49 protein-coding genes, 2 tRNA genes and 1 pseudogene (1 of these 52 cut by a window edge) are annotated in these 54,170 nt (G+C 56.5%); 25 read left to right on the top strand and 27 right to left on the bottom strand.

Annotated elements, in window-relative coordinates; genetic code table 11:
- Position 1: 1 nt before the first annotated feature.
- The 3 genes from L350_RS21305 (at position 2) to L350_RS21315 (ending at position 636) form a co-directional block, all read left to right on the top strand.
- Positions 2–77: transfer RNA gene (locus L350_RS21305), tRNA-Val, on the top strand.
- Between the two features lie 4 nt (positions 78–81).
- A tRNA-Lys gene (locus L350_RS21310) sits at positions 82–157 on the top strand.
- A gap of 137 nt (positions 158–294) precedes the next feature.
- On the top strand, positions 295–636 hold the full coding sequence (locus tag L350_RS21315) for a FlxA-like family protein (protein ID WP_022648939.1): 342 nt from the start codon (positions 295–297) through the stop codon (positions 634–636).
- Here the strand turns inward: L350_RS21315 and L350_RS21320 are convergent.
- Positions 627–1,568, bottom strand: coding sequence for a LysR family transcriptional regulator (locus tag L350_RS21320; protein ID WP_032623827.1), 942 nt, complete (start codon positions 1,566–1,568; stop codon positions 627–629). The genes L350_RS21315 and L350_RS21320 overlap by 10 nt on opposite strands.
- 89 nt (positions 1,569–1,657) lie before the next feature.
- Between L350_RS21320 and L350_RS21325 the strand changes: the two genes are divergently transcribed.
- Positions 1,658–2,653, top strand: coding sequence for a bile acid:sodium symporter family protein (locus L350_RS21325; protein WP_022648941.1), 996 nt, complete (start codon positions 1,658–1,660; stop codon positions 2,651–2,653).
- On the opposite strand, the gene L350_RS21330 is transcribed toward L350_RS21325, so the two are convergent.
- The 3 genes from L350_RS21330 to zipA all read right to left on the bottom strand — a co-directional run bounded on the left by L350_RS21330 (position 2,650) and on the right by zipA (position 5,946).
- Positions 2,650–2,865, bottom strand: a complete 216-nt coding sequence (locus tag L350_RS21330) for a DUF3820 family protein (protein WP_003861328.1) — start codon at positions 2,863–2,865, stop codon at positions 2,650–2,652. The genes L350_RS21325 and L350_RS21330 overlap by 4 nt on opposite strands.
- A 1-nt stretch (position 2,866) precedes the next feature.
- A complete protein-coding gene (gene ligA, locus L350_RS21335; RefSeq protein WP_032623825.1) occupies positions 2,867–4,882 on the bottom strand; it encodes an NAD-dependent DNA ligase LigA in 2,016 nt (671 codons plus the stop codon).
- Between the two features lie 68 nt (positions 4,883–4,950).
- On the bottom strand, positions 4,951–5,946 hold the full coding sequence (zipA, locus tag L350_RS21340) for a cell division protein ZipA (RefSeq protein WP_032623824.1): 996 nt from the start codon (positions 5,944–5,946) through the stop codon (positions 4,951–4,953).
- A 229-nt stretch (positions 5,947–6,175) separates the two neighbouring features.
- Between zipA and cysZ the strand changes: the two genes are divergently transcribed.
- The 5 genes from cysZ (at position 6,176) to crr (ending at position 10,967) form a co-directional block, all read left to right on the top strand.
- Positions 6,176–6,937 carry a sulfate transporter CysZ gene (cysZ, locus tag L350_RS21345; RefSeq protein WP_032623822.1) on the top strand — a complete coding sequence of 254 codons (762 nt, stop codon included), beginning with the start codon at positions 6,176–6,178 and terminating at the stop codon, positions 6,935–6,937.
- 163 nt (positions 6,938–7,100) lie between these two features.
- Positions 7,101–8,072, top strand: a complete 972-nt coding sequence (gene cysK, locus L350_RS21350) for a cysteine synthase A (RefSeq protein WP_006811453.1) — start codon at positions 7,101–7,103, stop codon at positions 8,070–8,072.
- A gap of 317 nt (positions 8,073–8,389) precedes the next feature.
- Positions 8,390–8,647: a phosphocarrier protein Hpr gene (gene ptsH / locus L350_RS21355; protein ID WP_000487600.1), complete on the top strand. Its 258-nt coding sequence runs from the start codon at positions 8,390–8,392 to the stop codon at positions 8,645–8,647.
- A 45-nt stretch (positions 8,648–8,692) separates the two neighbouring features.
- The gene (ptsI, locus tag L350_RS21360) at positions 8,693–10,420 is read left to right on the top strand and encodes a phosphoenolpyruvate-protein phosphotransferase PtsI (protein WP_022648945.1); all 1,728 of its coding nucleotides are present in this window, start codon (positions 8,693–8,695) and stop codon (positions 10,418–10,420) included.
- A gap of 43 nt (positions 10,421–10,463) precedes the next feature.
- Positions 10,464–10,967, top strand: a complete 504-nt coding sequence (crr, locus tag L350_RS21365) for a PTS glucose transporter subunit IIA (RefSeq protein ID WP_022648946.1) — start codon at positions 10,464–10,466, stop codon at positions 10,965–10,967.
- Positions 10,968–11,011: 44 nt separating this feature from the next.
- Here crr and pdxK read toward each other — a convergent pair whose 3' ends face one another.
- From pdxK to L350_RS21415, 10 genes are all read right to left on the bottom strand, one after another.
- Positions 11,012–11,848: a pyridoxine/pyridoxal/pyridoxamine kinase gene (pdxK, locus tag L350_RS21370; protein WP_022648947.1), complete on the bottom strand. Its 837-nt coding sequence runs from the start codon at positions 11,846–11,848 to the stop codon at positions 11,012–11,014.
- A 5-nt stretch (positions 11,849–11,853) separates the two neighbouring features.
- A complete protein-coding gene (gene cysM, locus L350_RS21375) occupies positions 11,854–12,765 on the bottom strand; it encodes a cysteine synthase CysM (protein WP_022648948.1) in 912 nt (303 codons plus the stop codon).
- A 67-nt stretch (positions 12,766–12,832) separates the two neighbouring features.
- The gene (gene cysA, locus L350_RS21380; protein ID WP_022648949.1) at positions 12,833–13,927 is read right to left on the bottom strand and encodes a sulfate/thiosulfate ABC transporter ATP-binding protein CysA; all 1,095 of its coding nucleotides are present in this window, start codon (positions 13,925–13,927) and stop codon (positions 12,833–12,835) included.
- Entirely contained in the window at positions 13,917–14,792 is an 876-nt protein-coding gene (gene cysW, locus L350_RS21385) for a sulfate/thiosulfate ABC transporter permease CysW (protein WP_003861305.1), read from the bottom strand. Before cysW ends, cysA begins: the two co-directional genes overlap by 11 nt.
- Positions 14,792–15,625: a sulfate/thiosulfate ABC transporter permease CysT gene (cysT, locus tag L350_RS21390; RefSeq protein ID WP_022648951.1), complete on the bottom strand. Its 834-nt coding sequence runs from the start codon at positions 15,623–15,625 to the stop codon at positions 14,792–14,794. The genes cysW and cysT overlap by 1 nt, the downstream gene beginning before the upstream one ends.
- The gene (locus L350_RS21395) at positions 15,625–16,638 is read right to left on the bottom strand and encodes a sulfate ABC transporter substrate-binding protein (protein WP_022648952.1); all 1,014 of its coding nucleotides are present in this window, start codon (positions 16,636–16,638) and stop codon (positions 15,625–15,627) included. Before L350_RS21395 ends, cysT begins: the two co-directional genes overlap by 1 nt.
- 176 nt (positions 16,639–16,814) lie before the next feature.
- Positions 16,815–17,714, bottom strand: a complete 900-nt coding sequence (locus tag L350_RS21400; protein WP_032623821.1) for a Dyp-type peroxidase — start codon at positions 17,712–17,714, stop codon at positions 16,815–16,817.
- Between the two features lie 92 nt (positions 17,715–17,806).
- Positions 17,807–18,382, bottom strand: coding sequence for an RpoE-regulated lipoprotein (locus L350_RS21405; protein WP_032623819.1), 576 nt, complete (start codon positions 18,380–18,382; stop codon positions 17,807–17,809).
- Between the two features lie 63 nt (positions 18,383–18,445).
- Positions 18,446–18,895, bottom strand: a complete 450-nt coding sequence (locus L350_RS21410) for a DUF2919 domain-containing protein (protein ID WP_032623818.1) — start codon at positions 18,893–18,895, stop codon at positions 18,446–18,448.
- Positions 18,882–19,307 (bottom strand): GNAT family acetyltransferase, encoded by a 426-nt coding sequence (locus L350_RS21415; RefSeq protein ID WP_003861292.1) that lies wholly within the window; start codon positions 19,305–19,307, stop codon positions 18,882–18,884. Before L350_RS21415 ends, L350_RS21410 begins: the two co-directional genes overlap by 14 nt.
- 212 nt (positions 19,308–19,519) lie before the next feature.
- On the opposite strand from L350_RS21415, the gene amiA reads away from it, so the two are divergent.
- Positions 19,520–20,395, top strand: a complete 876-nt coding sequence (gene amiA, locus L350_RS21420) for an N-acetylmuramoyl-L-alanine amidase AmiA (protein ID WP_023306670.1) — start codon at positions 19,520–19,522, stop codon at positions 20,393–20,395.
- Positions 20,395–21,294, top strand: coding sequence for an oxygen-dependent coproporphyrinogen oxidase (hemF, locus tag L350_RS21425; RefSeq protein WP_032623816.1), 900 nt, complete (start codon positions 20,395–20,397; stop codon positions 21,292–21,294). Before amiA ends, hemF begins: the two co-directional genes overlap by 1 nt.
- A gap of 114 nt (positions 21,295–21,408) precedes the next feature.
- Here hemF and maeB read toward each other — a convergent pair whose 3' ends face one another.
- On the bottom strand, positions 21,409–23,688 hold the full coding sequence (maeB, locus tag L350_RS21430) for an NADP-dependent oxaloacetate-decarboxylating malate dehydrogenase (RefSeq protein ID WP_032623814.1): 2,280 nt from the start codon (positions 23,686–23,688) through the stop codon (positions 21,409–21,411).
- A 286-nt stretch (positions 23,689–23,974) separates the two neighbouring features.
- On the opposite strand from maeB, the gene tal reads away from it, so the two are divergent.
- Complete coding sequence (tal, locus tag L350_RS21435) at positions 23,975–24,925, top strand: transaldolase (RefSeq protein WP_022648959.1); 951 nt, start codon at positions 23,975–23,977, stop codon at positions 24,923–24,925.
- A 19-nt stretch (positions 24,926–24,944) separates the two neighbouring features.
- Positions 24,945–26,933, top strand: coding sequence for a transketolase (gene tkt, locus L350_RS21440; protein WP_032623813.1), 1,989 nt, complete (start codon positions 24,945–24,947; stop codon positions 26,931–26,933).
- A gap of 81 nt (positions 26,934–27,014) precedes the next feature.
- Here tkt and L350_RS21445 read toward each other — a convergent pair whose 3' ends face one another.
- The 3 genes from L350_RS21445 to aegA form a co-directional block, all read right to left on the bottom strand.
- The gene (locus tag L350_RS21445; protein ID WP_032623811.1) at positions 27,015–28,058 is read right to left on the bottom strand and encodes a DUF1176 domain-containing protein; all 1,044 of its coding nucleotides are present in this window, start codon (positions 28,056–28,058) and stop codon (positions 27,015–27,017) included.
- Positions 28,059–28,167: 109 nt separating this feature from the next.
- Positions 28,168–28,758: a GDP-mannose pyrophosphatase NudK gene (nudK, locus tag L350_RS21450; RefSeq protein ID WP_032623810.1), complete on the bottom strand. Its 591-nt coding sequence runs from the start codon at positions 28,756–28,758 to the stop codon at positions 28,168–28,170.
- A gap of 67 nt (positions 28,759–28,825) precedes the next feature.
- Positions 28,826–30,802 (bottom strand): formate-dependent uric acid utilization protein AegA, encoded by a 1,977-nt coding sequence (gene aegA, locus L350_RS21455; RefSeq protein WP_071993630.1) that lies wholly within the window; start codon positions 30,800–30,802, stop codon positions 28,826–28,828.
- Between the two features lie 152 nt (positions 30,803–30,954).
- On the opposite strand from aegA, the gene narQ reads away from it, so the two are divergent.
- Together narQ and acrD are read left to right on the top strand one after the other, a co-directional pair.
- A complete protein-coding gene (gene narQ, locus L350_RS21460) occupies positions 30,955–32,649 on the top strand; it encodes a nitrate/nitrite two-component system sensor histidine kinase NarQ (RefSeq protein ID WP_032623807.1) in 1,695 nt (564 codons plus the stop codon).
- 141 nt (positions 32,650–32,790) lie between these two features.
- Complete coding sequence (gene acrD / locus L350_RS21465) at positions 32,791–35,904, top strand: multidrug efflux RND transporter permease AcrD (protein WP_032623805.1); 3,114 nt, start codon at positions 32,791–32,793, stop codon at positions 35,902–35,904.
- A 111-nt stretch (positions 35,905–36,015) separates the two neighbouring features.
- Here acrD and ypfM read toward each other — a convergent pair whose 3' ends face one another.
- Positions 36,016–36,075 carry a protein YpfM gene (ypfM, locus tag L350_RS24100; protein ID WP_100181659.1) on the bottom strand — a complete coding sequence of 20 codons (60 nt, stop codon included), beginning with the start codon at positions 36,073–36,075 and terminating at the stop codon, positions 36,016–36,018.
- A gap of 387 nt (positions 36,076–36,462) precedes the next feature.
- On the opposite strand from ypfM, the pseudogene L350_RS0122065 reads away from it, so the two are divergent.
- The 3 genes and pseudogenes from L350_RS0122065 to L350_RS21475 all read left to right on the top strand — a co-directional run bounded on the left by L350_RS0122065 (position 36,463) and on the right by L350_RS21475 (position 38,172).
- Positions 36,463–36,819 (top strand): annotated as a pseudogene (locus L350_RS0122065) (ArsC family reductase).
- Between the two features lie 3 nt (positions 36,820–36,822).
- Positions 36,823–37,950, top strand: a complete 1,128-nt coding sequence (gene dapE / locus L350_RS21470) for a succinyl-diaminopimelate desuccinylase (RefSeq protein ID WP_017383496.1) — start codon at positions 36,823–36,825, stop codon at positions 37,948–37,950.
- Between the two features lie 24 nt (positions 37,951–37,974).
- Entirely contained in the window at positions 37,975–38,172 is a 198-nt protein-coding gene (locus L350_RS21475) for a YpfN family protein (RefSeq protein ID WP_000383991.1), read from the top strand.
- 38 nt (positions 38,173–38,210) lie between these two features.
- Here the strand turns inward: L350_RS21475 and ypfH are convergent, their stop codons facing one another.
- The 6 genes from ypfH to dapA all read right to left on the bottom strand — a co-directional run bounded on the left by ypfH (position 38,211) and on the right by dapA (position 44,668).
- Complete coding sequence (gene ypfH / locus L350_RS21480) at positions 38,211–38,906, bottom strand: esterase (protein WP_022648968.1); 696 nt, start codon at positions 38,904–38,906, stop codon at positions 38,211–38,213.
- A 73-nt stretch (positions 38,907–38,979) separates the two neighbouring features.
- Positions 38,980–40,926, bottom strand: coding sequence for a tRNA(Met) cytidine acetyltransferase TmcA (locus tag L350_RS21485; RefSeq protein WP_032623804.1), 1,947 nt, complete (start codon positions 40,924–40,926; stop codon positions 38,980–38,982).
- Positions 40,926–41,795, bottom strand: coding sequence for a KPN_02809 family neutral zinc metallopeptidase (locus L350_RS21490; RefSeq protein WP_022648970.1), 870 nt, complete (start codon positions 41,793–41,795; stop codon positions 40,926–40,928). Before L350_RS21490 ends, L350_RS21485 begins: the two co-directional genes overlap by 1 nt.
- A 120-nt stretch (positions 41,796–41,915) precedes the next feature.
- Complete coding sequence (purC, locus tag L350_RS21495; protein WP_001171626.1) at positions 41,916–42,629, bottom strand: phosphoribosylaminoimidazolesuccinocarboxamide synthase; 714 nt, start codon at positions 42,627–42,629, stop codon at positions 41,916–41,918.
- Positions 42,630–42,738: 109 nt separating this feature from the next.
- Positions 42,739–43,773 carry an outer membrane protein assembly factor BamC gene (gene bamC, locus L350_RS21500; protein ID WP_022648971.1) on the bottom strand — a complete coding sequence of 345 codons (1,035 nt, stop codon included), beginning with the start codon at positions 43,771–43,773 and terminating at the stop codon, positions 42,739–42,741.
- A 16-nt stretch (positions 43,774–43,789) separates the two neighbouring features.
- Complete coding sequence (gene dapA / locus L350_RS21505) at positions 43,790–44,668, bottom strand: 4-hydroxy-tetrahydrodipicolinate synthase (RefSeq protein ID WP_003860542.1); 879 nt, start codon at positions 44,666–44,668, stop codon at positions 43,790–43,792.
- Positions 44,669–44,813: 145 nt separating this feature from the next.
- On the opposite strand from dapA, the gene L350_RS21510 reads away from it, so the two are divergent.
- The gene (locus tag L350_RS21510) at positions 44,814–45,383 is read left to right on the top strand and encodes a glycine cleavage system transcriptional repressor (RefSeq protein ID WP_000213743.1); all 570 of its coding nucleotides are present in this window, start codon (positions 44,814–44,816) and stop codon (positions 45,381–45,383) included.
- Positions 45,383–45,853: a thioredoxin-dependent thiol peroxidase gene (bcp, locus tag L350_RS21515; RefSeq protein WP_022648972.1), complete on the top strand. Its 471-nt coding sequence runs from the start codon at positions 45,383–45,385 to the stop codon at positions 45,851–45,853. Before L350_RS21510 ends, bcp begins: the two co-directional genes overlap by 1 nt.
- 534 nt (positions 45,854–46,387) lie before the next feature.
- Here bcp and L350_RS21520 read toward each other — a convergent pair.
- Positions 46,388–47,452, bottom strand: coding sequence for an AI-2E family transporter (locus L350_RS21520; RefSeq protein ID WP_003860546.1), 1,065 nt, complete (start codon positions 47,450–47,452; stop codon positions 46,388–46,390).
- A gap of 220 nt (positions 47,453–47,672) precedes the next feature.
- Here L350_RS21520 and bepA point away from each other — a divergent pair, with 220 nt between their 5' ends.
- Both bepA and arsC read left to right on the top strand, forming a co-directional pair.
- Complete coding sequence (gene bepA, locus L350_RS21525; RefSeq protein ID WP_003860547.1) at positions 47,673–49,136, top strand: beta-barrel assembly-enhancing protease; 1,464 nt, start codon at positions 47,673–47,675, stop codon at positions 49,134–49,136.
- Between the two features lie 13 nt (positions 49,137–49,149).
- Positions 49,150–49,506: an arsenate reductase (glutaredoxin) gene (arsC, locus tag L350_RS21530; RefSeq protein WP_022648973.1), complete on the top strand. Its 357-nt coding sequence runs from the start codon at positions 49,150–49,152 to the stop codon at positions 49,504–49,506.
- Here the strand turns inward: arsC and L350_RS21535 are convergent.
- On the bottom strand, positions 49,503–50,327 hold the full coding sequence (locus L350_RS21535; RefSeq protein ID WP_032623803.1) for a homeodomain-like domain protein: 825 nt from the start codon (positions 50,325–50,327) through the stop codon (positions 49,503–49,505). The two genes, arsC and L350_RS21535, sit on opposite strands and share 4 nt — an antisense overlap.
- Before the next feature lie 147 nt (positions 50,328–50,474).
- Between L350_RS21535 and celB the strand changes: the two genes are divergently transcribed.
- The 3 genes in view from celB to L350_RS21550 are tightly spaced (at most 3 nt apart) and all read left to right on the top strand, a layout consistent with a single transcriptional unit that may run on beyond the window.
- Positions 50,475–51,794, top strand: coding sequence for a PTS cellobiose transporter subunit IIC (gene celB, locus L350_RS21540; protein WP_032623802.1), 1,320 nt, complete (start codon positions 50,475–50,477; stop codon positions 51,792–51,794).
- Between the two features lie 3 nt (positions 51,795–51,797).
- Positions 51,798–52,754, top strand: a complete 957-nt coding sequence (locus tag L350_RS21545) for a glycosylasparaginase (RefSeq protein WP_022648976.1) — start codon at positions 51,798–51,800, stop codon at positions 52,752–52,754.
- Positions 52,754–54,170, top strand: partial view of a leucyl aminopeptidase family protein gene (locus L350_RS21550; RefSeq protein ID WP_032623801.1) — the 5' portion only. It continues 2 nt past the right edge of the window; the window shows 1,417 of its 1,419 coding nt (coding positions 1–1,417); its start codon is at positions 52,754–52,756; the stop codon is cut by the window's right edge — 1 of its three bases falls inside, at position 54,170. Before L350_RS21545 ends, L350_RS21550 begins: the two co-directional genes overlap by 1 nt.

Here is a 54,170-nt window from a genome sequence, read left to right as displayed (position 1 = left end):
TGGGCGATTAGCTCAGTTGGTAGAGCATCTCCTTTACACGGAGGGGGTCGGCGGTTCGAGCCCGTCATCGCCCACCATTTCGGGTCGTTAGCTCAGTTGGTAGAGCAGTTGACTTTTAATCAATTGGTCGCAGGTTCGAATCCTGCACGACCCACCAATGTAAAAAAGCGCCCTAAAGGCGCTTTTTTGCTATCTGCGATATAGCACATCCCCATTGCAGCCAAACCGCTTGTTTTACTCAAGCTCACGCCTTCTTTGCCGATACCTCTATTTTATGGCGAAAAGGATCTCAATATGACAACTCTTAAGCCCGTTTCTCTGTCGGCGATGGAAATCGGCAGCGTAGATAACAGCTCCGGCGGAAACGACATTGCTTCTCAGATCACCCGTCTGACCAAACAGATAACGAAAGTCACTCAGCAACTCAAAGAAGTCGCCATGGGTGATGCCACAGCGGAAGAAAAGCAAAAGCAGCAAGAATTGCTCGAATCTCAGCTGGCCATGTTGCAGGCACAGCTGGCGCAATTGCAGCGTCAGCAGGCAGAAGAGGCGATGCCAAAACAGGAAAGCGGTCAGGCCGTGGCGGAAGGCGTCAATAAACCCTCCGCAGAACATCAGATTGATATCTATATCTGATCATTGGTTTCGTTAAAAAGTGGATCGCGCGCGCGGGCCTCCATCAGACGCCTGGCCTGCATACGCACCACATCCCAGCAGGCGTGTGCCGCGCCGGAAAGTGACCTGTTTTTACGGCGTACCAGCATCAGCTGGCGTTCAATACAGGGCAGGAAACGCTTCACCGTTAAACGACTCCCCTGCGGCAGTGGCAGCGCCAGCGCCGGCAGAACGCTGATGCCAATCCCCGCTTCGACCATCGGGAAGAGCGTGGCAGGATGCCCAATCTCCTGCACAATGGTTGCCTTTACGCCCTGTGCGGCCAGTGCGGCATCTATCAGCGGGCGGCTACCTGATGCATAATCCTGTAACACCAGGTTTGCCCCCTGTAAGGCTTGCCAGGCCACCTGCGACAGCGATGCCAGAGGATCATCATCGCGGCAGAGCAATAAAAAGGGTTCCGAGAGTACCACTTCACATTCCAGGTCGCTTACCGCTCCGGGATCGATAACAATCCCGAAATCCACATCCCCCTGACGAATACTCTCCAGTACCCACTGCTGCGGCCTGTCGTGCAAAACAAAATCGATATCCGGATAGCGGTGATTACTTTCAGCGATGCACTGGGGAATAAGATGCGCCGAAATCGTCTGGCTCGCCGCCACTCTCACGGTACCGGAAAGCTGTTGTCCAAGCCGTCCGACGTCTCTCAGCGTACTGTTCAGTTCATCCAGCAGCCTTTCCAGACGCGTTGCCAGCTGATGTCCCGCTTCGGTGAGCACCACTTCGCGCGTAGTGCGGTCGAGCAGTTTCACGCCGGTTTGAGTTTCCAGCTCTTTCACGCTATGGCTCACCGCCGACTGGCTGAGGCCAATCATCTCCCCTGCCCGACTGAAGCTGTGGGCCTGCGCGACGGTGACGAAAACACGAAGCTGACGTAGTGAATAATTCATCTGTTTAATTCATGAATGGATGCAATAAATCAATTTTATTTCTCAAAGGGAAGAAAGCACAATAGCGGCATCTGTTTTCAGGAGTGATTATGAAACTTTTTCGTATCCTTGATCCGTTTACGCTGACCCTGATTGGTGTCGTCTTGCTGGCCTCGTTCTTCCCGGCGCGGGGCGGTTTCGTTCCGGTCATTGAAGGGCTGACCACGGCAGCCATTGCCCTGTTGTTCTTTATGCATGGCGCCAAACTCTCCCGGGAAGCCATTATTGCAGGCGGTAGCCACTGGCGACTGCACCTCTGGGTAATGTGCAGCACCTTTATCCTCTTCCCTGTTCTGGGCGTGCTGTTTGCCTGGTGGGCGCCGGTGAATGTCGATCCGGCACTCTATACCGGTTTCCTTTATCTGTGCATTTTGCCGGCCACCGTGCAGTCTGCTATTGCCTTTACCTCGCTGGCGGGCGGCAACGTCGCGGCGGCGGTCTGTTCTGCTTCGGCTTCCAGCCTGCTCGGGATCTTTGTTTCACCGCTGCTGGTCGGTCTGCTGATGAACATGCATGGTGCAGAAGGTAATCTGGAGCAGGTGGGTAAAATTTGTCTGCAACTGCTACTGCCGTTTGTGCTCGGACACTTATCCCGCCCCTGGATTGGAGCGTTTGTGGCGAAACACAAAAAATGGATCGGGAAAACGGACCAAAGCTCCATTCTGCTGGTGGTTTACACGGCCTTCAGCGAAGCCGTGGTGAACGGCATCTGGCACAGGGTGGGTGCAGGATCGCTGCTGTTTATTGTGGTGGTAAGCATTGTTCTGCTGACCATTGTGATCGCGGTTAACGTCTTTGTGGCCCGCAAATGCGGCTTCAATAAGGCCGATGAAATCACCATCGTATTCTGTGGATCGAAAAAGAGCCTGGCCAACGGGATCCCGATGGCCAATATTCTGTTCCCGACGTCGGTCATTGGGATGATGGTACTGCCGCTGATGATTTTCCATCAGATCCAGCTGATGGTGTGTGCGGTACTGGCGCGGCGTTACAAGGCACAGACTGAAAAGCTGGCGCAGGAAGAGACCCGCGCCGCGAAAGTTTAAGGACGTTTCAGGGGCTGCACCAGCTGGGTCAGCCCCTCTGTTTTGATCAGTAATGTGATAGCCATCAGCTCGCCAAGACGCCCGGCAGGAAACTCATCCTTACGGGCAAACCACAGCAGATATTCTTCCGGTAAATCAATCAGCCTGCGGCCCTTATATTTACCGAACGGCATCTCCGTATTGGCGATCTCAACGAGCTGCTCTTTTTCCACATCACTCTCCTAAAAGGCGCATCATTTCCGCTTCATCGATCACCTCGATGCCGAGCTCCTGCGCTTTTGCCAGCTTCGAACCGGCCGCTTCCCCGGCGATCACCAGGTCGGTTTTCTTTGACACGCTTCCCGCCACTTTTGCCCCAAGCGCCACCAGGCGCGCTTTCGCGTCATCACGCGAGAGCTGGCTCAGACTGCCGGTCAGCACCACCGTTTTACCGGCAAACGGGCTGTCGATCTCTTCTGCATTAACCACTACCGGTGCGGGCCAGTGAATGCCCTGTTCCAGTAATTTACCGATCACTTCACGGTTGCTCTCTTCGGCGAAGAAGTTGAAGACGTGGGTAGCGACTACTATACCAACGTCAGGGACTTTCTGTAGTTCGTCGATGGTGGCTTTCTCAAGAGCCTCCAGCGTGCCGAAATACGCCGCCAGCCCTGCCGCCGTCGCCTCTCCGACTTCACGAATGCCGAGCGCGTAAAGGAAACGGGCAAAGGTAGTATTTTTGGCCGCCTCAAGCGCATTGACCACGTTCTGGGCAGATTTCGGCCCCATACGATCAAGACCGGTCAGCTTACCTGCCGTCAGGGTAAAGAGGTCCGCTGGCGTATGGACATACTCTTTCTCAACTAACTGGTCGATGATCTTGTCACCCATTCCGTCGACGTCCATCGCCCGGCGGGAGACAAAGTGCTTCAGGGACTCTTTACGCTGCGCGCCGCAGATTAACCCGCCCGTACAGCGCGTTACCGCTTCACCTTCCACGCGCTCAACGTCCGAACCACATACCGGACAATGGGCAGGAAACTCGATGGCACGGGTATCGGCAGGACGTTCTGATTCCACTACGTTAACCACCTGCGGGATCACATCGCCCGCGCGGCGAATCACCACTTTGTCACCAATTCGCAGCCCCAGACGGGCAATTTCATCGGCGTTATGCAGCGTAGCGTTACTGACCAGCACGCCAGCCACCTGCACAGGCTCCAGACGCGCCACAGGCGTAATCGCCCCCGTACGTCCTACCTGAAATTCCACGTCGCGAACGAAGGTCATCTGCTCCTGCGCCGGGAACTTAAAGGCCACTGCCCAGCGTGGCGCCCGGGCAACAAAACCCAACTGTTCCTGCAATGCCAGGGAGTTAACCTTGATCACTACGCCATCAATATCAAACCCAAGCGTGGGACGATCTTCTTCAACCTTGTGATAGAACGCCAGCACCGCCTCTGGAGAGTCGCAAAGCTGCACGCGGTTGCTTACCGGCAAACCCCACTCTTTGAACTGCATTAAACGACCCAGGTGGGTATCCGGCAGGTCACCGCCTTCCAGGATCCCGACGCCGTAGCAGAAGAAAGTAAGCGGTCGCTTCGCGGTGATACGCGGATCGAGCTGGCGCAGCGAACCTGCCGCCGCGTTACGCGGGTTTGCAAACACTTTACCCCCGGTACGACGCGCTTCTTCATTGATCTTCTCAAACCCCGCCTGCGGAAGGAAAACTTCCCCGCGCACTTCCAGCCGCGCAGGAATATTATCGCCACGCAGCTTCAGCGGGATCGCACGAATGGTGCGCACATTGGTGGTGATGTCTTCCCCGGTGGTGCCGTCGCCGCGCGTTGCGGCACGTACCATCACGCCGTTCTCATAAAGAATGCTGACGGCCAGACCATCCAGTTTTAGCTCGCAGCACCAGCTAAGATTGTCGACGCTCTTCAGGCGATCCTGCACGCGCTTGTTGAAAGCCAGAAAACTCTCTTCATCAAACACGTTATCCAACGACAGCATCGGCACTTCGTGGCGCACCTGGCTGAAAGCACCCAGCGGTTCCGCGCCGACGCGCTGCGTTGGGGAATCGGGCGTAATCAGCTCCGGGTGCTGCGCTTCCAGCTCGCGCAGTTCACGCATCAGGCGGTCATATTCCGCATCCGGCACTTCCGGTGCGTCCATAACATGATAGAGATATTCATGATGGCGAAGCGTGGTTCGCAGTTCAGTAAGTTGTTGTTCGATTGAGTCCATATCGCACCATCAATGAGAAAAACCCCCGAAAGGCGGGGGTTGAGGAGGAGTTGAAGTAAACGCGACGATTACGCGTTAGCTTCCTTAACTTCGCGGATGCGGTCCTGATATTCGCGCAGTTTCTGCGGCGTCATCATACGACGCTGATCGTCGAGCACAACACCGCCCACTTCGTCGGCGATGTGCTGAGCGGACTGTAGCATCAGCTTAAAGTTTTGCAGCTCGTCACCGTAGGACGGCACCTGCATAAAGATCGTAACCCCAGGCGTGACGAAATCACCGGTCATTTCCGGGTCAAACGTGCCTGGATTGACCATATTGGCCAGGCTGAACAGCGCCGGACCGCTACCGTCAGGACTCAGGTGGCGATGGAAAATATTCATGTCGCCGAACTTGAAGCCTGCCTGTTGGATGCTGTTAAGCAGCACGTCACCGTTCAGATGGGTGCCATGATGAGCAGCCACATTCATGATGATTACCGCTTCTTTACGCTGCGGCTTTTCAACAACCGGTTCTGGCTCTGCAACCGGCTCTGGCTCAACGCGCGGAGCGGGCTGTGGCGCAGGCGGTTCAGGCTGCGGCTGCGGTTGTTCTACCGGCTGCGGCTGTTGCACTGGCTGTGGCTGATGCACTGGCTGTGCAGGCTGTTGCACAGGTTGCTGCTGTACAGGCTGTGGCGCAACGGGCTGCTGTTGCACAGGCTGCTGGGACGGATGACGAACAGGTTCTTCCACTGGCGGCGGCGCTGGCTGGCGCGGCTGGGCAGAGGCATACGGTGGTTGATACTGGTGCTGCGGAGCGCGGGGAGCTTCATGCTCTCCATGCGCTGCGCCGGGCGCAGTATTGACCCGATGAACACGAACTTCACCCACGCCGTCGTCGTCAAGACCGTCGATGTCGTCTTCAACGTCATCGTCTTCGCGACTGGACTTCATGCGCTTCAGTGGACGATCGCGAAACATAGAGGAACGCTCTTTACGGCTGGTCCAGAAACCATGTACCAGTAAAGCGATTATGGCGATCGCGCCAACAATGATTAATATCAGACGCAAATCCTGCATCATTATATTCTCTGTTGTTCTAACACCTTGCCACCACGGCAAACATTTACTCACTAAGAGTATTTGCCGTTTACGTCAAGTGCAAGTGTATGCAGAGCATTCACAGCATAAAGATGAACTAAATCGTGCTTTTTGCTGGTTTTTCGAACATTTCCGAACTGGTCATTGGCCCGTAACTGGATAATATAGGCGGGCAATTCCACTGGTTGTGTAAAAAGGAGTACAGCCTGGTATGGTTTCAACATCTTCTTCTGCCCCACGCAGCGGGGTCTGGTACTTTTCTCAGGGCTGGAAACTGGTCTCCCTGCCGGGCATTCGACGCTTCGTTGTTTTGCCGTTACTGATCAACATTATTCTGATGGGGGGCGCGTTCTGGTGGTTGTTCACCAGACTGGAAAGCTGGATCCCTTCCCTGATGAGCTATGTGCCGGACTGGTTACAGTGGTTGGACTACCTGCTCTGGCCGGTTGCGGTTATCTCCGTGCTGCTGGTTTTCGGCTATTTCTTTTCGACGATAGCTAACTGGATAGCCGCGCCGTTCAACGGTCTGCTGGCCGAACAGCTGGAAGCGCGCCTGACCGGTGCGGCGCCGCCTGACACGGGCGTACTGGGGATCGTGAAAGATGTCCCCCGCATCATGAAGCGCGAATGGCAGAAGTTTGCGTGGTACCTGCCGCGGGCGATTGTGCTGCTCATCCTTTATTTTGTACCCGGGATCGGCCAGACGGTCGCACCCGTGCTGTGGTTCCTGTTCAGCGCCTGGATGCTTGCTATCCAGTACTGTGATTATCCGTTCGATAACCACAAAGTGCCGTTTAAAGAGATGCGCACTGCCCTGCGTACTCAGAAGGTTGCCAATATGCAGTTTGGTGCCCTTACCAGCCTGTTCACCATGATCCCTTTCCTGAATCTGTTCATCATGCCCGTTGCCGTTTGCGGCGCGACGGCGATGTGGGTGGACTGCTACCGTGCTAAGCACGCGTTATGGAAGTAATGCAAAAATGTGTAAAAGAGGGGTGGCTTATGCCGCCCCTTATTCCATACTGATCCCCATTATTTCCTTGCAGCATATACATATGCGATTTCCTTACTTCCCCATACCTGTTCAACAGGTATGCTGGGTCGGTATCCCAATTTCATACAGTTAAGGACAGGCCATGAGTAAGATTTATGAAGACAACTCGCTGACTATCGGTCATACGCCCCTGGTTCGACTGAACCGTATCGGTAATGGACGCATTCTGGCGAAGGTGGAATCTCGTAACCCAAGCTTCAGCGTTAAATGCCGTATCGGTGCGAATATGATTTGGGATGCTGAAAAGCGTGGCGTGCTGAAACCTGGCGTTGAGCTGGTTGAACCCACCAGCGGCAATACCGGTATCGCCCTGGCCTATGTTGCGGCGGCGCGCGGCTATAAGCTGACGCTGACTATGCCTGAAACCATGAGTATTGAGCGCCGTAAGCTGCTGAAAGCGTTGGGTGCGAATCTGGTCCTCACGGAAGGCGCGAAAGGCATGAAGGGCGCGATTCAGAAGGCCGAAGAAATCGTCGCCAGCGATCCTGCAAAGTATCTGCTGCTCCAGCAGTTCAGCAACCCGGCCAACCCGGAAATTCATGAGAAAACCACCGGCCCGGAAATCTGGGAAGATACCGACGGTCAGGTTGATGTGTTTATCTCCGGCGTAGGCACCGGCGGTACGCTGACCGGGGTGTCTCGCTATATTAAAGGCACGAAAGGTAAAAAAGATCTGATTACCGTTGCCGTTGAGCCAACCGACTCTCCGGTTATCGCTCAGGCGCTGGCAGGCGAAGAGATCAAACCAGGTCCGCACAAAATCCAGGGTATCGGCGCTGGCTTTATTCCAGGCAACCTCGATCTGAAGCTGATCGATAAAGTGGTCGCAATCACCAATGAAGAAGCCATCTCCACGGCGCGTCGCCTGATGGACGAGGAAGGCATTCTGGCGGGTATCTCTTCCGGTGCGGCGGTTGCTGCAGCTCTCAAACTGCTGGAAGACGAAACCTTTACCAACAAGAATATTGTGGTTATCCTACCGTCTTCGGGTGAGCGTTACTTAAGCACAGCACTGTTTGCCGATCTGTTCACAGAGAAAGAACTGCAACAGTGATGCCAGCATGTTAAAAACGCGTAAAAAAGCACCTTTTCAGGTGCTTTTTTGTGGCCTGCTTCAAAGTTTTACCCCTCCTGGCATTGCTTCACCCCGTTGGGTCTGGTATTTAAACCAGCAATTATTTTGATGAGCGAAATTAATCGGTGAACGAAATAGCGCTGCTGAATCGATTTTATGATTTGGTTCAAGTCTTGCTTTCACTGCATAATGTTTAATGACGATTGAAACGTCAGCGCTAACTATACAGGCTAAAGTTAAGTCGCCAGGCTAGACTTTAGTTCCACAACACTAAACCTATAAGTTGGGGAAATACAATGTTCCAGCAAGAAGTTACCATTACCGCTCCGAACGGTCTGCACACCCGCCCTGCTGCTCAGTTTGTTAAAGAAGCGAAAGGCTTCACTTCTGAAATCACTGTGACTTCCAACGGCAAAAGCGCTAGCGCAAAAAGCCTGTTCAAGCTGCAAACTCTGGGTCTGACTCAGGGTACCGTTGTTACCATCTCCGCTGAAGGTGAAGACGAGCAGAAAGCAGTTGAGCATCTGGTTAAGCTGATGGCTGAACTCGAGTAAGTTTACCGGGTTCTTTTCAATATCAGTCACAAGTAAGGTAGGGTTATGATTTCAGGCATTTTAGCATCCCCGGGTATCGCTTTCGGCAAAGCATTGCTGCTGAAAGAAGACGAAATCGTCATTGACCGGAAAAAAATTTCTGCCGACAAGGTTGATCAGGAAGTTGAACGTTTTCTGAGCGGTCGTGCCAAGGCATCTGCGCAACTGGAAGCGATTAAAACTAAAGCTGGCGAAACTTTCGGTGAAGAAAAAGAAGCCATCTTCGAAGGGCACATTATGCTGCTCGAAGATGAGGAGCTGGAGCAGGAAATCATAGCCCTGATTAAAGATAAAGGCATGACGGCCGACGCGGCTGCGCATGAAGTTATCGAAGGTCAGGCAACTGCCCTGGAAGAGCTGGACGATGAATACCTGAAAGAGCGTGCGGCTGACGTACGTGACATCGGTAAGCGCCTGCTGCGCAACATCCTGGGTCTGGCCATCATCGATCTGAGCGCGATTCAGGACGAAGTCATCCTGGTTGCCGCTGACCTGACCCCGTCTGAAACCGCACAGCTGAACCTGAACAAGGTGCTGGGTTTCATTACTGATGCAGGTGGACGTACCTCCCACACCTCTATCATGGCGCGTTCTCTGGAGCTGCCAGCCATCGTGGGTACCGGTAGCGTCACCTCGCAGGTGAAAAACGACGACTATCTGATTCTGGATGCCGTAAACAACGTGGTTTACGTCAACCCAACTAACGATGTGATCGAGCAGCTGCGTTCCGTTCAGGAGCAGGTTGCTACCGAGAAAGCGGAACTCGCTAAACTGAAAGATCTGCCAGCCATCACGCTGGACGGCCATCAGGTTGAAGTGTGCGCTAACATCGGTACCGTACGTGACGTTGACGGCGCTGAGCGCAACGGTGCGGAAGGTGTTGGTCTGTATCGTACTGAATTCCTGTTCATGGACCGCGACGCCCTGCCAACGGAAGAAGAGCAGTTTGCAGCGTACAAAGCGGTTGCGGAAGCGTGCGGCTCGCAGGCCGTTATCGTCCGCACCATGGATATCGGTGGCGACAAAGAGCTGCCGTACATGAACTTCCCGAAAGAAGAGAACCCGTTCCTGGGCTGGCGTGCTGTGCGTATCGCCATGGATCGCAAAGAGATCCTGCGTGACCAGGTTCGCGCTATCCTGCGTGCATCCGCTTTCGGTAAGCTGCGCATCATGTTCCCGATGATCATCTCTGTTGAAGAAGTGCGTGCACTGAAGAAAGAGATTGAAATCTACAAGCAGGAACTGCGTGACGAAGGTAAAGCATTTGACGAGTCAATCGAGATCGGCGTGATGGTGGAAACACCGGCAGCCGCGACCATTGCACGTCATTTAGCCAAAGAAGTTGATTTCTTTAGTATCGGTACCAATGATTTAACGCAGTACACCCTGGCAGTTGACCGTGGTAATGATATGATTTCACATCTCTACCAGCCAATGTCGCCGTCTGTACTGAATTTGATCAAGCAAGTTATTGATGCTTCTCATGCAGAAGGTAAATGGACTGGCATGTGTGGTGAGCTTGCAGGCGACGAACGTGCTACACTTCTGTTGCTGGGTATGGGTCTGGACGAATTCTCTATGAGCGCCATTTCCATCCCGCGCATCAAGAAGATTATCCGTAACACGAACTTCGAAGATGCGAAGGTATTAGCAGAGCAGGCTCTTGCTCAACCGACAACGGACGAGTTAATGACGCTGGTTAACAAGTTCATTGAAGAAAAAACAATCTGCTAATCCACGAGATGCGGCCCAAATTACTGCTTAGGAGATAAGTCTAATGGGTTTATTTAGTAAACTGTTCGGTGACAAAAGCAATAGCGACTCCGGAACTATTGAGATTGTTGCTCCGCTCTCCGGCGAGATCGTCAATATCGAAGACGTGCCGGATGTAGTGTTTGCTGAGAAAATCGTTGGTGATGGCATTGCTATCAAACCAACTGGCAACAAAATGGTTGCTCCAGTTGACGGTACCATTGGTAAGATTTTTGAAACCAACCATGCGTTCTCTATCGAATCCGATAGCGGTATCGAACTGTTCGTTCACTTCGGTATCGACACCGTTGAACTGAAAGGCGAAGGCTTCAAACGTATCGCGGAAGAAGGCCAGCGTGTTAAAGTTGGCGACCCTGTAATTGAATTCGATCTGCCACTGCTGGAAGAAAAAGCGAAGTCTACCCTGACTCCGGTTGTTATCTCCAACATGGACGAAATCAAAGAGCTGATCAAACTGTCTGGCAGCGTTACCGTGGGTGAAACCCCGGTTATCCGCATCAAGAAGTAATTCTTGCCGCACGGTAAAATGGCGCCTTCGGGCGCCATTTTTGTTTATGCAGGCAGAATAAGCTCGTCGTAGCCTTTCGACTGCGTATAGATCATCACGTCAGTCACCCTGTCGCCCGCCATGCGAATGGCGTCGGCCACGGTTTTACCGCCGACGATACCGCTCACCAGCTCCGAACAGAACAGATCCCCCGTCCCTTTCAGGTCCGTCTCAACGCGCGGGTGTGCGCTTACGGTAACGCCCTCCTCGCTCACCAGCACGACGTGGATATTTTGCGGATCGTCAGCCACTGGCGCGCTGGTGATCGCCACCCATTTAAGCGTGTCAGACAGCAGCCCCTGCGCGGCGGCAATGGCGCTCTCCGGCGTACGGCACGGTTTGCCGCTCAGCACTTCCAGCTCAAACACGTTGGGCGTAATGCCCTGGGCCAGCGGGAGCAGGTGCTCACGGTAGGCTTCAGGAATATCCGGCTTCACGTACATCCCGCTGTCGATGTCTCCGATTACCGGGTCGACCAGCACCAGCAGATCGGGATGTTGCACTTTGATCGCCTTCAGCCACTGCGCCAGCAGCACGATCTGGCTGGCGCTGCCCATATAGCCGGTAGTGACCGCTTTTAGCTCGCGCAGGATCTCGCGTTCTTCCAGCGCCTTCAGGTAGCCGCTGAACCACTCGTCCGGGATCACCCCGCCGTAGAAGGTGTCGTAGTGCGGCGTATTGCTGAACAGCACCGTCGGCACGGCGGTAACGTTCAGTCGATGGGTGCGAATATTTGGCACCGCGATGCTGTTTCCCACACTGCCGTACACCACCTGCGACTGAACGGCGACAATATCGGTTTGCTGCGCCCGGGTGTTATCCCGGAATAAAATCATCTCCATGACGCTTAAATCCCCGCCCCCTGCGAATAACTCTCTTCACCAAAGACGCCGGTCGACAGGTAGCGATCGCCGCGATCGCAAATAATCGCTACCACTACTGCACCTGGGTTTGCCTTAGCCACCCGAATCGCCCCCGCTACCGCGCCACCCGAACTGACGCCGCAGAAGATGCCTTCACGCACGGCCAGCTCACGCATGGTATTTTCCGCCTCGCGCTGATGAATATCCAGCACCTGGTCCACAAGCTGCGCATTAAAGATGCCCGGCATATACTCCGCGGGCCAGCGGCGAATGCCCGGAATACTGCTTCCCTCTTCCGGCTGGAGGCCGACAATCGTCACCGGCTGCTCCTGCTCGCGCAGAAAACGTGACACACCGGTGATCGTGCCCGTGGTCCCCATGCTGGAGACAAAGTGGGTGATGCGCCCGCCGGTTTGCTGCCAGATTTCCGGGCCGGTGGTGGTGTAGTGCGCGTACGGGTTGTCCGGGTTATTAAACTGGTCGAGCAGCTTGCCTTCCCCGCGCTCCGCCATCGCTAACGCTAAATCTCGCGCCCCTTCCATACCCTGCTCTTTGCTCACCAGAATCAGCTCGGCCCCGTAGGCACGCATGGCGGCACGGCGCTCCTGGCTCATGTTATCCGGCATCAGCAGCTTCATACGATAGCCTTTCAGGGCGGCTATCATCGCCAGTGCGATACCGGTGTTACCGCTGGTGGCTTCGATCAGCACGTCGCCGGGCTTTATTTCGCCGCGCTTTTCGGCCTGAACAATCATCGACAGCGCCGCCCGGTCTTTCACCGACCCCGCCGGGTTATTGCCTTCAAGTTTGACCCAGATTTCGCTGCCGTTGTCACACCCCATGCGCTGAAGTTTGACCAGAGGGGTGTTGCCGATGGTGTGTTCGAGTGTATTCACGTTTTTTACTCAATAAAAAGCCCGGTAAGCATCACGCCACCGGGCGAAAAACATACTCAATAACCTATCAGGCTGACTCCGCCAGAGCAATATCCTCGCGCGTCTCGATGCGCTCGTTGCCGTGATAAATGCGCGCGTGTTGCAGCCCCACAAACAGGCGTTCCCCACGGTGCGGCGGCTCGTCGTCACGCATAACCACGGTCAGCGGCTCGGTGTACCAGCCCAGGGGCTGTACCACTAATTGGGTGTAGTGACCTTTAGGGCTAGCTTCCAGCACCTGCACCGGAAGCGGTGAGTCCAGGCTGGTACGGCGGCTGACGTCCACTTCCCACGGGCGCAGGAACAGATCCACCGGTCCCTGGTGCGCGGAGGTATACCCCAGCGGCCAGCGGTGCGCGCCAACGTGGAACTGACCGCCGCGAATAGTACCCTGAAGGCGGTTTACTTCCCCCATAAACTCCAGCACAAAGCGGGTCGCCGGTTCACGCCAGAGTTGCTCTGGCTCGTCAACCTGCTCAATGTTGCCCTGACTCATCACCACCACGCGGTCGGCTACTTCCATCGCCTCTTCCTGATCGTGGGTCACGAAAACGCTGGTGAACTGGAGTTCCTCATGAAGCTGACGCAGCCAGCGGCGGAGCTCTTTACGCACCTGCGCATCCAGCGCGCCAAACGGTTCGTCCAGCAGCAGGATTTGCGGTTCCACGGCTAACGCACGCGCCAGCGCCACGCGCTGTTTCTGCCCGCCAGAAAGCTGTGCCGGGAAGCGGTCCGCCAGATGAGCCAGCTGCACCATCTCCAGCAGTTTGGTCACTTTCGCTTTGATGGCGGCCGCATTCGGACGCTCACGACGCGGCAGTACGGTCAAACCAAACGCGATGTTGTCGAATACCGTCATGTGGCGGAACAGGGCGTAGTGCTGGAATACAAAACCCACTTTACGGTCGCGGGCATGCAAACGGCTTACGTCCGTACCGTGGAAGCGGATATGTCCGCTGGTCTGGTGCTCAAGCCCGGCGATAATACGCAGCAGCGTGGTTTTACCGGAGCCAGACGGCCCCAGCAGCGCCACCATTTGTCCGGAAGGGATATCCAGCGAGATATCATTCAGCACCTGGGTGCGACCAAAAGACTTCTTAATATTGGCAATCTCAATGCTCATGATTTCCCTCCTGATGCTGACGTTTTTCCTGATTCTCTAAACGCCACTGCACCACACTCTTCAAAAACAGGGTCAAAATCGCCATCAGCGTCAGCAACGCTGCGGCAGTAAAGGAACCGACGGTGTTGTAGTCCTGTTCCAGTAATTCAATCTGTAACGGCAGCGACAGGGTTTCGCCGCGAATCGAGCCGGATACCACCGACACCGCGCCAAACTCACCGATCGCACGGGCGTTGGTCAGCACTACGCCGTAAAGCAGTGCCCAGCGGATATTCGGCAGCGTGACGCGGCGGAACATCTGCCAGCCGGAAGCGCCGAGCAGCACCGCGGCTTCATCTTCATGGCTGCCCTGGCTGAGCATCACCGGCACCAGCTCGCGTACCACGAACGGACAGGTGACAAAGACGGTCACCAGCACCATCCCCGGCCAGGCGAACATGATCTGCAGGTCGTGTTCATCCAGCCAGCCGCCCAGCGGGCCATTGGAACCGTAGAAGAGCAGATAAACCAGACCCGCCACCACCGGTGACACCGCAAACGGGATATCCAGCAGGGTCAGCAGCAGCTGACGCCCCGGGAAGTTAAAGCGCGTTACCAGCCAGGCCAGCAATACGCCAAACACCAGATTCACCGGGACGGTGATCAGGGCAATCATGACCGTCAGCCAGATGGCGTGGAGCATGTCCGGATCGGCCAGGTTTTGCAGCGCGGGCATAATCCCTTTGCTGAAGGCCTGAACGAAGATGTACACCATCGGCACGACGAGAATGAATGCGGAGACCAGCACGCCGGTACCAATCAGAAACCATTTGCCCCAGTTGATGCGGGGCGCGTCATAGCGCTTCAATTGCGTAACTTCCGCCATCAGTGACCTACCACACGTCGACCAAAGCGACTTTGCAGAGTGTTAATCGAGAACAGCAGTAGCAGCGACGCGGCAAGGATCACCGAGGCAATCGCACTCGCGGCCGGATAATCAAACTCCTGCAAACGGACAAAAATCATCAGCGAGGTCACTTCGGTTTTCCACGCGATGTTCCCGGCGATAAAAATGACCGCGCCAAATTCACCGAGGCTGCGGGTAAAGGAGAGCGCGATACCCGCCAGCAACGCCGGAGAGAGTTCCGGCAGCACGACCTTGCGAAAACTCTGCCAGCGCGTGGCGCCGAGCGTTTCTGCAGCCTCTTCGTATTCGGGTCCTAACTCTTCCAGCACCGGCTGCACGGTACGTACCACAAACGGGATGCTGGTAAAGGCCATGGCCACCGCGATACCGAGCCAGGTATAGGTCACTTTGATATCAAACTTAGCCAGCCACTCACCGTAAAAGCCGTTCACGGAAAACAGCGACGCCAGCGTCAAACCGGCAACCGCCGTCGGCAGGGCAAACGGCAGATCCATCAGCGCGTCGAGCAGGGTGCGGCCCGGGAAGCGATAGCGAGTTAAGATCCACGCCATCAGCAGGCCAAACACGCCGTTAAAAATCGAGGCCACGAACGCAGACAGCAGGGTGACCTTGTAGGCCGCCACCACCTGCGGGTTAGTAATCACTTCCCAGTACTGGGACCAGCTCATCTCAGCGAGCTGCATCACCAGCGCGCTGAGCGGTAATAACAAAATCAGACAGACGAACAGCAGGCTGGTCCCGAGGCTTAAGGTAAAGCCCGGCAGCACACGTCTGGAGGACACTGCAAACATTACTTACGCCCCGCTGCCAGCAGTTTGTCCAACTCACCGCCGCTGACAAAATGCGTTTTCATGACCTCAGGCCAGGCGCCAAAATGATCTTCCACGCGGAACAGCTCGGTCTGCGGGAATTTGTCTTTCAGCTTGCTCATCACGTCCGGGTTGTTGACACGGTAGTAGTAGTCGGTGATAACGGTTTGCGCCTGCGGGCTGTACAGATAGTTCAGGTAGGCTTTCGCCGCCTTTTCTGTGCCGTTAGCCTTAACGTTTTTATCCACCCACGCCACCGGGAACTCGGCCAGAATGTTCGTTTTCGGGATAACCACTTCGAAGCCCTGCGCTTCGTACTGTTTACGAATATTGTTCACTTCGGATTCAAAGCTGATCAGCACGTCGCCCAGCCCGCGCTCGGCGAAGGTGGTGGTTGCGCCACGACCGCCGGTATCAAACACCTCGACGTTTTTCAGGAACTGGGTCATAAACTGTTCGGTTTTCGCTTTATCGTTACCGTCAGCTTTGTCCGCCGCGCCCCACGCCGCCAGATAGGTGTAACGTGCGTTGCCGGAGGTTTTCGGATTCGGGAAGATCAGCTTTACGTCTGAACGCACCAGGTCGTTCCAGTCGTGGATGTTCTTCGGGTTGCCCTTGCGCACCAGGAAGCCCATGGTGGAGTAAAATGGCGAACTGTTGTTCGGCAGGCGGCTTTGCCAGTTCGCCGGGATCAGTTTGCCTTTGTCGTGCAGGATCTGCACGTCCGTGACCTGGTTGTAGGTCACCACGTCCGCTTTCAGCCCCTGCAAAATGGCCAGCGCCTGCTTAGATGAGCCAGCGTGCGACTGCTTGATGGTCAGCTTGTCGCCGTTGTTCTCTTTCGCCCACTGCTGTTCAAATGCGGGATTAAGGGCGGCAAACAGCTCGCGCGAAACATCATAAGAACTGTTCAGCAACTCGGTTGCCTGCGCCTGCGCCACCAGCAGTAAACCTGCCAGTGCCAGCGATCCTTTTTTCAGTACAGTAACGGCCATTGCGCACCCTTATAAATGTGATGACTATCTTATAGTCATAATATTTATAACGGAGTCTAAAGGAGTAACGGTTTTATATACCGTTTGGTGATTTAGAAGCAGAAAAGGGAATAAGAGGTGCAGGAGAAATTGCCGGGTGGCGCTCACGCTTACCCGGCCTACGAATAGAGAGCGATTTACAACGCCAGCAGGCGCTCAACGGACGGCGCAAAGTAGTAGCCGCCGGTCACCGGGCGGGTGAAGCGCAGCATGGCGTCACGCTTACCGTCGGTATCGCCAAACATGCTCAGCAGCTGCTGTTCGATGTTGTAGAGGCGTGCGCAGTAAGCGCAGAAGTACAGGCCGTGCGTACCGCTCGCGGTGCCGTACGGCAGGCTCTGGCGAACAATCTTCAGCCCCTTACCGTCTTCTTTAAGGTCAACGCGGGACAGGTGGGAAGTGACCGGACGCGCATCGCCGTCAATCTCTTCATTGGCATCTTTGGTACGGCCAATCATCATCTCCTGGTCATGCACGCTCATGCGGTTAAGCTGCCTGAGGTTATGCTCCCAGCGCTGGACGAACACATAGCTGCCGCCCGCGTCCACGCCATCCTTGATTACAGCCACCTCGCGACGCGTCTCTTCCCCGGCCGGGTTTTCGGTGCCGTCGACGAAGCCGCTCAAATCGCGCTCTTCCACCCAGCGGAAACCGTGGATCTCTTCCTGCACGTCGATACTATCACCAAAGGCCTCAATCGCAGCCTGAGCGACAGAAAAGTTCACGTCGTGACGCAGGGAGAGGATATGGATCAGAACGTCATACTGGGTAGCGGGCGCAAGACCTTTGCCATAAGGAATAAAGTCTTTCAGCTCTTCTGCGCCTTCGCCGCCGCTCAGATGACGCCAGACGGTGCTGCCAAAGGCAACCACCGCGCCCAGATGGGCTTCGGGGAATTTGGCCTGGAAGGTGGTCAGTTTATCAACGAAAACTTTGCTGGCCGCGCGCAGGGCATCCACGTCCCCTTTGACGTTGGCTTCAATCCAAATCGCCGCCCGGCAATGTTCTGGCAAAATGCCACTCTGTACCTGAGACATCGCTCCTCCTGAAATAAAGATGCCACGACAGCGTGGCATTGATGGCGGCTATTATACCTGGATTTCAGCGAGGCGGCTTGCTCAGGCGCAAATTACTGCTTCCAGATAATTTTGCTCACTTTCCACTTTTTCAGGGTGTCGTCAGACGGCATTAACCCTTCCGGACCGTTCCAGGTGCCGCTGAACACATAGCTAATATGCTGGCTGCCGTCGGCCTTACACTCGACCGCCACGCTCTCCTCCGATGGCACACTGGCGCAGTGGCCAAACGCTTTCTGATAGAGTTCGCCAAACGGCGTTCCCACCTTCACGCCACCTGAGGTCGGGATCTCTTCATCCATCACCGCAATGCGGTTGACCGTACCTTTATCGCCGTTGATGACCATTGCCACCTTGTCATCTTTCAACGCTTCGAAATAGCGCACGATGTTGCCGTTCTCGGTTTTCATGCCGCTGCGCAGGCGATAATCACTGCCGATGGCATCCTGAATGGCATCCTGATCCAGCGCCGTCGAGGCGGTGATTTTGCCCACGCCCTGCTCGGTCACTTCCATTGAGGATCCAAACCAGTTCCACGGATAGGCCGCAGACCAGTTGATGGATGAGAGCGTGGAACAGCCGGTTAACGCCAGCGGGAGAGCGCATAAAAGTAAACGCAGCGATTTCATTGAGACGTCCTTACGTAGTAAATCAACGCTTGTTGGAGTGCAGTATCGACAAAAAGTGCCGTTTTAATCTGGCTCATGCGTAAAACAGGCGCGTAAACGGGGATTCGTGACCAGCCACAGCAGCGCGACAATATCCGCCACCACCAGTGCAATCCCGATACCCGAAAGCGGCTCGCCGTACAGCCAGAGCAAGGGTTGCCAGACCAGAAGCACAAACTGCGCCAGGATCAGCAGCCAGCGAAGCGCGCGCCAGAAGCGCGGAATGGCTTGCCGCCGTCCGCTGCACAGAAACGCCAGGACCGCCGGTACGCCCGGCAGTAACCCCAGCCAGAACGCATCGTGATCGGGATAAAAGAGATTCAGTAACGTATCGCCCTGCCCGCGCGACGCGCCAGCCATCACGAACAGCACCCAGGTGCGGGCCTGCAACAGCAGAACGCACCAGAACAAAAAAGGCAGACGCAGACGACCGTGAACGTCGTAGTCGCCAGGGTGGAACTCAGTACTCTTCATCTTCGATCAGGCGCTTACCCAGCGTCAGTACATCCGCGTGCTCGTAGCCCAGACGTTCATACATGCCCAGCACCACGTCGTTATCTTCCCGGACCATAATCTGGATTTTCGGGCAGCCACGGGCGATCAGTTTCTTTTCCAGACGGTTAAGCAGCGCGTTGGCGATGCCGCGCGCGCGGTATTCCGGGTGCACGCCCAGATAGTAGGCCGAGCCGCGGTGGCCGTCGTACCCACCCATCACCGTCCCGACCACTTCGCCGTTGACCTCAGCGACCAGAAACAGACTGACGTCGTGATTCACCTTCCGTTCGATGTCCATTTCCGGATCGTTCCACGGACGCAGCAGATCGCAGCGCTCCCAAAGGGTGATCACCTCTTCGAAATCTTCCTGGCGAAAAACGCGTATCTCCATGGTATTAACCGCCTTTTCGGGTTTAAAAACAGTGATTATGGCGTGAACAGGGCGTTTAGCCAATAACCGGGGAAAAACTCGCCAAAATTTGGCATAATGTCACTTTGTCACGTATTGAAATGAAAAGTAAAACAATTCTCAATAAGGACTGTCGTAACGGGAAACACGATACGATATAACACCAGGACCCCAATTTTTACAATTCAGGCCGCATGAGCACATTCAAACCATTAAAAGCACTCACATCGCGTCGTCAGGTTCTCAAAGCGGGGCTGGCGGCCTTAACGTTATCGGGTATCGCAAAGCAGGCTCAGGCAAAAGAAGAGAGCACGCTTAAAACCAGTAACGGACACAGCAAGCCGAAAACCAAAAAAGCTGGCGCAAAGCGTCTGGTCATGCTCGATCCTGGCCACGGCGGGATCGACACCGGCGCCATTGGCCGAAACGGGTCGAAAGAAAAACACGTCGTGCTGGCAATTGCAAAAAATGTACGCGCAATTTTACGCAGTAACGGTATTGACGCCCGCCTGACGCGCACGGGCGACACGTTTATCCCGCTGTACGATCGCGTGGAGATTGCCCACAAGCACGGCGCAGATCTGTTTATGTCCATTCACGCGGATGGCTTCACAAACCCTTCCGCCGCAGGCGCCTCGGTATTTGCGCTCTCCAACCGTGGCGCCAGTAGCGCCATGGCGAAATACCTCTCCGATCGCGAAAACCGGGCGGATGAAGTGGCCGGGAAAAAAGCCACCGACAAAGACCATCTGTTACAGCAGGTTCTGTTTGATCTCGTGCAGACCGATACCATCAAAAACAGCCTGACGCTCGGCTCGCATATCCTCAAACGTATTAAGCCCGTGCACCGTCTGCACAGTAAAAGCACCGAGCAGGCCGCGTTTGTGGTGCTGAAGTCACCGTCTATTCCGTCCGTGCTGGTGGAAACCTCGTTCATTACCAACCCGGAAGAAGAGCGTTTACTCGGCACTAAGGCGTTTCGTCAGAAGATCGCGAACGCCATCGCCTCCGGGGTCATCAGTTATTTCAACTGGTTCGATAATCAAAAAGCGCACTCCAGGAAACGTTGATGAAACCGAATGCACAGCTGGTCAAAACTTTCCTGATGCAGCTCCAGGACGCGATTTGCCAGAAACTGACCGCCGCAGACGGCGGTGAATTCCATGAAGACACCTGGCAGCGCGAAGCGGGCGGCGGCGGGCGCAGCCGCGTGCTGCGTAACGGCGGTATTTTTGAACAGGCCGGGGTCAACTTCTCCCACGTCCACGGTGATGCAATGCCAGCGTCCGCCACGGCGCATCGGCCTGAACTGGCGGGCCGCAGCTTCGAGGCCATGGGCGTCTCGCTGGTGGTGCATCCGCATAACCCGTTTGTGCCAACCAGCCACGCCAACGTGCGCTTTTTCATCGCGGAAAAACCGGGAGCCGATCCGGTCTGGTGGTTTGGCGGCGGTTTCGACTTAACGCCTTACTATGGCTTCGAAGAGGACGCCGTGCACTGGCACACCACCGCGCGCGACCTCTGTCTGCCGTTTGGCGAAGACGTTTACCCGAAATACAAAAAGTGGTGCGATGACTATTTTTATCTGAAGCACCGCGACGAGCAGCGCGGCATCGGCGGGCTGTTCTTTGACGATCTCAATACCCCGGATTTTGATACCGCGTTCAGCTTTATGCGCGCGGTGGGTGAAGGCTTTACCGACGCCTATCTTCCGATTGTCGAACGCCGCAAAGACACCGACTACGGCGTGCGCGAGCGTGAGTTCCAGCTCTACCGTCGCGGGCGCTACGTGGAGTTTAATCTGGTGTGGGATCGCGGGACGCTGTTTGGCCTGCAAACCGGCGGGCGCACGGAGTCCATTCTGATGTCGATGCCGCCGCTGGTGCGCTGGGAATACAGCTACGCGCCAAAAGAAGGCAGCCCGGAGGCTGCCTTGAGTGAGTTTATTAAGGTTCGGGACTGGGTTTAACCCTTACCCCTCACCCCGGCCCTCTCCCCAAAGGGGCGAGGGTGAAAAGACGGCTCAGAGCAGTCCCCTCTCCCCTATGGGGAGAGGATTAGGGTGAGGGGCGAGGGCAATAAATTACAGCGGCTGCGTCTGCGCCTCAACCACCGCCAGCGCCACCATGTTGACGATACGACGCACGGAGGCAATCGGCGTTAACACATGTACCGGTTTTGACACCCCCATCAGTACCGGCCCGACGGTCACACCTTCAGAACTCGACACGCGCAGCAGGTTGTAGCTGATACGCGCCGCTTCCACGTTAGGCATAATCAGCACGTTCGCCGAGCCTTTCAGCGGGCTGTCCGGCATACGTTCATTACGAATACTCTCCACCAGCGCGGCGTCGCCGTGCATCTCGCCGTCGATCATCAGCTCCGGCGCACGCTCGCGCACCAGGTCCAGCGTCTGGCGCATTTTGCACGCCGCCGCGGATTTGGATGACCCGAAGTTTGAGTGCGACAGCAGCGCCACTTTCGGCTCGATACCAAAGCGGCGCACGGTTTCCGCCGCCATCACGGTGATTTCCGCCAGTTCGTCCGGGGAGGGATCGTCGTTGACGTAGGTATCGGCGATAAAGGTGTTACCGCTTGGCAGCAGCAGCGCGTTCATTGCGCCGGCAGTATGGACGCCCTCGCGATAGCCGAAGATCTCCTGTACCACGCTGAAATGCTCATGGTACTCGCCGATGGTGCCGCAGATCAGCGCATCCGCCTCACCGCGATGAACCATGATCGCGCCGATCACCGTGGTGTTGCTGATCACCGCCCGCTGCGCCTGCTCCTGGGTGATCCCGCGACGCTTCATGATCGAATAGTATTCGTTCCAGTACTCTTTGAAGCGCGGATCGGATTCGTTGTTAACGATCTCAAAGTCCACGCCCGGCTTTATTTGCAGGCCGAGCTTATGAATACGCATCTCGATCACGCTCGGACGACCAATCAGGATCGGTTTCGCCAGCCCTAAGGTGATCAGCTCCTGCGTGGCATGCAGCACGCGCGCCTCTTCCCCTTCCGCCAGCACCACGCGCTTCGCGTCGGCGCGCGCCTGGGAGAAGATCGGCTTCATAAACAGGTTGGTTTTGTAAACGAACTCGGTGAGTTTATCGACGTAGGCATCGAAATCTTCAATCGGCCGTGTCGCCACGCCGGAGTCCATCGCCGCTTTGGCCACCGCTGGCGCGATCTTCACGATCAGACGCGGGTCAAATGGTTTAGGGATGATGTAGTCGGGGCCGAAGCTCAGATCCTGATCGCCGTAGGCGGAGGCCACCACTTCGCTCTGCTCGGCGTGCGCCAGCTCTGCGATAGCATGAACGGCAGCCAGCTTCATCTCTTCGTTGATCGCCGTGGCGCCGACGTCCAGCGCCCCGCGGAAGATGAACGGGAAGCAGAGCACGTTGTTCACCTGGTTCGGGTAGTCCGAACGTCCGGTGCAGATGATAGCGTCTTCACGCACCGCCTTCGCCAGCGGCGGCAGAATTTCCGGCTCCGGGTTCGCCAGGGCCAGGATCATTGGCGCGCGCGCCATCTTCTGCACCATCTCCTGGGTCAGCACTTTCGGGCCTGAACAGCCGAGGAAAATGTCAGCACCGTCAATCACGTCTTCAAGCGTGCGCTTGCCGTCGTCTTCCACCGCATAGGCCGCCTTGGTTTCCGCCATGTTTGGCTCGCGGTCTTTGTAGATCACGCCCTTGGAGTCGCAGACCACAATATTGTGCTTCTGCATGCCCAGCGCCACCAGCAGGTTCATACAGGCGATGGCCGCGGCGCCTGCGCCGGAGACCACCATGCGCACGTCGGAGAGATTTTTCTCCACCACGCGCAGGCCGTTCAGAATGGCGGCGGTACTGATAATCGCCGTGCCGTGCTGGTCGTCATGGAACACGGGAATGTTCATACGCTCGCGCAGCTTCTGCTCGATATAGAAACATTCCGGCGCTTTGATGTCTTCCAGGTTGATGCCGCCGAAGGTCGGCTCCAGCGCCGCCACCACGTTGATGAATTTATCCGGATCCAGTTCGTCCACTTCGATATCGAAGACGTCGATACCGGCAAATTTCTTAAACAGAACGCCCTTCCCTTCCATCACCGGCTTACCAGCCAGCGCACCGATGTTCCCTAACCCCAGCACCGCCGTACCGTTAGAGATAACGGCCACCAGGTTGCCGCGCGCGGTGTATTTGTACGCTGCCAGCGGATCTTTTTCGATTTCCAGGCACGGAGCAGCCACGCCCGGCGAGTAGGCCAGCGCCAGATCGCGCTGGGTCGCCAGCGGTTTGGTCGGGGATACCTGGATTTTACCCGGAACAGGAAACTCGTGAAAATCGAGAGCGCTTTGTTTTAACTGATCATCCATCTTGTTATTCCTTTCACGTTTCGGTCAAAAAGGGTGATGTCGACGTTCCTATGCACACCCTGGTGTGCCGCATAGTATCGCCGCAGGCAGGCTCCTAAACTTTGAAGGCTGCCAAACTCTCACCATTGCAGAATAAAAATTGTTATCAATTTATAACAGCCATGTTACCCGTCTCAGAAAGCAATGCCTCCCCCGTCTGCTATGCTTTTTTGTTAAGTCCATCATGATTTTCTCAGAAGTGTGAACTAACGCACTCGACTAACTCTTTTATTTCCAAGGAGTAATTATGAACCAGCTAGACGGCATCAAACAATTTACCACCGTGGTTGCAGACAGCGGCGACATCGAGTCGATTCGTCACTACCAGCCGGAAGACGCGACCACCAATCCCTCTCTGCTGCTCAAGGCGGCCGGTCTTGCGCACTTTAGTCATCTGATTGATGACGCCCTTGCCTACGGCAAACAGCGCGGGAAAACGCAGGAACAGCAGGTCGCCGAAGCCAGCGACAAGCTGGCGGTCAATATCGGTGCGGAAATTCTTAAAAGCATACCGGGACGCGTCTCTACCGAAGTGGACGCCCGCCTCTCGTTTGACCAGGAAAAGAGCATCAACAAGGCTCGCCGCATAGTGGAACTCTACCAGGAGCAGGGAATCGATAAGTCACGCATTCTGATCAAGCTTGCGTCTACCTGGGAAGGCATCCGCGCGGCAGAAGTGCTGGAGAAAGAGGGGATCCACTGCAACCTGACGCTACTGTTCTCCTTCGCCCAGGCGCGTGCCTGCGCCGAAGCGGGCGTGTTCCTGATTTCACCGTTTGTCGGGCGTATCTACGACTGGTATCAGGCGAAACAGCCAATGGATCCGTACGTGGTGGAAGAAGATCCTGGCGTAAAATCGGTGCGTAATATCTACGATTATTACAAGCAGCATCGCTACGAGACCATCGTGATGGGGGCCAGCTTCCGCCGCACCGAGCAGATCCTGGCGCTCGCGGGCTGTGACCGTCTGACCATCTCTCCTGACCTGCTGAAAAAGCTTCAGGAGAGTGAAGAGACGGTGATCCGCAAGCTGGTACCGACCTCTACCGTTCTGCCAAAACCGAAACCCATGACCGAAGCGGAATTCCGCTGGGAGCACAATCAGGATCCAATGGCCGTGGAAAAACTGGCAGATGGCATCCGCCAGTTCGCCGTCGACCAGCGCAAACTCGAAGATCTTCTCGCCGCCAAACTTTAACCTTGCCACGGAGTGAACTATGTCCCGTAAAGAGCTCGCCAACGCCATTCGCGCCCTCAGCATGGATGCCGTACAAAAAGCCAATTCCGGCCACCCTGGCGCCCCCATGGGTATGGCTGATATTGCCGAAGTGCTGTGGAACGACTTCCTGAAGCACAACCCGACCGATCCGACCTGGTACGATCGCGACCGTTTTATTCTCTCCAACGGTCACGCCTCGATGCTGCTCTACAGCCTGCTGCACCTTTCCGGCTACGACCTGCCGCTTGAGGAGTTAAAAAACTTCCGCCAGCTGCACTCCAAAACGCCGGGCCACCCGGAGATCGGCTATACGCCGGGTGTTGAAACCACTACCGGCCCGCTGGGCCAGGGGCTGGCGAATGCCGTCGGCCTGGCGATTGCAGAGCGTACGCTGGCCGCGCAGTTCAACCAGCCCGACCACGAGATTGTCGATCACTACACCTATGTCTTTATGGGTGATGGCTGCCTGATGGAGGGGATCTCCCACGAGGTCTGCTCGCTGGCGGGCACCCTGGGCCTGGGCAAGCTGATTGGCTTCTACGATCACAACGGTATCTCCATTGACGGGGAAACCGAGGGCTGGTTTACCGACGACACGGCAAAACGCTTTGAAGCCTATCACTGGCACGTGGTTCACGAGATCGACGGTCACGATCCTGAGGCGGTGAAAAAAGCGATTCAGGAAGCGCAGAGCGTGAAGGACAAACCGTCCCTGATCGTCTGCCGCACCACCATCGGCTTCGGCTCGCCGAACAAAGCGGGTAAAGAAGAGGCGCACGGCGCGGCGCTGGGTGAAGAGGAAGTGGCGCTGACCCGCCAGAAACTGGGCTGGAAACACCCGGCCTTTGAGATCCCAAAAGAGATCTACAGGGCCTGGGATGCTCGCGAAACAGGTGAAAAAGCGCAGCAGGCCTGGAACGAGAAGTTTGCTGCCTACAAAAAAGCGTATCCGGAGCTGGCGGCCGAATTTAACCGCCGCATGAGCGGTGGCCTGCCGGAAGACTGGGAAGAGAAAACTCAGGCGCTGATTGAAAATCTGCAATCTAACCCGGCGAAAATTGCCACCCGTAAGGCGTCACAAAACACCCTGAACGCGATTGGCCCTGTCCTGCCCGAACTGCTGGGCGGCTCGGCGGATCTGGCGCCAAGTAACCTCACCATCTGGTCTGGCTCTAAATCCCTGAAGGAAGACATTGCCGGAAACTATATCCACTACGGCGTGCGCGAGTTCGGGATGACCGCCATTGCCAACGGTATCGCCCACCATGGCGGCTTCGTGCCGTACACCGCCACTTTCCTGATGTTTGTCGAATATGCCCGTAACGCGGCGCGTATGGCGGCCCTGATGAAGGCGCGGCAAATCATGGTGTATACCCACGACTCCATCGGACTGGGTGAAGATGGGCCGACGCACCAGGCGGTAGAGCAGCTGGCGAGCCTGCGCCTGACGCCAAACTTCAGTACCTGGCGTCCGTGCGATCAGGTTGAAGCGGCTGTGGGCTGGAAGCTGGCCGTAGAGCGCCATAACGGACCCACAGCGCTGATCCTGTCGCGCCAGAACCTGGCGCAGATCGAGCGCACGCCGGAGCAGGTGAAAAATATCGCCCGCGGCGGGTACATCCTGAAAGACAGCGGCGGTAAACCGGACGTGATCCTGATTGCCACCGGTTCAGAGGTGGAAATCACGGTAAAAGCGGCCGAGAAACTGACCGCCGAGGGTCACGCGGTGCGCGTGGTTTCCCTGCCTTCAACGGATATCTTTGATGCCCAGGATGACGCGTACCGCGAATCGGTGCTGCCTTCAAACGTCGCGGCGCGCGTGGCGGTTGAAGCTGGCATTGCCGACTACTGGTACAAATATGTGGGTCTGAAAGGGGCGATTGTCGGCATGAAGGGTTATGGTGAATCCGCCCCGGCCGATAAGCTGTTCCCGTACTTCGGCTTTACCGTTGAGAACGTGGTGGAGAAGGCGCTGAGCGTGCTGTAGTACAGTCTTCGTGCCCGGTGGCGGCTACGCCTTACCGGGCCTACAAATCGCTAAAACGTAGGCCGGGTAAGCGACAGCGCCCTACCTTGTGATCCACAGCGTGGGCCAGGCATCTGGCCCATTCCAGTTATCGCAGCTTGGCTCTTCCGCGTAGCGCACCAGGCGGAAGCGCTGGCCGTTAAAACGCCAGCGGGTCTGGATCCCACAGTCGCCAATCCCGCGTCCCAGTGCCAGCGTGGTCAGCTCGCGCGTTTTTTCATCGAAGCTGGCATTCATCAGCTCCATGTCGCTACTCTGGCTGGAAGGGGTAAACGGCAGGCGCAATCTCACGCTTCTGGCAGCAAACGGTTTTTTACGCGACACCAGCCACGCCAGATCGACGGTGTTGTACGCCCCCGCCTCACAGCTGATGATCATCAGCGCTTTGTCATCGGTCAACGCGGTCACGCGCACTTCACGCCGGTTCGGATCGAGGGAGCACTGGCTGTGGTTCATGCGCCAGGTACCGTAATCCAGCAGATCGTTAAGTTCGTTATGCGTCAGCGGCGTTGGCGTGGGGTTCACCACTGCCACCTTTTTTAATGCCGGCGCAGGCGGCACGCTCAGCGGTGGACTATCCCCTTTTTTAATCCATGCCGTTTCACTTCCGACGCGTTTTTGCTGGGCATCAATAAACAGCAGCGCCGCTTTCAGACCGGCCAGAGAGATCGTCTGCTTCCCCTCGCGCAGGGTCAGCGCCTGCCCCTCCTGAATGGTTTTCAGAAACGTGGTGATGGTGCCCGTATCGTCTGTTTTAAGATGCCAGGGGGTTAACTGCCAGTGTTGCGACGTGAGCTGAAGCGGCACATTGTCGAGCAGCAGGCGCGGGGCAATGTCAGGCTCTTTCACCGGAGGCGTCGAAAGACCGCCGAGATCGATGCGCAGGCTGGCGTCCGTTTTTGCCCCCGCACTGCGGCTCAGCGTCATGACCAGACCGCGATGCTCGCCGGTGTTGCGCGCTACGCAGAAATTCTGGTTATTGCAGGTCACCTGCCAGTCTGAAAAAGACTGCTGCGCAGGCGCAGCCCACACCAAAGGTGCGGGAAGCACGCAAATGAAGAAGAGAAAAAAAACGCAGTAGCGCATGAACGGCACAGCCCCGGAAACGAATAGGTCAATCTGGGGCGTATCTTCGTGCCCTGGGCGGGCTGGCTCAATCGGATTTATCGGATAGATTTATCTGAAATACAACTTATCACGCTACCGACGCAGCATTCATCAAACCGCGGGTTTGCAGATACTGCAACAGGATCACCGCTTTACCGTCGCGGATCTCGCCGCTTTTCACCATGTCGACAGCCTGAGCGAAAGGCATTTCCAGCACTTCAATGTCTTCATCGTCCACGCCACCGCCCCGGTGCGTGCGCTGGGCATCGGTGTACTCCGCAATGAAGAAGTGAACCAGCTCGGTAACCCCGCCAGGGGACATAAACAGCTCAAAGACTTTCTGCACCGCCCCCACCTCAAAACCCGTCTCTTCAATGGCTTCTTTGCGGATACACACTTCCGGCTCATCGTCGTCCAGCAGACCTGCACAGGTTTCAATCAGACGTCCGTCCGCGTTGCCATTGACCCATGTCGCGATGCGAAACTGGCGGATCAGCACCACGCTTTGCTTTTCACGGTTATACAGCAGAATGGTTGCACCATTGCCCCGGTCGTAGACTTCGCGTTTATGGCGAATGACGTCCCCGCTCTTACGGGTGAGATCGTAAGTGATGTTACGCAGGACAAAGTAATTTTCAGAAAGGATTTTGTCTTTAATAACGGTAATGTTCAGGGACATACGGGCTCCACGGCAAAATGAGTCTGTTTATACTACGCCGTGATGCCCGCTTTGTCGCCCGTCTGCGTTAATGCATATTGCGCGGCGGCACGCCAAGCCAGTCCATGATCCCCTGCGCGGCATGGCGCCCTTCCGCCATCGCGGTGACCACCAGATCCGCACCACGTACCGCATCACCGCCAGCAAAAATCTGCGGATTCGAGGTCTGGTAACGATAACGGCTCTCCACGGAGGCCCTGATGCGCCCCCAGTCGTCGGTGTCGACGCCCTGCGCCTGAAGCCACGGCATGGCGTGCGGATTAAACCCAAACGCCATGATCACCGCATCCGCTGGCATGACAAACTCACTGCCCGCCACCGGGACAGGACGACGCCGCCCCTGCGCATCCGGCTCGCCCAGACGGGTGCGCAGCATCCGGATACCCTTGACCTTCCCGTCGGTATCCAGCGTGAGCTCAACCGGCTGGACATTAAATTCAAACGCCGCGCCCTCTTCTTTCGCGTTTTTAACCTCTTTCTTTGAGCCCGGCATGTTGGCCTCGTCCCGCCGATAGGCGCAGGTTACTTTCGCCGCGCCATGTCGCAGCGCGGTGCGCACGCAGTCCATCGCCGTATCGCCCCCGCCCAGCACCACCACGTTTAACCCCTGCGTGTCGATAAACGGCTCGTCTGCGGCAGGATCAAGGCCCATCACGTTCCGCGTGTTCGCCACTAAAAACGGCAGCGCGTCGTACACGCCCGGCGCGTCTTCATGAGGGATACCTGCTTTCATGGAACGATAGGTCCCTACGCCGATGAACAGGGCATCGTAGTCGTTTTGCAGTTGGACCATCGACACGTCTTTTCCCACCTCGCAGTTCAGCTCGAAGCGGATACCCATCGCGCTGAATATCTCTCTGCGCCGCGCTAACAGGGATTTATCCAGCTTGAAGGCCGGAATACCAAAGGTCAGCAATCCGCCGATTTCTGGATGGCGATCGTAGACCGTCACACCGATGCCGCTGCGCACCAGTACGTCGGCACAGGCCAGCCCTGCCGGACCGGCACCAATGATGGCGACGCGCTTACCGACCGGTGTAACGTGGCTGACGTCCGGCGTCCAGCCCATCGCCAGCGCCCGATCCGAGATATATCGTTCGATATTACCGATGGTTACCGCCCCTGACGCATCCCGCAGGGTGCAGGCGCCTTCACATAATCGATCCTGTGGACAGACGCGGCCGGTAATTTCCGGTAAACAGTTAGTCTGGTGAGAAAGCTCAGCCGCACCAATGATATCCCCCGCCCTGATCCGCTCAATCCACTGCGGAATATGGTTATGCAGCGGGCAGGTCCACTCGCAAATGCTGTGGTCGCCACATTTCAGGCACCGGGATGCTTCGCGCTGCGCCTGTTCCGGGCGAAACGGCAAGTAGATCTCGTTAAAATGGCCGGCGCGCGCGTCGGGGCTGAGCTTATCCGGCTCACCGCGCGCCGGGGTGTTTTGCATCTGTTGCCGTTTGGTTTGCGGAGGGGCTGATTGAACCGCCTCGCTGTGCCACGGCAGCGCGTCCAGCCTTGCGCTGCGCTGTCGGCGCTGTTTAACCAGCTTATCCAGCACGGCTGGGGTGGCGAGCGTAAGCACCTCTGCCGGGCAGTTTTCAACGCAGGCCGGGCCTTGCGGCCTTTCCAGGCAGAGGTCGCATTTGTGCGCCGAGGCCTTTACGCTGTCGTTTTCAAGCGGGGTGATCAGCATGTCCATCGTGCCAAACGGGCAGGCCACCACGCAGGCTTTACAGCCAATGCATTTTTGTTGATTGACCTGTACGCTGTCGCTGTGTTGCGTGATGGCTCCGTTCGGGCAGCTTTGCGCGCAGGGCGCATTTTCACAGTGGTGGCAGGTCACTGGGCTTTTTCGCAAGCCAGAGGTAAGGACCGTAATGCGGGGATGAAAATGGCGCTCGCTCAGCGCGTGCTGCTCCCCGTTGTGCGCCATCACACAGGCAACTTCGCAGGCGCGACAACCGATACACTGTTGAGCGTTGGCCATAATAAAACGATTCATAACAACACCTGTTTTTGGTTCAATAACCTTATTCTTTCTATTGTTATCGTATTTACCCACAGCGGCATGGCGACGCAATGTTCAAATGCCCAGGAAGGCGAACTATTTCCAGTGAACCTGTGGCAGATCAATTTAATTCAGGAAGCTGATGAGTGACCGTTAAACGCCCCGTATCGGGAAGCCTGGCTCGGGCTTTCTTTTCGATGATTGTCTTGTCCGTTCTGATCAGCGCCATTGCGCTGGTTACACTCGCCAGCAGCCAGCGCGACGCCGAGGCGATTAACATCGCCGGATCGCTGCGCATGCAGAGCTACCGCCTGGGCTACGAAATGCAGCGCGCCAGCCCGTCACTGGCAGAGCACCGCGCGGTCTGGCAGAAAACGCTGAGCGCGCCTGCGTTGCAGAAGCTAAACCGCTGGTATGTGCCAGAGGACGTCAAACAGCGTTACCAGCAGTTGCAGCTTGGCTGGCAGGAGATGGACACGCGTATCGCCAGCGGCGATACCGGGTGGTATCAGAGCCACATAGAGGATTTCGTGGGCCGGATAGATGCCTTTGTGCTGGCGCTACAGCACTACACCGAACATAAGATACAGCTGGTGATTTTCATGTCGCTGACGGGCGGCCTGGGCATCCTGCTGCTGGCGGTGATGACCCTGCGGCGCATCCGCCGTCAGGTTGTGCTGCCGCTGAATAATCTGGTGGCAGCGAGCGAGCGTATCGAACAGGGGCAGTTCGATACCCCCGCGCCGGATATTATGCTTCCCAACGAGCTGGGCCAGCTTTCCCGCGCCTTCAACCATATGTCGGCGGAATTACACACCCTGTACCGTTCCCTGGAGCACTCCGTTGCCGAAAAAACCCGCCACCTGAATGAAGCGCATCAGCAGCTTGAAATGCTGTTCAAATGCTCACAGGCGTTGAATACCGGGCAGATAGACAGCCACTGCTTCCGGCATATTTTGCAAATTGTGCATGACTATACGCAGATGAATTACCTGCAATTGCGCACCAGTGACGACTGGCAGCTTTACGAAGGACAGGAGTCCCCGGGTGAGAAAATGCACAATTTACCGGTATTAATGCAGGACACCCTGTACGGCGAACTGCGCTGGCAAAGCGCGACCGGGGATGTTCCGCTGCCGCTCATGGAAAGCGTGGCGACGATGCTGGGCCGGGGGCTCTATTTCAATCAGGCGCAGAAACATTATCAGCAGTTGCTGCTGATGGAAGAGCGCGCCACCATCGCGCGCGAGTTGCATGATTCGCTGGCGCAGGTGCTCTCCTATTTGCGTATTCAGCTTACGCTGCTGAAGCATGCCGTGCCGGGCGACAATGCCCCGGCGCAGACCATCATTACGGACTTCTCCCGCGAGCTGAATAACGCCTGGCATCAGCTACGCGAGCTGCTCACCACCTTCCGCCTGACGCTCAACCACGCCAATCTTCCTGCCGCGCTACAGGAGTCTCTCGACGGTTTGCAAAGCCAGACCAGCGCGAAGCTGGTGCTCGACTGCCGTCTCTCATCGCTGGCACTGGACGCGCAAAAACAGGTGCACCTCTTACAGATTGTGCGTGAGGCAGTGCTGAATGCGATTAAACATGCCGACGCCAGCGAGATTGTGGTCAGCTGCGTCACCACCGCGGACGGTACTCACACGGTCACGATCCGCGACAACGGTATTGGTATCGGCGACGCCAGTGAACCGCCGGGGCATTACGGGCTGAATATCATGCGCGAACGCGCGGGACGGCTCGGCGGAACATTACACTTTTCTCAGCCGCCACAGGGCGGTACACAGGTCAGCGTGACGTTCCGGACACCTGCGGCGCAGGCTGAAAAATAGCGGGAAAGAAGGCGCGCTGAAAAAAGCGCATGATAATTTACATTATCTCCTTTATTTCTCCACGTTTGACCTGGGCCTTACCGCTAAAGTTAGGCGGGCAATAAACAATAATGACGTGCAGCAAAACGAGGTCACATTTTAATGGCGAATTTTTTCATCGATCGCCCCATTTTTGCCTGGGTGCTTGCAATCCTGTTGTGTCTGACGGGTGTCCTGGCGATTACTTCCCTTCCTGTTGAGCAATACCCCGACCTCGCCCCTCCTAACGTGCGTATCACGGCGAACTACCCTGGCGCCTCGGCACAGACGCTGGAAAATACCGTCACGCAGGTTATCGAGCAGAACATGACGGGTCTTGATAACCTGATGTACATGTCCTCGCAGAGCAGCGCCACGGGCCAGGCGACGGTAACCCTGAGCTTTACGGCGGGCACGGATCCGGACGAAGCGGTGCAGCAGGTGCAAAACCAGCTGCAATCGGCCCTGCGTAAACTGCCTCAGGCGGTGCAGAACCAGGGGGTGACCGTGCGTAAGACCGGTGACACCAATATTTTGACCATCGCGTTTGTTTCAACCGATGGCTCGATGGATAAGCAGGACATCGCGGACTACGTCGCCAGTAATATTCAGGACCCGCTCAGCCGTATCAACGGCGTGGGTGATATCGACGCCTACGGCTCGCAGTATTCCATGCGTATCTGGCTGGATCCCAACAAGCTGAACAGCGTGCAGATGACCGCCAAAGATGTCACCGACGCCATCGAATCGCAGAACGCTCAGATTGCCGTGGGGCAGCTCGGTGGTACGCCGTCCGTGGATAACCAGGCGCTTAACGCCACCATCAACTCCCAGTCGCTGCTCCAGACGCCTGAACAGTTCCGCAATATCACTCTGCGCGTGAATCAGGATGGTTCCGAAGTGCGTCTGGGGGATGTCGCCACCGTGGAAATGGGGGCGGAAAAATATGACTACCTGAGTCGCTTTAACGGCAATGCCGCGTCCGGCCTGGGGGTGAAACTGGCCTCCGGCGCCAACGAAATGGCGACCGCGCAGCGGGTGTTAGAGCGTCTGGATGAGCTGTCGCATTACTTCCCGCACGGACTGGAGTACAAAGTCGCCTACGAAACCACCTCATTCGTAAAAGCCTCCATCGAAGATGTGGTGAAAACCCTGCTCGAAGCTATCGCGCTGGTGTTCCTCGTGATGTACCTGTTCCTGCAAAACTTCCGCGCCACGCTGATCCCCACCATTGCGGTGCCGGTGGTGTTGCTGGGAACCTTTGCGGTGCTGTATGCCTTCGGTTACAGCATCAACACCCTGACCATGTTTGCCATGGTGCTGGCCATCGGCCTGCTGGTGGATGATGCCATCGTGGTGGTGGAAAACGTCGAGCGCATCATGAGCGAGGAAGGGCTTTCGCCCCGCGAGGCCACGCGTAAATCGATGGGGCAAATTCAGGGTGCGCTGGTCGGTATCGCCATGGTGCTGTCGGCGGTATTTATCCCGATGGCGTTTTTTGGCGGCACTACGGGCGCGATTTATCGCCAGTTCTCGATCACCATCGTCTCTGCGATGGTACTCTCCGTACTGGTGGCGATGATCCTTACCCCTGCTCTGTGCTCGACGCTGCTCAAACCGCTGCATAAGGGCGAACACCACGGTCAAAAAGGCTTCTTCGGCTGGTTTAACCGCATGTTTAACCGAAATGCGGCGCGCTATGAAGCGGGCGTGGGTAAAGTACTGCACCGCAGCGTGCGCTGGATGGTGGTTTATGTCCTGCTGCTCGGCGGCATGGTCTTCTTATTCCTGCGGCTGCCAACCTCGTTCCTGCCGCTGGAAGATCGCGGCATGTTTATCACCTCCGTACAGTTACCGAGCGGCTCGACCCAGCAGCAGACCCTGAAAGTGGTGCAGAAGGTTGAGAACTACTTCCATACTCAGGAGAAGGATAACGTGGTCTCCGTCTTCTCCACCGTCGGCTCTGGCCCTGGTGGTAACGGGCAGAACGTGGCGCGTATGTTTGTGCGCCTGAGAGACTGGGACCAGCGCGACAGCGATAGCGGCTCCTCCTTTGCCATCATTGAACGTGCAACTAAAGCGTTCAACAAAATCAAGGAAGCGCGCGTTTTCGCCAGCAGCCCGCCCGCTATCAGTGGCCTGGGCAGCTCAGCCGGATTTGATATGGAGCTTCAGGATCACGCGGGTGCCGGGCATGACGCGTTGATGGCAGCTCGCGATAAACTGCTCGAGCTGGCCGGGAAAGAGCCGCAGCTTACCCGCGTTCGTCATAACGGTCTGGATGACAGCCCTCAGCTACAGGTGGATATCGACCAGCGTAAAGCGCAGGCGCTGGGCGTCTCCATCGACGACATTAACGACACCCTGCAAACGGCATGGGGCTCAAGCTACGTGAATGACTTTATGGATCGCGGTCGCGTGAAAAAGGTCTACGTTCAGTCTGCTGCCAAATACCGCATGCTGCCGGACGATATCAACCGCTGGTATGTGCGCAATAACACCGGCGGCATGGTGCCGTTCTCGGCGTTTGCGACGTCACGCTGGGAGACCGGTTCGCCGCGTCTGGAGCGTTACAACGGCTATTCGACGCTGGAGATTGTCGGTGAAGCCGCGCCTGGCGTCAGTACCGGTACCGCAATGGACATTATGGAAAAACTGGTTCAGCAGTTACCGACCGGCTTTGGCCTGGAGTGGACGGCGATGTCCTACCAGGAACGGCTTTCCGGCGCGCAGGCGCCTGCCCTGTATGCCCTGTCGCTGCTGGTGGTGTTCCTCTGCCTGGCGGCGCTGTATGAAAGCTGGTCAGTGCCGTTCTCGGTAATGCTGGTGGTGCCTCTCGGGGTCATCGGCGCGCTGCTGGCAACCTGGATGCGTGGCCTGGAAAACGATGTCTATTTCCAGGTCGGACTCCTCACCGTAATCGGATTGTCGGCGAAAAACGCCATTCTGATCGTCGAATTTGCCAATGAGATGAATGCCAAAGGTCACGAACTGATGGCCGCCACGCTGCACGCCTGTCGTCAGCGCCTGCGCCCGATCCTGATGACTTCTCTGGCGTTTGTGTTTGGCGTCCTGCCGATGGCCACCAGCTCCGGCGCAGGCTCCAGCAGCCAGCACGCGGTGGGAACGGGCGTTATGGGGGGAATGATTTCCGCGACGATTCTGGCTATCTATTTCGTACCGCTGTTCTTTGTGCTGATACGCCGTCGTTTCCCGCTGAAGGATAAGCCGGAATAACCCGTTGAAATAAAAAAAAGGCGGCTTTACAGGCCGCCTTTTTATTGTGTGATTCTTTCACACTATGGTTATTTTAGTTAATTAAGTGCTCTTGCATTTCTTACCGGAAATTCATTTACGAAGCATGCCTTCGATAAAATCTTTCCAGTTCCCCAGTTCATGTTCAATCATAACAACCTCTCTTATTATTATGTGCATTCTACGAAAACGTATCATCATTGTGAAGCCACTTTAACCGATTGCTGTGATTGAGCCTCGCTGTGCAGGTAGGTTTAGGATCACTATGAGCGTTGACGGGTAAATTTTATGTGACCTGCAGCAATATTTTGAAATAGTCAGAAAAATGACAGCATTTTTAATTTCCCCCTGAGTTTATTGGCAATTTATACAGAGTGGACAACTATGCTTAAAAGATGGAACACTATTCAGCGTACAGCTGTTCGTTGAATTATGGAGAATTGTAAATCACGAAAAATTCCGAATATGTTATATTCCACTTAAGGATATATCTTCGAAAATATTGAACATTTAATCCACACAAGAACAAAAGGATTCACTATGGTTGTGATGTACGGCATTAAGAATTGCGATACGATTAAAAAAGCCCGCCGCTGGCTGGAAGCACACAACATCGACTATCGCTTCCATGATTACCGTGCCGACGGGCTTGACCCCGCGTTTCTCCATTCCGCCATCAATGAACTGGGCTGGGAAGCGCTGCTGAACACCCGCGGGACCACCTGGCGAAAACTGGATGAATCTCTCCGGGCCACGATCAACAACGCCGACAGCGCAGCCTAACTGATGCTTGAAATGCCGGCAATCATCAAACGCCCATTGCTCTGCAAGCCAGGTCAGCCTATGCTGCTGGGTTTCAGTGAAACCCTTTATTCAGATTTATTCGTTGAGGTGTAGTCTATGTCATGCCCGGTCATTGAGCTGACTCAGCAGCTTATTCGCCGTCCTTCCCTTAGCCCGGACGACGCAGGTTGTCAGGCATTAATGATTGAGCGCCTGCGTGCCATCGGTTTTACCGTCGAGCACATGGATTTTGGCGATACGCAGAACTTCTGGGCATGGCGCGGTCAGGGGGAGACGCTGGCGTTTGCCGGACATACCGACGTAGTTCCCGCAGGCGACGCAGACCGCTGGATCAACCCGCCTTTTGAGCCAACCATCCGCGACGGCATGCTTTTCGGACGAGGCGCTGCGGATATGAAAGGTTCCCTGGCTGCGATGGTCGTGGCGGCAGAGCGTTTCGTCGCCCAGCATCCGAACCATAAAAACCGTCTTGCGTTTTTGATTACCTCCGATGAAGAAGCCAGCGCCCACAACGGCACCGTGAAGGTCGTTGAGGCGCTGATGGCGCGCAATGAACGTCTGGACTACTGTCTGGTGGGCGAACCGTCCAGCACCGAAGTGGTGGGCGATGTGGTGAAAAATGGCCGCCGTGGATCCCTGACCTGCAATTTGACTATTCATGGCGTGCAGGGCCACGTTGCCTATCCGCACCTGGCGGATAACCCGGTACACCGCGCCGCGCCGATGCTGAACGAACTGGTGGGCATTGAATGGGATAAAGGCAACGAATTTTTCCCGCCAACCAGCATGCAGATAGCCAACATCAAGGCCGGCACTGGCAGCAACAACGTCATTCCCGGCGATCTCTTCGTCCAGTTTAACTTCCGCTTCAGCACCGAACTGACCGACGAGATGATCAAAGCACGCGTGATTGCGCTGCTCGAAAAATACCAGCTGCGCTATACCCTCGACTGGTGGCTGTCTGGCCAGCCGTTCCTGACGCAGCGCGGTAAACTGGTGGATGCGGTAGTGAACGCCATCGCGCACTATAATGAGATTAAGCCACAGCTGCTGACAACGGGCGGCACGTCTGACGGACGCTTTATCGCCCGCATGGGCGCACAGGTTGTCGAACTGGGTCCGGTTAACGCGACGATTCACAAAATCAATGAATGCGTGAACGCTGCCGATTTACAACTGCTGGCCCGCATGTATCAACGTATTATGGAGCAGCTCGTCGCCTGACGGGTGCTTAAAGAGGATTAGCGAATGGACTGGCTTTCAAAGTACTGGTGGATTCTGGTGTTGGTGTTTCTGGTAGGCGTGCTGCTTAACGTGATTAAAGATCTCAAGCGCGTTGACCACAAAAAGTTCCTTGCCAACAAACCGGATCTTCCGCCGCACCGTGATTTTAACGACAAGTGGGACGATGAAGACGACTGGCCGAAGAAGGACCAGAAGAAGTAATCGCTCTGTTTTCCCTCTCCCTAAGGAGAGGGGAAACCTCACATAAACTCGACGATATCATCGTCATTCGGCTTACCGCCGCTGAGCGCTTCATCAAAGTAGTGCTTCGGTACGGTATAACGCAGATGATCGAGCGCGAACTGCATGCTGCGATCGTCAATGGCATGCCCCAGATCGTCCACGATATCCAGCGTCACATCCCCGCCCTCGCGCATCAGCGTATCCTGGGCCGCAACCGCATGCGAAAGCTCAATTACCCGGTCTTCACCCCCATGAATGAGATGGATCGTGGTCTGCGTGGTCGCGCTTTGCGGTAACGTCGCAAAACGCCCGTTGAAGGCAATCACGCGGGACACCAGTCCGGGCTGCGCTTTTACGCTTTCCAGCGACATGATTGAGCCCTGAGAGAAGCCAATCAGCGCTGTTGCATTGGCACCTACGCCGCTCTGCTGCTGCCAGTAACGCACGGTATTGATAAAGGCTGGCATAACGGCATCAATACGTGCCTGACGATTTTCCTCCGTCACGCCCTCGACGGAAAACCACTGCCGCCCGTCCGGACCGCAGGGCTCCACGCCGCCGATACTGACGATCAGCGCGTGTGGGAAAACGGGTGCAAACCAGCTGCCAATCTGTCCCATATTGACGGCATTGTCGCCCACGCCATGAAACAGAAGCAGTAGCTGTTTAGCAGGTGTATCCGGGCTTTGCACAACAAAATGGTCATGTTTCATGGCGATCTCCTTAATTGATAAGCAGGATTTTACGCCTCTGCGGGGTAATGACCATGCCACTTTACTGAAGAAGTCATTGAAAAAATTGCCATTGCAAAATGTCGGCTTTCAGCCGCTGGCTACGAGAGTAATCAAGCCTTTCAAGCGCGTGAGCGGTTTCCTCGCGTAGCTTCGCCAGCAACGCTTTGCGCCCGAAATCGTGCGTATTCCCTTCCATTTTCCCACGCAGCGCCGGGAGCGGCATATCCACGGCAAACAACAATCGCGTTAGCGCCGCAACCGAGGTTGAAAACGCCCGGTGCGCAAAGGCAAACCCCGCCAGCTCCAGCCAGTCGTCACTATTAAGGGTAGCTTCCCATGCATCCATCACCGGGATCTTTTCACCATTCCAGGCCGACAGGACGCGCATATCACGACATAAACGCTGATGCGCCTCTTCGCAGAGCTGATGCCCCGCCTCGCTCAGCGGCAGCAACGCCATCGCCGTATAGCACCCGCTGCTGGCCTCCCGGTGGCTGCCCATTCGCACCAGCACAAACCCGCACTGCCGCCAGAAACGCCACAGCTCGTCGGTATAGCCAAAGCTGACCGAGAGATAATCTTCTCCGCTGGCACTGCGGATCAGCCCCTGCCCGATGCCTTCCCGCTGGCGATGAGGATGAACCGCAATACGGCTGACGCGTCGGCCTTTCAGCGTCGCCGCGAGAGGCGAACCGCCGTGCGCCGCCAGCGACTGTGCCACCAGATTTCCCCGCGGCCGACGAAACCCCGCCCATACTGCGCGGCTAAGTTCAGGGGGTAATCCCCCCTCCTCCACCAGCCAGAGCGCGCCAGCGATCTCCGCGCCCGCATGAGCAACAGCAAAGTGCTGGCCGGGGGCGTCCATCATCCGGCGTAAATCGAGGGGGGACGTCCGGTAGTGCGCGGCACACAGCAGTTCATACACGCCTGCCCCGCGCGCCGGATCGCTCTCCCACACCCCGGGCTCCAGCGACGTTAAACTTACCTCCCCTGCCGGTTTGCGATCGATAAGCGCATCGTCGAACAGCAGCGCGTTCGCCACGATTCGCTCAAGAGGACATCCGGCAGCCCAGCGTACAGGAGTTGATAAGGTATATCGCCGCAGACCGCTGAACCGGGCGCAGAACTTCAGCAGGAATCCCCTGCCCGTGCCTTCATAACCCTGCACCGTAGTGGTCAACAACACGCGGGGAAAGCGCATCGTCAGTTTCTCGAGCAGCGGGCCGGGGATGGCGGCCGCCTCATCGACAATCAGCCAGTCAGCTTCTGTTGTGGAGGCCAGCAGCGCATCCGGGGCCATAAAGTGAAAATGTTCCCCGGCGAAACGCGCGATGACATCCGTCGCCCCTTTTGCCGGTGCGGTCACTACAGCACTACCCTGAATGCCGTTGAGCAACATGCCCGCCAGGGCGGACTTTCCTCGTCCGCGCGGGGCCGTCACGGCAGCCACGCCAGCAGACATGGTCAGAAGCGCATCGAGGATCGCAGCCTGCTCGCGCTGCGGTTCACCGCTGGCGGGCTGCCAGGCGGGTAAATCTGGCGCAACGGGAAGGCACAGAGGACGATGTTGATGCCAGACGATAGCATCTGAATCGGCGGCCAGCGTCCGGCAAAAATGGTAAACAAAGTGCGGGGTGGCGATCGGCTCAGCGCTGTCGCTCCAGCGTAGAGAATCCGCGTCGGGCCTGTTAGCCCAGACGGAGAACGGCGGCACCAGCAGCACCAGAAGGCTTCCGGCGCGCAGGGTCCCGCTGAGGGCGGCGAAGGCCGAGACGTCAAACCCGCGACGCGCGTCAAAAACGGCGTGCAGATATTCACGTCCCAGCAGGCCGCTGATGGCCTTAGAGGGGTTTTCCTCCAGCCACAGCCAGTCTCCTGGTAACGTATCGCGCAGGATGGTCGCCTGGCTCAACGTCCACGCTTCATCGCCGCTAAGCACCACCAGCCGGCGGTGCCCGGTACGCTGAAGCTGGTTAACCAGCTGTTCAACCCCCAACATCACATAGCTTTGCCGAAGGTATTACACTGCGACGGGTTGCCGCTGTCAAAGCCACGCTTAAACCAGCTGTAGCGCTGCTCTGAGGTGCCATGGGTAAAGCTGTCCGGCACAACGCGCCCCTGGCTTTGCTGCTGCAAGCGATCGTCACCAATCGCCTGTGCGGCATTCAGGGCCTCTTCCAGATCGCCTGTTTCCAGCACGCCCTGCTGCTGCATGCTGTGTCCCCAGACGCCAGCGAAGCAGTCGGCCTGAAGCTCCATGCGTACGGAGAGATGATTCACCTCCGCCTGAGACGCATTCTGCTGCATCTGACGCACTTTAGGTTCAATGCCGAGGAGCTTCTGCACATGGTGGCCGACTTCATGCGCGATCACGTAGCCCTGGGCAAAATCGCCGTCGGCGCCCAGCTTGCTTTTCATGTCGTCATAGAAGGAGAGATCGATATAGACGGTGCTGTCCGCCGGGCAGTAGAACGGCCCCATAACGGACTGCCCGGTGCCGCAGCCGGTGCGGGTTGCGCCCCGGTACATCACCAGTTTTGGCGGCTGATAAGTCCGCCCCATTTTCTCGAACTGCTGACCCCAGGTATCTTCGGTCGTCGCGAGAATAACGGAAGTAAATTTCGCCGCTTCATCTTCATTCGGGCTGATGGAGCGCTGAGAATACTGCTGCTGTTGCCCGGTTTCACCGGTCATCAAACCGGTCAGGTCGACACCGTAGTAGCCCGCTACCAGCACGACGACCAGCAGAATAATACCGCCCTTGCCGCTGGGTAACCGGAAACCTGGCCCGCCCATAGACGGACCACCGCCACCACTGCTGCGTCTGTCTTCTACGTTGTCACTTTCACGACGCCCTTGCCAGCGCATAAACACCTCGAACTATTCCATTTATAATAGCTATGATCGTAGGCGGTTAATGAAAGGATTACCATAGTAAACAAGGATAAGACGCCAAAGGATGCCAACATCCTTTGGCAAATGCGCAGTTTAGTCGAGCTTAACGCCTAAACGGTGAGCAACCGCTTCGTACGCTTCGACCACGCCACCCAGACTCTGGCGGAAACGGTCTTTGTCCATTTTATCCAGCGTCTCTTTGTCCCACAGGCGGCTGCCGTCAGGAGAGAACTCGTCGCCCAGCACCACTTCGCCTTTGTACAGACCGAACTCCAGCTTGAAGTCGACCAGGATCAGGCCCGCGTCATCAAACAGCTTTTTCAGCACGTCGTTGGCTTTGTAGGTCAGTTCCTGCATGCGCGCCAGGTTCTCTTTGCTGACCCAGCCGAAGGTTTCGCAGTAGGATTCGTTGACCATCGGGTCATGCATGGCGTCGTTTTTCAGGAACAGATCGAACAGCGGTGGATTCAGTTCGATACCCTCTTCAATGCCCAAACGCTTCACCAGGGAGCCTGCGGCACGGTTACGGATCACGCACTCAACCGGCACCATATCCAGTTTTTTTACCAGACATTCCGTATCGGACAACAACGCTTCCATCTGAGTCGGGATACCGGCTTCGGCCAGTTTGGTCATAATGAAGTGGTTGAACTTGTTGTTCACCATGCCCTTACGATCGAACTGCTCAATGCGTGCGCCGTCTCCTGCTGACGTATCATTGCGGAATTCGAGCACCAACAGATCCGGGTTTTCCGTGCTGTATACGGTTTTCGCTTTGCCACGATACAACTCAGCTTGCTTCTGCATCTTCATTACTCCTGGTGTGATGATTTGTATTCAAAACTGGCCATATTATGCCACGCACACGTTTGCGTGGCACGAAAATAAAAAGGGCTGGATTAACCAGCCCTCACTATTATTTGCTGAATGCGGCCTGGAAGGCAGCGACCAGCGCATCGTTCTGCGCCTGGGTCAGCGTGTGTCCTTTCGGATCGATAAACTGCAGGCTGCTGCGGTTATCGAGGTCGCCGACCTGGATTTTGTAGTCACCGGAAGGCAACTGTGGATCGCTTGCCCCCAGCTCCTGCCAGGCACTTTCAGACAGCGGCTTATAGGTCGCTGTGATGCTGCCCGTTGAACGGGTGCTGTCGGTCACCTTCATGCCCACTTTTTCCAGCGTGGCTGGCAGACGCTGCCAGGTCTGGTTAAACGGCGCACGCACCACCAGCATTGGCAGGCCGGTATCGTCTGCACCGCTCTGCACGTCAAACGTTGAGCCGTTACGGTTCTGCGCGGCGTTTGCGGCATCAGCAGCGTTCTTATCCAGACCCGCTGCAATCACGTTCAGCATTTCGGTACTGTAGCGCTGCATGGCGGACGGATCGGCAACCGGTTTACCTGCCTGCTCAAGATTCAACAGCTTAACGGTAACCGCCTGCTGATAACCCTGCGGCTTAACGGAGACTTGATAACGACCACGATACTGCTGGTCTTCATCGAGACGGTTCCACTCAATCCAGTCGGTGGTTAAGGTCTGGCTGGCGTCGTCGCGTTTATCAATCGTATAGTTTTTCGACTGAATGACGCTCACAACCTGCGGCCACAGCGTGGTACCGCGTGCGCTTTCCACCAGCAGAGAAGCTGTATCACCGGTGAACTGCGTGCGCGCGCCACTCACCAGCGCCAGAGGCTGAGCTGGCGGACGAATATCGAGCGCTTTACCCACCAGGCCGCTGCCGTTGGTAACCGGAATATTATAATCACCGTTCTGGATCGGCAGGATCATGCCGGCAGGCGCGTGAAGTTCAGCAAGCGGCGGCGCATCCAGATAGGATTCATCACCGCTCACCTGGCGCTTGTAGCGCGAGTCTGAACTACAGGCAGCGAGGAGCATAACAAGCGAAACACCCGCAACCTTGGCCAGGCGCGACTTCTGTACTGAATAAGCCATCAAATCTCCCTAAACTTTACAGCAAACCGGCATGCTTCAGCGCGCCAGCGACAATTTCACGACCATGGTCGGTAATCGGTGTCATTGGCAGACGCAGCGTGTCGGTTGCTACAAGCCCCAACTCCTTACATGCCCATTTCACTGGGATCGGATTGGGTTCGACAAATAATTTATTATGCAACGGCATCAGACGCTGATTAATCACGCGAGCTTCATCAAAGTGACCGGCTGCGGCCAGTTTGCACATGTCAGCCATATCACGCGCCGCCACGTTCGCCGTCACGGAAATAACGCCGTTACCACCGAGCTGCATAAAGTCCAGTGCGGTCGCATCATCACCGCTCAACAGGATAAAGTCGTCTGAAACCAGCTCTTTGATCTGATGAACGCGGCTTAAGTTCCCTGTCGCCTCTTTAATCCCGATAATATTTTTTACTTTCGAGAGACGGCCAACGGTTTCCGGCAGCATATCGCAACCGGTACGGGACGGCACATTATACAGAATTTGTGGCAAGTCAGTATGTTCAGCGATGGCTTTGAAATGCTGGAACAAACCTTCCTGAGTTGGGCGGTTGTAGTAAGGGGTCACCGTCAGACAGCCAACAATGCCGCTGTCGTTAAAACGCTGAGTCAGGCTAATGGCCTCTGCCGTTGCGTTTGCGCCCGTACCCGCGATGACCGGAATACGCCCGTCCGCCAGTTCCAGGGTCAGCATCACAACGTCGCCGTGCTCTTCGTGGCTCAGCGTGGCGGATTCACCGGTAGTCCCTACCGAAACGATCGCCGAGGTTCCATTGGCGACATGGTAATCAATGAGCTTCTTCATGCTTGACCGGCAGACATTACCTTTTTCATCCATCGGTGTAACAAGCGCGACAATACTTCCCGTGAACATGAGCCATCCTCTGTGCGAACAAGAGCCTCAATGTTACGTTTGGAACTGTAATAAAAGCAAGCGACCTGAGGCTCTCAGGCGGTTGTATGCATGTTTTTTTTATGCTTTCCTTAGGAAGACTTAACCACGCAAAGGAAGAACAGGTTTGACAACCTCATCACAACATTACCTGGTTATCACTGCGCTGGGTGCTGACAGGCCGGGTATCGTGAATACCATCACTCGCCACGTGAGCAGCTGCGGCTGCAATATCGAAGATAGCCGGCTGGCTATGCTCGGCGAAGAGTTCACGTTCATCATGCTGCTTTCCGGAACATGGAATGCCATTACCCTCATCGAATCTACCCTGCCGCTGAAAGGCGCAGAGCTGGATTTACTGATTGTGATGAAGCGCACCACCGCGCGCCCGCGTCCGGCTCTGCCTGCCACAGTCTGGGTACAGGTTGAAGTGCCTGATTCACCTCATCTGATTGAACGTTTTACGGCACTGTTTGACAGCCATCAGATGAACATTGCCGAACTGGTTTCCCGCACGCAGCCTGGCGATGAAAACGCCATCCCGACGCTGTTTATTCAAATTACCGCCCACAGCCCTGCCTCGCAGGATGCGTCAAATATCGAGCAAGCGTTCAAAGCCCTCTGTACAGAATTACACGCGCAAGGCAGTATAAGCGTCGTCGATTATTCGCAGCACGAACAGGATGGAGTTGAGTAATGAACCCACTGAAAGCCGGTGATATCGCACCGAAATTTAGCTTACCGGATCAAGACGGCGAGCAAGTAAATTTGACCGACTTCCAGGGACAGCGTGTTCTGGTCTATTTCTACCCGAAAGCCATGACCCCGGGCTGTACCGTACAGGCCTGCGGTTTACGCGACAACATGGATGAGTTGAAAAAGGTCGGTGTGGAAGTGCTGGGCATCAGCACCGATAAACCAGAAAAGCTGTCACGTTTTGCGGAAAAAGAGCTGCTGAACTTCACGCTGCTTTCCGATGAAGACCACCAGGTTTGCGAGCAGTTTGGCGTCTGGGGTGAGAAGTCCTTTATGGGCAAAACGTACGACGGTATTCACCGCATCAGCTTCCTGATTGACGCTGACGGTAAAGTTGAGCACGTGTTTGATGATTTCAAAACCAGCAACCACCACGACGTGGTGTTGAACTGGCTGAAACAAAGCGCCTGATAAACAGCAAAACGGCAACCCAGGTTGCCGTTTTTAGTGTTTGCCCCCTCTCCCCGTGGGCTGAGGGTTCCCCACAAATTAATGCGAGCACTGAGCAATCCCCTCGCCCCTCCGGGGAGAGGGTTAGGGTGAGGGGAACATACGGCGGTGGTGGTCATTCCGTTCACTTTATGTTCCTTGCTACTCTGTAACGATATGACCGGTGAACGTGCCAGGGTGGCTCAGTCGCCACCACCCTGGCGACCCGGGCTCCCGGCGGTAAATCGCCGCTTCGCGGTGCCCTCGGCTTATTCCTTCCGGCTTATCGGGTACGGGCGGAGGCAACGTCCCTGTAAAGCCGCCCTCTCGGCGCATCCCTGCGCCTCGCCCCGGCCGGAAGGCAAACGCCTCAGCGATTTACAGCCGGACCAGAGCATCGCTGACAGCCCTCAGTCATTTAGAAAGCAACTTTATTGCTTCTGCATAAAAAAATTACTGGGGATCCCTCAGACCCGTGGGAGAGGGTTGGGGTGAGGGCATCAGCCCGCACTAAATCTACTTCTCTTCCACCGCCGGCACATCCGGCCACGCGTGGACCACGGCTTTAATCAGCGTCGCCAGCGGAATGGCGAAGAACACGCCCCAGAATCCCCACAGCCCGCCGAAAATCACCACTGACAGGATAATCACCAGCGGATGCAGGTTAACTGCTTCTGAGAACAGCACCGGTACCAGCAGGTTCCCGTCCAGTCCCTGAATAATCAGGTATACGGCGAAACAGCTCCAGAACTCCGTACCCAGACCAAACTGGAACAGCGCCACACCGACTACCGGAATGGTCACCACAAACGCGCCGATATACGGGATCAGAACCGAGAATCCGACCAACACCGCCAGCAGCAGCGAGTAGTTCAGCCCGAAAATCACGAAGCCAATCCAGGTCGCCACGCCCACCACAATCATCTCCAGCACTTTGCCGCGAATATAGTTGGTGATTTGCTGGTTCATCTCCTGCCAGACCTGTCCTGCGAGACCGCGATTGCGCGGCAGCACGCGGCGCACCGCATTCAGCATCTGCTCTTTATCTTTGACCAGGAAAAACACCATTAGCGGCACGAGAACAAGGTAAACCGCCAGCGTCAGCAACCCCACCAGCGAGGCCAGAGAGTATTTCACCACCGAGTCACCCATGGTCATGATGCGGGCGCGCATGTTTTCGGCCATCGCATCGATGATCCCGGCGTCCATCAGCGCAGGATAGCGGCGCGGCAGCGTGGCGGCAAAATCAGACAGTTTATTCAGCATGCCGGGCATGTCGCGGATCAGGTAGATCCCCTGTTGCCAGGCGATGGGCATCACCACGAAGGACATCAGCAGCAGAATGCCGACAAACAACACCAGGACAATGCTGGTCGCCCAGCGACGGGAACAGCCGATATGTTCCAGACGCGCGGTGGGCCACTCCAGCAGATACGCCAGCACAATTGCCACCAGAAGCGGTGCCAACAGGCCACTAAAGAAGAACAGGATACCGAATCCGGCAACCAGAATGACCAGCAAAGCAATGGCTTCCGGATCGCTAAACCGACGCCGATACCACTGCATTAACATTTCGAGCATACAACCCTTCCCTGAATCGAATGGCGGGAGTGAGACGGTGAATTGTATCTAACTGTCACAAAAAAGACTTTCCTTTTTGTTTCACTGTCAGGTTTCGCAAAACCCTGATGAATGGGATTTTCTTCATCTCTTAACACGGCTACACTCGCAGAGCAGCGGAGATGAACGTTATGCGGGTTCATCGGTCAAATTAGCACATCCAACATACAGGACAGTGGTTATGTTCAGGCAGTTGAGAAAAACACTGGTTGCGACACTGATTGCCGCCGTGACGGTGGGTCAGGTGTTGCCCGCTTTCGCTGACTCGTCCGATTCATTGCCGGACATGGGCACCACGGCAGGAAGCACGCTCTCCATCGGGCAGGAGATGCAGATGGGTGATTATTACGTACGCCAGCTGCGCGGCAGTGCTCCGCTGATTAACGACCCTTTGCTGGTGCAGTACATCAACGGTCTGGGGATGCGACTGGTGGCGCACGCAGACTCGGTAAAAACGCCCTTCCACTTCTATTTAATCAATAACGACGAAATCAACGCCTTCGCCTTCTTTGGCGGGAACGTGGTGCTGCATTCGGCGTTGTTCCGTTATTCCGATAACGAAAGCCAGCTGGCGTCCGTCATGGCGCACGAAATTTCGCACGTCACCCAGCGCCATCTGGCGCGTGCGATGGAAGATCAGAAGCGTAACGCCCCCCTGACCTGGGTGGGCGCGCTGGGCTCTATTCTGCTGGCGATGGCCAGCCCGCAGGCCGGGATGGCGGCGCTTACCGGGACGCTGGCGGGAACGCGTCAGGGGATGATCAGCTTTACCCAGCAGAACGAGCAGGAAGCAGACCGCATCGGCATTCAGGTTTTACAGCGTTCCGGCTTTGACCCGCAGGCCATGCCGAGCTTCCTGGAAAAACTGCTCGACCAGGCACGCTACTCGTCGCGCCCGCCTGAAATTCTGTTGACCCACCCGTTGCCGGAAAGCCGTCTCTCGGATGCGCGTAACCGTGCTAACCAGATGCGTCCCGTCGTCGTGCAGTCCTCGCAGGATTTCTACATGGCCAAAGTGAGAACGCTTGGCATGTACAACTCCGGACGTAATCAGCTCACCAGCGATCTGCTGGACGCGCTGGCGAAAGGCAACGTGCGCGAGAAGAACGCCGCGCAGTATGGTCAGGCACTCCAGGCGATGGAGGCCAGCAAGTACGATGAAGCGCGTAAAGCGCTACAGCCGCTGCTGGCGTCGGCGCCTGACAATCCGTGGTATCTCGACCTCGCAACCGATATCGATTTAGGACAGAAAAAAGCGACCGATGCGATCAACCGTCTGAAAGGGGCGAAAGACATTCGCAACAATCCGGTATTGCAGCTAAACCTGGCGAACGCCTACTTACAGGGCGGCCAGCCCGGCGAGGCGGTGACCATTCTGAACCGCTATACCTTTAACAATAAAGATGACCAGAACGGCTGGGAGCTGCTCGCCCAGGCCCAGGGGCAACTGGGTAATCGCGATCAGGAGCTGGCCGCGCGTGCGGAAGGTCTGGCGCTGGCGGGGCGCCTCGATCAGGCCATATCCCTGCTAAGCAGCGCCAGCTCACAGGTGAAGCTCGGCAGCCTGCAACAGGCCCGCTACGATGCGCGAATCGACCAGCTGCGTGGCCTGCAACAACGCTTTAAGCCGTACGAGAAGATGTAATAAAGGAGAAGTCATGACAGACGCGGTAAAAATTTACCATAACCCTCGCTGCTCCAAGAGCCGCGAGACTCTGAATCTGCTGAAGTCTAACGACATCGATCCGGAAGTGGTGTTGTATCTGGAGACGCCCCCGGACGCGCAGACGATCCGCCAGCTGCTGAAGATGCTGAACATGGGCAGCGCACGCGAGCTGATGCGTCAGAAAGAAGATCTGTATAAATCGCTCAATCTGAACGATACCAGTCTCACTGAAGATCGGCTGATTCAGGCGATGGTCGACAATCCTAAGCTGATTGAGCGCCCGATTGTCGTGGCGAACGGCAAGGCGCGTATCGGCCGTCCGCCGGAAGACGTACTCGGGATCGTCTAATCGTTACGCCGCAGCGCTTCCAGAAACGCCTGCGGCGTACTCTCCCCCAGCTTTTTCTGCGCTTTTCCCCGGTTGAAAAATTCACACAGCTGGATCAACAGCTCTCCCGCCGGTTCACTATTCACGCGCGGAATGATCTCACGTAACGGCACGGCGACCTGAAGGGCAAGATAATACTGTGAATGCACTTTTACGATGACGTTATGCTCCGGCAAGTTCACTTCTAGCCCAAAAGTCTCAATAGATTGAATATCAGCCGGACAGGCAGCCAGCACCTCGTTCGTCCAGCGGGTCAGCAACTGCGGCGAGACACCGGCATAAAGCCGGGCGTAGCACCAGCCGCTGACGGGTTCACGCGCCCAGAGCAGGTGTTGCTCCCCACCGTCGTCCATATGCAGCGATAGCGGCTGATGATGCAGAAGTAGCTTCTGCGGCATGATACCGGCCTTCAGCGCCTTTTTGCCCTGCAACGACGCCCCCTTTTGTCTTACCGAAGCCGGTTTGAGGTAGCGGTTCAGGGTCGCGCGGGAAACGGCGATCCCGAGTCCGTCATTCACCAGCAGCAGCAGTTCATCCAGCGGTGCCCCAGTGATATCCCGCAGGGCATTTATCAGTGCCGCCTGCTCTTGTCTCAATGCTTTGTGTATCACTTTTGGCGTTGTGTGGTTATCCGAAACCTGGTCGCGGTTGCGCCAGCGCCTGACGGTGGTGACCGAGATCCCCAGTTCAACAGCTAGCTCTCTGTCGCTTTTATCTGACTGCTGAAGATAGCGACGGATACGCGGTGTGGTGGTGGCGTTAGCATGCAGTTTGATTTCCATCGCGTCTCTCTCCGCAACTAATCTTATGAGATTTATAGTATAACAGCGAATGCTTTGTGACCGATTTCACCTTTCGCTCGCCGCGCTTCACTGATAATCCACAGACATAACATAAACAACACCTCTCAATCTTGTACGGAGTTCACAATGAACAATGTTCTGGGATTTCTTGAAGCAAAACTGATGCCGCTGGCGGCGAAAACGGCCCAGCAGCGTCATCTTGGGGCCATTCGTGGGGCCTACGTTTCATTCATGCCGTTTATCATCGTCGGCTCCATCCTGCTGGTGATCTCCTCCTTCCCGAATCAGGCCTATCAGCAGTTTATGTCTCAGGCCTTTGGTGAGAGCTGGAGTGCGATTATAGAGATTCCATTCAACGCGGTATTCTCAACCATGTCGCTGTTTATCAGCTTCCTGGTGGCCTACCGCCTGGCTGAGCACTATGGCGAGGACCGCGTCTCCTGCGGCATCCTGGCGCTGGTCGCCTTCCTGATCCTGACGCCCTTTATCAAAGTGGCGGAAAACGGCGGCATTACCGTGATGCCGGTGGAGTGGATTGGCAGCAAAGGGTTGTTTGTGGCGATGATCGGTTCCCTGCTGTGGACGGAACTGTTCTGCTGGCTGAAGCGCAAAAAGCTGGTCATTAAAATGCCGGACGGCGTACCTCCGGCGGTGCAGGAGTCGTTCGCGGCGCTGATCCCGGCCCTGCTGGTGATGATTCTGGTGCTTATTATCCGCATCATATTTGAAAACACCCACTACCACACCATCCACCAGTTTATTTATGAAGTGGTTGCCACCCCGGTGCGCCACTACGGTACCTCTTATTTCGGTGCGCTGATGACCGTATTCAGCATCACCATTCTGTGGTCAGTTGGCATTAACTCAGGTTCGATGATCAACGGCATTATTCGTCCACTGTGGATGGAAAACCAGACCGACAACATCGCCGCGATCCAGGCGGGAACGACACCGCCGCACATTATCACCGAACAGTTTTTTGACATGATCTGGATGGGCGGCGCGGGGGCCACGCTGTCGCTGGTGATTGCGATGTTGATTTTCGCCCGCAGCAAAAACATGCGAGAAGTGGCGCGCCTCGGCGCAGGAGCCTCGGTATTTAACATCAACGAACCGATCCTGTTTGGCCTGCCGGTGATCATGAACCCGATCATGCTCATCCCGTTTAATCTGGTGCCGCTGGTGCTGGTCACCGTGCAGTATGCGGCGATGAAAATTGGCGCGGTCGCCGTCACCACCGGGGTGTTTATTCCCTGGACGCTGCCGCCGGTTATCAGCGGCTTTATCGTCACCGGGCACCTGAGCGGCAGCGTGATGCAGCTGATCAACCTGCTGATTGGCGCCATGCTGTACCTGCCTTTCATGCGTATCGTGGATAAACAGTACCGCGCCGCGGAGCTGACTACCGCTACGCAACCCGACACCACCCTTGCAAAACAGGAGTAAAGCATGTGGGGAATTATCGCAACCTGGCGAATGGCACTTGAAGGGGTAACGGAATCCGCGTCTGCCCTGGCGGCGGGAAAACCGGTCGCTTCGGCGGTGGTCGATGCCGTCGCTGCCGTGGAAGACTTTCCGCTGTATAAATCCGTCGGCTACGGTGGCCTGCCGACCGAAAACGGCGAGGTGGAGCTGGACGCGGCCTATATGGACGGCGACACGCTGGCGTTCGGCGCCGTGGGGAATCTGGTGGATATCGCCAACCCGGTGCGCGTGGCGCACGCGCTCAGCCGTCAACGCTATAACAGCCTGCTGGTCGGCCAGGGCGCGCGCGAATGGGCGCTGAGCCAGGGCTTTGCCGACAAAACCATGCTCACGGATCGCGCCATGCAGCACTACCGCAAGCGCTGCCGCGAAACGCTGGATAAGGGGTTAAGCCCCTACGACGGACATGACACCGTCGGCATCATTGGCCTTGATAAACAGGGTTCGATGAGCGTCGCCACCTCCACCAGTGGCCTGTTTATGAAAAAACGTGGTCGCCTCGGTGACTCACCCATCATCGGCTCCGGCTTTTACTGCGACAGCGAAACCGGCGCGGCCACCGCCACAGGCGTCGGTGAAGACCTGATGAAGGGCTGTACCAGCTACGAAATCGTTCGCCGGATGGCGCAAGGGATGACGCCGCAGCAGGCGGCGGATTCAGTCGTATTCGAACTGGAAGACAAGCTGATGTCGCGCTTTGGCCGCGCGGGCGATCTCTCCGTGGTGTGCATGAACAACCAGGGCGAATTTGGCGCCGCGACTAACATAAAAACCTTCTCGTTCGTGGTGGCGACGGCTCGCCAGCCCCTCACCGTTTTTCGTACTGAACGCCTGCGGGAGAAAACGCACTATCACGCGGTAGATGAGGAGTGGATGCAAGCCTATGCCGCACGGATCCGCGCGCCGATTGAGGAATCATGATGATCACTTACCAGTTTATCAACGCGCTTTCAGACGCGAAGCCGAACAGCCATTTGATTGCGCGCGCTGACAGTTCCCTGTTACCGGAAAGCGCTCTTATCGCTGAAATGCGCCAGCAGAGCACCGTCGCGGACGCGCGCTTTGGCTGCGCGCCGTTTGCGCGCATTACTCTGTTGCCGGACGCGCTATGGCATGACGCCCTGACCGAAGGGTTGCTCACCGCCCTGCGACCGCTGCTTACCGCCCCCGCCAGCGCCGAACTCGTGCTGGACGTGACGGATATCGACGATGTGGTGCTGGCGCAGGTGCTGCGTTTTCTCTTTAATCAGGCGCACAGGCTCAGTGACCTGAAGCTGAAGAAGACGGACGAAGCGGTGCGTCTTACCTGCATCACTGCCCTCTGCCTGCCGGAACAGCAGGCGAAGCTGGAGACGACCTTCCGCCAGCAGCAGGCCATTGCGCTCGGCATGATCGCGGCGCGACGTCTGGCGGATATGCCGTCCGACCGCTGCACGCCGCAGTTTGTGGTGGAAGAGGCGCAAAAACTGTGTGCCGCCAGCCCTGCCCTGCGCTGCGAGGTGCTGAACGAAAAAGATATTGCTGAGCAGGGTCTTGGACTGCTGCACGCCGTTGGCAAAGGGGCGACCTGCCCGCCGCGTCTGCTGGCTATTCATTATGATGGTGCCAACGACGGCCCGATGCGCTGCTACGTGGGAAAAGGCATTACCTTTGACACCGGCGGCCTGTGGCTGAAGGAAGGCGCGGGCATGTACACCATGAAATATGACATGTGCGGCGCGGCCAACGTACTGGGGCTGATGCTGACCGTTGCGGAGCTGAAATTACCCGTGCGCATCATGGGCGTGCTGGCGCTGGCGGAAAACGCCATCGGCCCCGACGCCATGCAGCCCGGCACGGTGGCAACAGCCTGTAACGGCACCACCGTTGAAATCAATAATACCGATGCCGAGGGCCGGCTGGTGCTGGCTGACGCCATTGCCTGGGCCAGCCAGCGGTACCCGCAGGCCCGCTACATCATTGATATGGCGACTTTAACGGGCGCAGTGGTGAAAGCGCTGGGGTATGAGCTGAGCGGGCTGATGACCCAGGATGAACCGCTGCGCGCCGCGTTGACGCAGGCAGGTAAACGGAGCGGTGACGAGGTGTGGTCTCTGCCGCTGGACGCACGGCTGAAAAAGCAGACCGACAGCGCGATTGCCGATCTGTGCAATACGCCGACTAACAATGCGGCGATAAGCGCCTCGGCGGCGTGGCTGCTGCATCACTTCTGTCCGCCGGCGATCCCATGGGCACATCTGGATATCAGCGGGACGGCGCTGTGGCGTGAGAACGGCAGAAGCGTGGCGTCGGGAAGACCGATTCCGCTGCTGGTTGAGCACCTGATGGGGGATCTTT

The sequence above is a fragment of the Enterobacter sp. MGH 4 genome, assembly GCF_000534735.1.
GTDB classification, from domain to species: Bacteria; Pseudomonadota; Gammaproteobacteria; order Enterobacterales; family Enterobacteriaceae; genus Enterobacter; species Enterobacter intestinihominis.
The sequence above is the reverse complement of the archived record's forward strand: the minus strand, read 5'-3'. Positions and strand labels throughout refer to the sequence as shown.

What these genes read in the sequence shown, in the direction of transcription:
- L350_RS21315 (WP_022648939.1), top strand. Translation starts at nt 295, where the DNA reads ATGACAACTCTTAAGCCCGTTTCTCTGTCGGCGATGGAAATCGGCAGC.
- L350_RS21320 (WP_032623827.1), bottom strand. Translation starts at nt 1,568, where the DNA reads ATGAATTATTCACTACGTCAGCTTCGTGTTTTCGTCACCGTCGCGCAG.
- L350_RS21325 (WP_022648941.1), top strand. Translation starts at nt 1,658, where the DNA reads ATGAAACTTTTTCGTATCCTTGATCCGTTTACGCTGACCCTGATTGGT.
- ligA (WP_032623825.1), bottom strand. Translation starts at nt 4,882, where the DNA reads ATGGACTCAATCGAACAACAACTTACTGAACTGCGAACCACGCTTCGC.
- zipA (WP_032623824.1), bottom strand. Translation starts at nt 5,946, where the DNA reads ATGATGCAGGATTTGCGTCTGATATTAATCATTGTTGGCGCGATCGCC.
- cysZ (WP_032623822.1), top strand. Translation starts at nt 6,176, where the DNA reads ATGGTTTCAACATCTTCTTCTGCCCCACGCAGCGGGGTCTGGTACTTT.
- cysK (WP_006811453.1), top strand. Translation starts at nt 7,101, where the DNA reads ATGAGTAAGATTTATGAAGACAACTCGCTGACTATCGGTCATACGCCC.
- ptsH (WP_000487600.1), top strand. Translation starts at nt 8,390, where the DNA reads ATGTTCCAGCAAGAAGTTACCATTACCGCTCCGAACGGTCTGCACACC.
- ptsI (WP_022648945.1), top strand. Translation starts at nt 8,693, where the DNA reads ATGATTTCAGGCATTTTAGCATCCCCGGGTATCGCTTTCGGCAAAGCA.
- crr (WP_022648946.1), top strand. Translation starts at nt 10,464, where the DNA reads ATGGGTTTATTTAGTAAACTGTTCGGTGACAAAAGCAATAGCGACTCC.
- pdxK (WP_022648947.1), bottom strand. Translation starts at nt 11,848, where the DNA reads ATGGAGATGATTTTATTCCGGGATAACACCCGGGCGCAGCAAACCGAT.
- cysA (WP_022648949.1), bottom strand. Translation starts at nt 13,927, where the DNA reads ATGAGCATTGAGATTGCCAATATTAAGAAGTCTTTTGGTCGCACCCAG.
- cysW (WP_003861305.1), bottom strand. Translation starts at nt 14,792, where the DNA reads ATGGCGGAAGTTACGCAATTGAAGCGCTATGACGCGCCCCGCATCAAC.
- cysT (WP_022648951.1), bottom strand. Translation starts at nt 15,625, where the DNA reads ATGTTTGCAGTGTCCTCCAGACGTGTGCTGCCGGGCTTTACCTTAAGC.
- L350_RS21395 (WP_022648952.1), bottom strand. Translation starts at nt 16,638, where the DNA reads ATGGCCGTTACTGTACTGAAAAAAGGATCGCTGGCACTGGCAGGTTTA.
- L350_RS21400 (WP_032623821.1), bottom strand. Translation starts at nt 17,714, where the DNA reads ATGTCTCAGGTACAGAGTGGCATTTTGCCAGAACATTGCCGGGCGGCG.
- L350_RS21405 (WP_032623819.1), bottom strand. Translation starts at nt 18,382, where the DNA reads ATGAAATCGCTGCGTTTACTTTTATGCGCTCTCCCGCTGGCGTTAACC.
- L350_RS21410 (WP_032623818.1), bottom strand. Translation starts at nt 18,895, where the DNA reads ATGAAGAGTACTGAGTTCCACCCTGGCGACTACGACGTTCACGGTCGT.
- L350_RS21415 (WP_003861292.1), bottom strand. Translation starts at nt 19,307, where the DNA reads ATGGAGATACGCGTTTTTCGCCAGGAAGATTTCGAAGAGGTGATCACC.
- amiA (WP_023306670.1), top strand. Translation starts at nt 19,520, where the DNA reads ATGAGCACATTCAAACCATTAAAAGCACTCACATCGCGTCGTCAGGTT.
- hemF (WP_032623816.1), top strand. Translation starts at nt 20,395, where the DNA reads ATGAAACCGAATGCACAGCTGGTCAAAACTTTCCTGATGCAGCTCCAG.
- maeB (WP_032623814.1), bottom strand. Translation starts at nt 23,688, where the DNA reads ATGGATGATCAGTTAAAACAAAGCGCTCTCGATTTTCACGAGTTTCCT.
- tal (WP_022648959.1), top strand. Translation starts at nt 23,975, where the DNA reads ATGAACCAGCTAGACGGCATCAAACAATTTACCACCGTGGTTGCAGAC.
- tkt (WP_032623813.1), top strand. Translation starts at nt 24,945, where the DNA reads ATGTCCCGTAAAGAGCTCGCCAACGCCATTCGCGCCCTCAGCATGGAT.
- L350_RS21445 (WP_032623811.1), bottom strand. Translation starts at nt 28,058, where the DNA reads ATGCGCTACTGCGTTTTTTTTCTCTTCTTCATTTGCGTGCTTCCCGCA.
- nudK (WP_032623810.1), bottom strand. Translation starts at nt 28,758, where the DNA reads ATGTCCCTGAACATTACCGTTATTAAAGACAAAATCCTTTCTGAAAAT.
- aegA (WP_071993630.1), bottom strand. Translation starts at nt 30,802, where the DNA reads ATGAATCGTTTTATTATGGCCAACGCTCAACAGTGTATCGGTTGTCGC.
- acrD (WP_032623805.1), top strand. Translation starts at nt 32,791, where the DNA reads ATGGCGAATTTTTTCATCGATCGCCCCATTTTTGCCTGGGTGCTTGCA.
- dapE (WP_017383496.1), top strand. Translation starts at nt 36,823, where the DNA reads ATGTCATGCCCGGTCATTGAGCTGACTCAGCAGCTTATTCGCCGTCCT.
- L350_RS21475 (WP_000383991.1), top strand. Translation starts at nt 37,975, where the DNA reads ATGGACTGGCTTTCAAAGTACTGGTGGATTCTGGTGTTGGTGTTTCTG.
- ypfH (WP_022648968.1), bottom strand. Translation starts at nt 38,906, where the DNA reads ATGAAACATGACCATTTTGTTGTGCAAAGCCCGGATACACCTGCTAAA.
- L350_RS21485 (WP_032623804.1), bottom strand. Translation starts at nt 40,926, where the DNA reads ATGTTGGGGGTTGAACAGCTGGTTAACCAGCTTCAGCGTACCGGGCAC.
- L350_RS21490 (WP_022648970.1), bottom strand. Translation starts at nt 41,795, where the DNA reads ATGCGCTGGCAAGGGCGTCGTGAAAGTGACAACGTAGAAGACAGACGC.
- purC (WP_001171626.1), bottom strand. Translation starts at nt 42,629, where the DNA reads ATGCAGAAGCAAGCTGAGTTGTATCGTGGCAAAGCGAAAACCGTATAC.
- bamC (WP_022648971.1), bottom strand. Translation starts at nt 43,773, where the DNA reads ATGGCTTATTCAGTACAGAAGTCGCGCCTGGCCAAGGTTGCGGGTGTT.
- dapA (WP_003860542.1), bottom strand. Translation starts at nt 44,668, where the DNA reads ATGTTCACGGGAAGTATTGTCGCGCTTGTTACACCGATGGATGAAAAA.
- bcp (WP_022648972.1), top strand. Translation starts at nt 45,383, where the DNA reads ATGAACCCACTGAAAGCCGGTGATATCGCACCGAAATTTAGCTTACCG.
- L350_RS21520 (WP_003860546.1), bottom strand. Translation starts at nt 47,452, where the DNA reads ATGCTCGAAATGTTAATGCAGTGGTATCGGCGTCGGTTTAGCGATCCG.
- bepA (WP_003860547.1), top strand. Translation starts at nt 47,673, where the DNA reads ATGTTCAGGCAGTTGAGAAAAACACTGGTTGCGACACTGATTGCCGCC.
- arsC (WP_022648973.1), top strand. Translation starts at nt 49,150, where the DNA reads ATGACAGACGCGGTAAAAATTTACCATAACCCTCGCTGCTCCAAGAGC.
- L350_RS21535 (WP_032623803.1), bottom strand. Translation starts at nt 50,327, where the DNA reads ATGGAAATCAAACTGCATGCTAACGCCACCACCACACCGCGTATCCGT.
- celB (WP_032623802.1), top strand. Translation starts at nt 50,475, where the DNA reads ATGAACAATGTTCTGGGATTTCTTGAAGCAAAACTGATGCCGCTGGCG.
- L350_RS21545 (WP_022648976.1), top strand. Translation starts at nt 51,798, where the DNA reads ATGTGGGGAATTATCGCAACCTGGCGAATGGCACTTGAAGGGGTAACG.